The following is a 57,671-nucleotide window of genomic DNA, read 5'->3' on the forward strand; positions in this document are numbered from 1 at the left end:
TTCAATTTTCGAATTTTAATTGATATTTCAAAGTTATTTTTCTATTATTATGCCAAATTAGCCCTATGCTATTTTTTCATACGAAACTTTACACTATCAAATATAAAAACTTCTATATGTAATCTAATTACATGTAGAAGTTTCTTAACTATAATATATATTTATATATTAAGCAGTTTTACTTTCTTAGCACCTTTTAACAAAAAACCTTTTATAAAATTTTTATTAACTCTTCAAACCATTTAAGATTCACTAAATGATGAGAAAGTGAATTTTCCATCATCTTTTTAAAATACATCTGAACACTATTATCATTTTTAATAGATTCTTCTAGTAAAAAAATTTTTTCCTTAGTTTGCTCTATTTGAATTTCTATTATTTTTTCTAAGTTCTCTTTTTTATATTCATCAAAAAATAACATTGCCCCATAAAAAGGTAAATTTATATACTCAGTTTTAGAACCATACTTAAACATTAACTTTTCAAATTCTTTATTCCCTAGTTCGGTTATAATATAATTTTGAGTTTCTCTAACATTATCTAACCTATCAACTCTTTTAATATATTTTTTTTCCTCTAATTTTTGAAGATTATAATAAAAAGACCCCTTAGTAAAATTAACTATATATTTGTAATGTCTCTCTTCCATTAATGATAATAATTCATATCCATAAGAACCTGGATTTTGTTTTATTAAACCTAAAATTAATAATGGTATCAAAATATTATCTCCTTTATATTTTTACTTTATAGTATACTACTTTTTTATCTATATTTAGTCATTATTAATTAGTGTAACTTGTGCTAAAAATTCATCATATGTTAGTTTCCCTAATGCAAAATCCATACTTTTTATATATATTTTTTCTGTCTTAGTAGGTACTCTTGAACAAATTGAATTTTCTAAATCACTTTCATTCATTAATGGCTCTAATACATGCTTTTTATTAGAAAAAGCTTCAAAATATCTTAATCCAAATTTTCTTTGAGAAATTGCATTAATATGAATACCATCAGGATTAGATGTTAAACCAGATGCAGTAACAAAATAGCAATTATCCTGTTCTAAAGCAAATCTTTCTAATTCTTTATTAATAAGATTATATTCAGTACAACTTTTTCCAAATCCTTCTTTTCCTAAAAAATCTGGTAATCCTCCAATGATAACTGGAATATTTGGGATATTTAATTCTTTTCTAAGAGCTTGAATTATTAAAAGTAATTTTTCATAATATACTTTGTAATTTCCATTATGACTATCACTTTCTCCTTGATGCCATAATACTCCTATTAATTCACTGATTTCCATAGCGAATTTAGCTTCATTTATCGCATGTCTAAAAAGTACCTTATCTGTAGCCCATTCATCTATTGAACTTCCACCTTCAGCACAAGGAATCAATCCAATAACATCATTTTGATTCTTACAGCACCATGTTTCTGCAAATGAACCTGCTAAACTTATTCCAGAAACAGGTCTATCATAATTAATAGGTTCAGTCATCATTTGCCATCTACCATTACGTAACATTTGTATTCTTTCATTATAAATTGGAGGAACTTCATTAATAAAACCTCTTCCTGCCATATTGGACTGACCTAACATTAAAACTGATTTAATCACTTTTTTCATCCTTTCTTTTATTTATCTAAAACTAACGTAATTAATAATAGTCTAATTAGACTGTTTACAATTAATTCTTATAATAAAATTTACCTATTTACAATTTCAGTAAAAACCTCACTTATTTATGATACGGTTCTCCGTATCGGTAATAAGTGAGGTTTCTTTGTATTAATCTATTAATTAAACTCGGATTTATCAATCTATTCCTTTATTTTTATCAACATCATTTATTCCAAATAAAGCTATTATCAAAGATACTATAGCAATAGAAATATCTGTTGCCGAAACAGACTGCATAAAATAATCGACAACACGCAGACCATAAAATGTAGCAAATGTATCTAAGATAATATAAAACAGTATAGCCATTTGTTTTGACACTTTCCCCAAAGATAGGAATATTTTAGGCAACACCATAGCTATCATACTAAAAGGATAAGAAATAATTGTTGCAATTACAAAAAACAGAATAATACTGCCTACTGACTCATATTCAAATCCAAACATTCTCATTATCACTCCACATAACAAGGCAATAATGGATAATATCCCCAAAAACAATAGTGCACATAAAAGAAAAATTACTATATTTTCTTTATACCTTTTCCAAATCTCTTTCAATTATTTCACTCCTCAAACTCTACTTTATCTAATAAATATAAAATATTTCTATATGATAAAATTATACGATTTATTTATAAAAATATAAATATTCTATATTTCATTATTACTATTCTCTATATAGTAATATCTAAGTTTAATACATTCATTCCAATATTTCTTAACATAAAAGAAGAAGGAGCATCCTTTATCGATACTCCTTCTTCCTTACTTATATAGTCAACTAAGTTATCATTTATTTTTAATTTTATTGAATCTATTTCTCTAGATTCATTTATAGTTATTTCTGATATTATCATATGAAGTAATTTCTTCTGTTGCTCTCTTGTTGTACTTTCTATTAGTACTTTGCTAAAATTCTCTAGTATGCTCTTTATGAACTCATAAGGTATTTCTTCACTTGCATCATCTGAAAGTGTAACTAGCAATGGTTCTTTTTCCTCTTGAAGACATTTTGCCCTTTTATTTAGCTCCCCTTTTCTCTGCTTGAACTCTTCCTTAGATATTACTTCTTCTTCATATGCTTCAAAAAGTTTAGTTTTCTTCCTATCTATCTTTTCAAGTTCTTTATCTATTCTTTCTAGCTCTTTCTTAGCTGGATTTATCTTTTTATGTCTTTCTCTATTAACATTCCTTACTATAGTTTCAACCATTTTCTCATTAGAAAGTAATTCTGATAACTTATTAAACACATACTCATTAGCTTTATCAACTCTTATTGTATTAGAGCTACATACACTTGTACCTTTATTCTTCCATGCCCCACAACAGTAGTAAGCTATTCTCTTCTTAGTACCATCAGCTAACTTATTGGTAGTTCTTGAAATGACCATACCAGCTCCACATTTAGGACATCTTAATATCCCTGTTAATGGATATTCACCATCATATATTCTTGAAGGCTTACCTTTCTTACTTTCCATGATTGCTTGTACCTTATCCCATAGTACTTCATCTATTATAGGTTCGTGTACTCCATCTGTTATTATTGGATTAGCATTTATATTTCTTCTTCTTTTCTCTGACCAATTTTGTCTTACATTATATCTAACCTTTCCTATATATACTGGATTAGTTAGAATTTCTCGTATTGAACCTACTGAAAAATCATTTCCTTTCTTAGTCTTATAACCTAACTTATTTAGTTGATTAGTAATAGCCTTATATCCTTTCCCATTACTATATTCATTAAAGATTAATCTTACTGACATTGCTTCTATTTCATTAATAGTTAATTTAGTTTTTCTTCTTTTAGCTCCTTCTTGATTCTCCACAGGAACTAAGTCGTATCCTAAAACTCTTCCACCACACCATTCTCCTGCTTTTGCTTTTGCACACATTCCCATTTTTACATTTTGAGCTATAGTACCTCTCTCAAACTCTCCTATCAATGCCATCATCTGAAATTGCATTTTTCCTGCTGGTGTATCTGTTTCAAATGGCTCTGAATATGATTTGAATGTTATATCATTCTTCTCTAATATGTCAACTATCTTTAACACATCAGCTAACTTTCTACTTATACGATTTATCTTCCATGAGATAACCATATCAAACTTTTTTTCCTCTGCATCTTTTAATAACTCTTTTAAAGCTGGTCTATTTTTAATATCTTTCCCACTAATTCCTCTATCTGAATAACACTTATACACTTCATAATTGTTTTTCTCTGCCCAACTCATTAGTAATCTTTCTTGTTCATCTATACTATAACCTTCTTCAGATTGCTCTATAGTACTAACACGAGTATACAGGGCTAGTCTTTTTCTTACATTCTCATCTTCTATATTATTAAGTAACTTCTTTAAAACCATTATATATACCTCCAAGTTTTATATTTTCTCTCTAATCAAATTTATAATATATACTTATCATCTTAGTTTATAACGGAAAATATCGTTATTATTGAAATAATAATAGCAACGATATTTTCCATTTTCATTAATATTCATATCAAAATTTATTAATACATTTTTTAAATTATTTCATTTATCATATTTATCTTCTCATTTTTTACATTAGTTATTTATTTTTCCCGGTTTCCCGTAATCCCGTAATTTTTCTATAGCAATCTAAAAATTAATTAACTTTTCTATTCCTCAAAATGAATTTGAGATTCTCCTTTTAATCCAAAATTTTCTTTATTGAATTTAGGGTTTTTAACAATCTCTAAATTTTCATATTCATTAATATTTAATTCTATTGGGTCATCATCAAACATACCTATTTCAATATCCCAATTATCTAAATTTAAGTTAATAAGATAATCGATGAACTCATCTATTAATCTTAGATAATTCTTTTCATTCAAAATTACATTGTTCTGTTGTGAAAGCCACCATACTGCTATTTTTCTTTCTTGTTGTCTAATTATTATAAATTCTGGTCTTATATCTATATTTTTTAATAAAGATACTATCTCATTCATCTTTCTATCAGAGTTATATTTTATATTAATTGCTAACCTAGTTAATATATTTTTACCGTTATAATGGTCTTCTCTTACTCTTTCTTTTCTGAACTTATTTAAAACCATTTCCTTTTGCTCTAACTTCTTTCTTACTCCTGATATTTTCATAATATTTACCTCCAGTTTCTTGATTATTTATATATGTACTTAATTTACTGTCTAGGTTTATTATTTGATTTACTTTCACATATAAAGTTAATTATTATTTCTGATAGTAAATCTATTATTTCATTACTCTTCTTATTAGAACTCATTATTTTCTCTCCTTTATATATGATTATTTAATTTCCCGTTTTCCCGTAATCCCGTAGTTTTTCTATAGCTATATAAAATTTATTAATTTAATTAACTTACTTAGCTTTTATTTTATATATAACTATTACTTTTAACGGGATTACGGGTTTTACGGGATTAGATTTAATTAATTATCAATTAAAAATTTATCTAAATATTCTTTTGGTACTTTTAGAATATATGTTGTATCATCTAATTTCTTTGGTAAATCTTCCTTGTCCAATGAATTTTTTCTAAGCTCTTGCTCTTCACTATTAAACAGTCTGAATCTCTTAGTAGTTCTATCATTTTCAGTATCTAAATAATTAGAGTTTTTCCATTCTTTTACTACAACTTTAGGCTCTCCATATCCTAAATCTCTCAAGTTCTTTTCTAAAACATTCTTTAGAATTGCAACTTCATAGTAATCTTCTTTAAAGTTAATATTTCCCCAACAGATATTATTTTTAATTGATATATTATTTATTTTAAAATTGCCTTTATTCTCAATTATTTTTTGTATTATCTGATTGAATGCCTTTGCTCCAATGTCTCTTTCAAGCATATTTTTTTCTTCATTCTCAACTAAAAAGTTAAGTATACTATCTAAATCTAAATCAATTCCTATGGAATCATTTATTATTTCACCAGTAACAAGTATTATTGCTAGCTTATTTGCAATTCTATCTCTAAACTTATTTCTTGGAAGTATCTCTTTCAGCTTAGTTGTCCATTTATTAAGCAAAGCTTGTACCCCTTCTTCCTTTAAATAGTTTACTTGTCTTACTATTGATTCTGCTCCTATTCCGTAATTATTAAGAATTACTCTCTTTATTTCTTCTGCATCTTCAGCAGATTTAGTCCATTGAATATTAGCAAATTCAATTGCTCTAATTGATAATCCAGCATTTTTATTAGTTCTTTCAAGAATAGATTGCTCTCCTGTAGAAATTATTACAGTAGACCACTCTACCTGTTCTCTTTGTGTAATTGAATCATTTAATCTTGCTTTATCCTTTCCACTAACCATTGAGTAAATCATACTTGTAAAGTCATTTTCTCTACTCATTGATAATTCATCAAAAACTACTGGAATTCCAAAATTACCTCCTAAAGAATTCATTATGGCATTGTTTGTGCCATTCCAAAGTCTTATAAGTCCTTTATTCTTAGTACTAGGGTTTCCCATCAGCGAAACTGCCGTCATTGCACCTGTTGTTTTACCTTGTGTACTATTTCCATATATATGTATTAATAAACTCTCCATTTCTCCAGTTGTTCTAGCTAACTTCCCTACAATTACCGAAGATGTTGCCATACAAATTAATGCTTCTAACTGAATGTTGCCCTTTATGTGTTTTCTATACATAGTAACCCAACTATGTAAATAGCCTTTATGTCGTAAATCATAGTCTGAAATTTCTACATCACATATAGCCTTCTCATCTTCATCATTAGTTATTGTCCTCTCATGCCTAAAAATATACTCATCATCTGAACTTATAGCTTTATGCCATCCAACATTTTTATAAACATTGATACAAGGTGCAATTTTACCTTCCAAACTTAAAAATTCAGATATTAAACCTCTATTGGCATATGGAATATCAAATCCATTAATAACTCTCTTTGATAATTCATTAGGTAGAATAAAATTCATAGGACATTTAATTTCATTAAAACTATCATCAAACTTGTATAATACATTTGTATAAACTTCTTGATTATCAATATTGTAAACTTTATCTTTAATATAAACGCCATCTGAAATTTTCTTCTCTTTTATTTCTCCAGATTCTTTATCCTTACATTTAAAATATAAACCATGTATATCAAATCTAAAATTTTTGATAAAAACACTCTCTTCACTTCCTAAAATTTCTTCCAAATCAATATACTTTTTTTTATTTTGACTTCTATTGTCGTCTTTAATACTTTCTTCTCTATCAAGTCTCTGTTCTATCTCTAAATCTTCGGATTTTATTATAGGTTTTTTACATGTAACTTTTGGAACTGGTCTCCTTTGTCTTATTCTTGCTATATCTGCCATTTCTATCTCTCCTTCTTTAAGATGACTTAGTGAAAAACTAAGTCATCTTATAATTAATAAAACTTTCTTTCTACTATATTTGCATAAACATTTCCCTTATCATCAGCATTATGCTTAATAGTTAATATACATTTCTTACCTATTAGTTCTTCAATATCTATCTCATCAGGAATATCACCTTTATAAACATCATTTAAGAATTTGAAACATTTAGAGTTTTCTGATTGGGATATCATTATATTTTCTTTTTTTGTTTGCTTTGTTGTATCATCGTCAATCTCATATATTACTTCAAGAAAATCTCTAAACCCCCAATCTGTTTTCTGATTTGTTAAATAAATTATATTTTGTATTATTGATTCATAATCACCTTCATTTAAATTAGGCTTAATTTTAGTTGTCCCTAAAATTTCATACTTGTTTCTAAAAATCATTTATAATTCCTCCTTCTACTTACACCAATTATTGCTTATTGAAATGTCAACAATAACTGGGATATTCTTGATAATTTTTTTCATTCCATTAATCATGCAACATTTCAAAACATCTTTTGCTTCTTCTACATCATCTTCTCCAACTTCTATAACAACTTCATCGTGAACTACAGCTACTAACTTCCAAGAACTCTTTATATTACATACAAGTAATGCTAAAGCTTCTTTTAACCCCTCTGCTGCTGACCCTTGAATTGGGATATTTAATCTTTGAGTCATTGATAAAGCCCTACCTTCCCAATATCGTCCTCCCAAACTCATAATTCCATTAGCCCTTAGTAATTTGTCTTGAAGTTCTTTTATCTTTGGATATCCTTTAAGAAACTCAACTCTATATCTCTCTGATTCTTCTAATGATATGTCTATGCCAAATTTTCTTAGATTTTTTTGGATACCATAAGCTGTAATCCCATAGCATATACCAAAATTAAGACTCTTTCCTACTTGCCTTTCTTCCTTAGTAACTTCTTCCATAGGTTTATTGAAAACTAAACTAGCTGTACCTGCATGAAGGTCAACACCTTCATTAAAGTAATTAATTAAAGTTTCATCTCTAGAAATACTTGCAAGAACTCTAAGCTCAACTTGTGAATAATCAGCACATATTAGCTTATTTCCTTTCTCTGCAACAAAAAACTCCTTACTGCTACTTGGCATAGCCTGAAGTGGAGGATTGCTACAAGACATTCTTCCAGAAGTAGCTCCTATTAGCCACCATGAACCTCTAATTCTTCCATCTTCACATAAAAACGTTTTCATTTTGTCGCCATAAGTCCTTATCTTAGTCTTTAACTTTCTATACTTTCTTATAAGCTTGACCACTTCATGGTCATCTGAATATTTAGCTAATTCATCATCAGAAGTTGAATATAACTTAATTCCATACTCATATAAAGCTTCAACTATTTGCTTTGGAGAGTTTAGATTTAATTCTTCTAAACCTAATATCCCTCTTACATCTCTCTGGATTTCATCACAAAGTTCTCTATCATAGTCTAATACTTTATTCCACTGGTCAAAGTTCATCTTTATACCATTAAGTTCTAACATTACTATAGAAGGTAAAGCTCTTCTTTCTCTTTCATAAGTTTCTAATAGATTTCTCTTAGCTAGTTCATCTAAAAGCCTATAGTATAACAATCTTGTGTTAGTAACATCATTAATAGCATAATCAATATGCTCTTGAGTTAATTTATCATCACTCCAGTTCTTGCTATCTTGCATAGATTTATTCATCTCAATTCCAAGATATTTATTAGTTAATGCTTTAAGGCTCAATTCCTTTTCTCCTAATACTTGAGCCATAACTAAAGTACATGAGTAATTGTTTACCTCATATCCATTATGTATGAAGAATTCTACATCAAACTTGGCATTATGAAAAACTTTAAGTATATCTTTATTCTTTAGAATTTCTCTTAATTCATCATCTACCACAGTTTGAGTAACTACTTCACTATTACCTTCAGCAAAAGCTATTAATCTTATTACACCATTCATAAAGTGTAGTGAAGTAGTTTCAATGTCCGTGAAAACAACTTTTGATTTTTCCATAAGATTTCTCTCCTTAGATGCTTGTTATTAAATTTTTAAAGAACACTTTGTAGCTCGCTTGCTACACACTTATAATATAAAAAAAATATATATTAAAGTTAAAAAGAGAAATAAGTTAAATCACTTACTTCCCTTTTTTAGAATAATTTCTTACTATTTAATATAATTATTAGTTACTATACTAACTATAAATTTATTTACATCTTCGCTATATTTATATGTATTTTCTTTCACTTTTTTCTTAAACTCATCAAAGTCTTTTCCTATATAATTAAACCTTCTAACTGTAGCATCTACTAGCTCATCAATATTGCTAGATTGTTCTATTAGTTGTAATTTCCTTTTTAATATTTCAATATCATTTTTTGTATTAATCAACATTTCTTTTTTTATTGAAATAAAATCTTTGTCTCGTTTCTCTTTATTCATTTCAGTTAAAACTTCATTTAACTCCTTTTCTTCTTCATCATCTAACTCAAGCTCATTATAAAAATTCTCTTGAAGCATATCTGAGAAAATTTTTCTTTTATCTTCTATATTAACATTAGGTAATAAATCTTCTAATATACTGTCATATCCTATTTTTTTTGACTCTATTGATTCAAAATTATATTCGTCTACCATTTCCTTTAAGTATTCCATCAATAAATCAATAATGGAATAAAATTTTAAATCCGTATATTCATATCCACAAACCTTAGCATAATCTTTCATAGCTACTCTTAAAGCATTTCTATTAAAATATAAATTATTAATCCACACATCTATTGACTTTGATATATAATCCATAAACTCTACCTGCTCATCACTAGCTATTAAAAAGATTGCTGATATTAACTCTGATATTTTTTCAATCAACTTTCTCATAGATTTTGGTAGTTTTTTATTCTCAATATAATATTTATTAGCTTCTATATCATCCTTTATATATTTAGGTAGCTCATTTATTCTTGCAAATATCTTTTCATAATATAATTCTATATCTTCTATCTTCTTATTTTTAGATGGATTTGCTCTTCCAAATGGATTTTCCTTTTGAAACTCTATCAATAATTTTAATAATTCATACCATTCAAATAAAAGAATATAATCACCCTTTTCTGATTCATTACTTCGTATTTTATAAGATTCTATCCCTGCCTCTTCACAAATTGAACTAATCTTATTACTTAATGTTTTCTTACAAAAATCAACATCTTTTTCTAAATCACTTAGCGTGTAATCAATATCTCTAAGTTTATTTCCTCTTGTAGCCAAAAAAAATTCCTCCTTTACTTATAAATTATTACATATTGTATAATTATAATAAAGTTTAAATATTTTTTGTTTATAAATTATTTATCGCTACATATTTACCCCCTATTCCCATCCTATATTTAGAACTCTAAATAAAAAAAATAACTTTCCCTCTTTTTATCTATTCAGTTTGCTTAACTAATTACAAAAAAGAGTAAATAAATTTATTTTTACATAAACCTATCTACTCTCTTAAAAATTACTAAATACCTATCTTGGATTATACCCTTTATGTTTTAATATTATACGCTCCTCATTTTTATCAATTATATATTCATAATTATCTAAATCGCTCTTAGATATTACACCTAGAAACATTGCACTTAAAGCAAGTGGTATTGTAAAAGGACTCATTCCAGCTGTAACTACTCCACTTACTATTGCTGTATTTCCTCCTACCTTAGACATTGTCTTTCCCGCACTATTTAATATTTTCTTATAATCCTTCTTCTCCATTTCATGATATAGTTCTCCCTCTATGTATATTAGATTATATTTTTTCTTTAAATAATATTTTAAGTCTTCTCTTGTAGTAACTATAGTTGGATTGGCTTCTTGCTTTGTTTTACGAATATATCTATTGGTTTCTTTTTGTCTATGACTTCCTACAATATCTGTTTTTATATCATTCAATTTACATTGAATAGCTGTTTTCCATACAAAAAATGACATTCTTTTCATTCCCCTCTTAATCGTTCTTTTTAATTTCATTTTTCTTTATTACTTTTTGTAGCCAATTACAAGTGTATCCTAAATTTCTTGATATCTGTTTTAAGTTCTTTCCATTGTAATATTTATTTAGATAATCTATTACATATTTATCTGAATATAATCTCATTGGAAATGTTATCTGTTGTCCTTTATAATTTTCATATACTTTTAGAGTTATATCATGCCCTAGAACTTCAACCATATCTTTATAGATACCTCTGTAATTTTCACTCTTTTTACTCATGTTTTCTTGTTCAATCAACTCCTCTTCTTTCACATTAAATATTACCTCCATTAAAAAGTTTTCATAAGATTGAAAAGCCAATGGATTTTACAAGGAAAAATCACTTGACTAATCTAAAAAGAGTTAATGCTTCTCTCATTGGAAACATTAACTCTTTTTCATATTTATAATATATATTTAATTGTATAATTTAAAACTATTACTTATTAATTGTGATGATATTATATATCACTTATTAATTAAACTTCTTAGATTTTTTAATTATAAAAAATTCACTCGATATTTATTTAAAATCTAATGAATACTTAATAAAAATTAATTTATTTTTATTTATAGAAATTTTCTTATGAAATCTTTAGATACTCCAAACATAGCTGATGCTTTAGATACTGCTTGAGCTTCTGATAAACCTGATGCTATCATTTCTAAAACTGTTATAGTTATTTTTAATATAAGTAAAATATTCAATTACTCCACCTCCTTTAAGTAAGTATAAATATATGAATAACTATCTCTAACTGGTATAAGTTTAATTACATATTTACTTAACTCTAAATCAATATATAATAGAGTTTCATTATCATATCCTGTACCATTACATAGATTAACCACATTATTAAAATTATCTATTAGCTCGAATTGAATGTAATTAAGTTCTCTCTGTAACTTTCTTAAATCAATTTCATTTTTATTATTCAATTCAATTATTAAATCTCTTGGACTCCACTGGTTAGCTAATCTTCCATCATAGAAATCAAAACGCATTACTCCTAGAAGTTCTTTACTATCATAATCAAAGGTCTTCTCTTTACTTAATGTATTCATTTTCTCCCTCCTCTCATCAATACTCCCAAGGAAATAGCATAGTGCTTCCTTCAGCTCCACTATCTATTACATATATTTTAATCTCACTATCTATCTGAATATCTTCTATCTCTATTTCATATGAACATGAATACTCTGGAACTTCTTGACTTTGATTTATTACAATTTTCTTTCCTTCTTTTCTTATCTTGAAAACCTGTAAGTAATCTAGTTCAACATTTCCTTTGTCTTTTAGCTTATCAATCATGCTCCATATTATTAATTGTAGTCTTATGTCTACATCCTCATTTACACCTCTAGTTATATATCTGTTATTCTTTAACATATCTCTTTATCTCCTTATCATTAAAAGTTTTTATAGTAATCTTTCCACCTCTTATTACACCTACACATAGAATTCTCTTCACTCCTATTACCTCCTTAAAATGTAAAAGTCTTAATTACTTATTCTTAAGCAATTAAGACTTCTAAACTTTATTTATTTCTTGTTTTAACATTTCAATGAATTCATCTGAAAATACTTTTCTGCTTATTGATTCTTTTATTAACTCTATTAGTTCTAGCTCTGTTACATCAAGACTTCTTGGAATGTATGTTTCATCACCTCTTCTTGTTGCCTTGTAGACACAGAATCTAACTTCATCTCTCTTTAGCTCCTTGATGTAGATTTTCTCTATCGAGTATGTGTACTCTCCTTCTCCTACTTTTCCTTGATTTATTATCTTGCAGTATTTAGTTTCCTTGATTATCTTTTCTTCACTCTTCTTACTCATGTTATTCACCCGCCTTATCTTATTCTAGTAGGAACTTAGAAAGTTCTTCTGTAGTTACTACTACTATTGCAAAATCACTCGAAAGTATATAGAGAATCGAATTATAATTTATCCCTCTACTACACTCAATCATATCAGCATATTCTGGTATTAACCCTTGCAACTTATCTTGTTTCAGTATTTCGATATCTACGATATTTTCTGCTATAACTAAATATCCACCTAAATCAGATTCTACATCTCTATCAGCTCCATAGTTTTCATTCAGTATATCTATTGTTATTTTTATACTTTCAATTACTTCTGATGGTATATTATTTACCTCTAGTAATTGATTTTCTTTATAAACCTTCTTCATCATCAATCCTCCCTAAAATATAAAAACTTCTATATGCAATCTAATTACACATAAAAGTTTATTATAAGTAATGTCTTATTAAATATATTATTCTAAAATATAATATATATTTATATTTTAGATTTAGTTCTAAAATACAATTATTTATCAAAACTAACTACTAAAAGTAATTTACCAATTAGTTTTAATAATTAATGTTTCTTTTAAATGTATAATATGTTCCTATAAAGTAACAAATATAAATAACAATCATTAAAGCAACTCCAAAGATTATACTTAAAATAAATTCTATATTCCCAACAAAAACTGTAATTATATCATTATAAATTAGATAATAATTATATATAAATATAGCATCCCCAATCATTGCTATAACAATAGGCACTATGAAATATATGGAAATTTGTTTTAAAATAATCCTATTTATTTGATTTTCTTCAACACCTAATTTTCTAAGCACATTAAACCTATCTTTATGCTCAATAGAATCAGTAAGCTGGCTAAGTGATAAAATAGTTAAACTTATCATTAAAAGTACTATCCCTAAATATACTCCAAGAATTCTCATGGCTAAGGTTGTTGTTAAAATATTATTAATTTCTAGTGATTTGATTCTTATATCAATTACCCTATATGTTATTATGTCATTTTCATCACTATACTTTGTTACAAATTCAGAATTATTACTTCTAAACCAATTATAAATATAATTTTGTCTAAATTCATTAGCCTCTTCATATTTCATCTTATTTTCAATATTAGCAACAAAATTAGTTTCTATAAAGTCAAGGTTATCACATACTTCATCAGGTAAAATTATAATATTATCAGAATTAAAGTAAAAACCTTCTCCAATAGATTCCTTATAACTTGAATCTTGGCTAATATTATATGTTACTCCATTGATATTCAGCTTTGAATTTTTGCCTACATAATTATTTATTACTTCATCACTAACAGCATTATGCCATTGGGTTGTAAATTCCTTATCATTAAGTTTAATTTCATCATAGCCTAGCATGGTTCTTAATTTATTAAAATCACTTAGTTTTATTGCTAAAGTTGATTTAATATTATCATCGTGACTTATAATATATTTTTCTACCTGACAATAACTCTCTATGTCTTTCCCATTATTATTTAACCAGTCTACAATCTCACTATAATCTAATTTAGGAATTACTTTAATATCATCTATATTAGATTGAGCTAAAAAATTAGTACTATAATTATTTCTTATCTCTATATCATAAGGAACTCTCATATCTAAATATCCCATTGACCACTGAGACATTACAAGTGTCATTATAAAACTTATCATAGCACCTAAAAAAGTAATTGATATTGTAGCCATTAATATTGGAGCTGTCTTTACTTTAGATACTATTGCCCCTATTAAAAATAAATTTGTTCCTTCATATTTAAAATTAATGCATTTATTTTTTATATAAATCATAATATAAGCTATTGAATAAAATAATGCATAAGTCCCTATTATAAAAGTAATCAAAGATATTCCTATATACATCAATGATTTTACACTATAATCAATCTCTGAATTTATTAATTTAACAGTATAGCTACCACTAATAATATACATAATTATTGATACTACAAATATTGCTATATACACTTTGTTACTTCTTTTAAATTGAAATTCAACTTGTTTATGTGCATTTATCATATCTATAAGCTTTATTTTTCTTAAAACTATAACATTATACAGTCCAATTATACAAAACATAGATATAAAAAATATAAATGTAATTACCACTGTATCAGCATATAACTTTATACTAAAGACTACTTCCTGCTTTGCACTTATTAACACTATCGCTGTAATTGCTTGAGAAAATAAAGTTCCTACCAATATTCCTGTTATTATAGCTAAAAATCCTACTACAATTGTTTCAATAAAAAACATCAATGATACACTTATTTGTTCAGCTCCAAGTAACACATATGTGGCAAATTCTCTCTTACGTCTCCCTATCATATATTTATTAACATAAGCTATAAGTAAAATAAGAATTGCTGTAATCAAATAAGTTGAATACTGTAATATTATCTTTAAAGCTCTAAAGTTATAGGATTCTTCTGTAATTAATTCATAATCAGAACTAGAAAGCGATGTAATTGCATAAAACAAACTTACACATATTGCTATAGTTATAAAATAAATCAAATAATCTTTAATAGATTTTCTAACATTAGTTTTGGCTAGCTGAGCGTACATCTCTAACATCACCACCTAATAAAGCTACTACATCTAATATTTTATTGAAAAATTGTCGTCTTGTATTTGTACCTCTTACTAACTCTGTAAAGATTTTACCGTCCTTAATAAATAATATTCTATCACAATAGCTAGCCGTAAATGAATCATGAGTTACCATTAATATTGTTGCCTCTAAATCTCTATTTAAATTTGATATCATTTCTATTAACATTTGAGCCGCTTTTGAATCTAATGCACCTGTAGGTTCATCTGCTAATATAAGTTTAGGATTAGTTACTAATGCCCTTGCACATGCAGTTCTTTGTTTTTGTCCACCTGATACCTCATAAGGATATTTTGAAAGCAAATCTTCTATTCCTAGTTCTTTTGCTACGTTTATTACTTTATTATCTATCTCACTCTTTTTAGTTTTATTTATAGTTAGTGCTAAAGCTATATTTTCATGTATAGTTAATGTATCTAACAAATTAAAATCTTGGAATATAAAACCCAAATTTTCTCTTCTAAACTTAGCTATTTTCTTCTGGTTTATTTCAGTTAAATCTTTTCCATCTAGATAAATACTTCCTGCACTTACATCATCAATTGTAGCTATCAAATTTAATAATGTTGTCTTTCCTGACCCTGACGGTCCCATTACCCCTACAAACTCACCTTTTTTCACATTAAAGCTTATTCCATCAATAGCTTTAACTATATTCCCTTTATTTCCATAGTATTTTTCAATATTGTCTATTTTTAATACTTCATTCATTAATTATCACCTCAAAGATATTTTAACTTATATATCACATACTAGATTCGATTTAATATTACTTTTAGGTGACAATATTGTAACATTAGTAACTTAGAACTTACAAAAACTTCCCATAGGAAAAGTAATACTAACTTTTGTATAAGTATCTATTTCTGATTCTATACCTATTAATAGTCCTAATTTATCACACAATTTTTTACACAAATATAATCCAATCCCTGTAGATTTACTGTTTATACGACCTATATTCCCTGTAAATCCTTTTTCAAATATTCTCTCTATTTCATCTTTAGAAATTCCAATACCATTATCCTCAATAATTAATTTAGTCCCATTTTTAATTTCTTGTAAATAAATCTTAACTTTTGGATTTATGTTATTTCTATACTTTATAGAATTTACTATTATTTGATTTAAAATAAATTCAAGCCACTTACTATCACAATATACCTCTGTGTCTATGTCTTCAATTTCTATATCAATATTATTTAAAATAAAGCCTTGCTTATTTCTTGTAATAACGTTGTTTACACAACTCTTAAGACTTATCTCCTTTACAAGATAATCTTTATCAACATCTTCACTTCTTGCATAAAATAAAGCTTGCTCCACATATCTATCTATTTCTTCCAGTTGCATAAGTATTGCTGAACTGTTAGCATTTCTATTATTTTCTTCAATTAATTTAATAAGAGAAATTGGTGTTTTTACTTCATGAATCCATTGTTCTATATACTCTTTATAATCCTTTAATCTTAATTTTTCTTTATTAATCTCTTCCCTCATTGCTTTACTAGATTTTTTCAAAAGGAAATAATAGGGCTTTGCCTCAATAAAAGGTGGTACCTCTAATACCTCACTTATTAAATACTTTTTATCTATATTGCATATACACTTTTCTACAAAGATAAAATAATCTTTTCTTTTTATATAGGCGATAATCAAATATCCAAATAAAACACACCCCCAAATTACTGCTATAATTATTAATGGTTTTAATTCATTGTCTATGCTTAAAAGAAACACTTCTAAAAATATTAAAGACATGATATTTAACAATATATTTCCTATGTTATATTTTAGATACTCTTTAAAATTCATATTATATAACCCTGTCCTCTTTTAGTTTTAATAAAATCCTTTAATCCTATTTCTTCAATTTTATTTCTTATTCTTGTTATATTTACTGTAAGAGTATTATCATTTACAAACATAGAGCTATCCCATAAGTATTCCATAATTTCTACTCTAGATACTATCTTTTCTTTATTTATTAATAAGTAATACAATATTTTCATTTCATTTTTTGTAAGCTCTTTACTATTTCCCTTATACTCAATAGTACTTGATAGAATATTTAACTTTAACCCATTGTACTCAATAATATCTAAGTTAGAATCATTAGGATAAGCTCTTTTTATTAAGGCATTTATTCTAGCTAAAAGTATTTGGGTATTATATGGCTTTGTTATATAGTCATCTCCACCTAAGGTGATTGCCATAAGCTCGTCTATATTGGTATTTCTACTTGTTATAAAAATTATAGGCACCTTTGAAAAGCTACGTATCTCTGTACATAATTTAAATCCATCATCACTTGGTAGATTTATATCTAATAATACTAAATCTGGACTATCATCTTTTACCATTTTAGGTATCTTATCAAAATCTTTTGGTTTTAAAACTGAATAACCATTTATGGTCAATAAATTCCCAATTTCATTTTGAAGTTGTTCATTATCATCTATTATCATTATCGTAATCATATTTTTCTCCATTAATTTTTATCTTACTTCTATATATAGTACTAATATTTTATTATACCATATTATTCTATTTTTTATAAATATAACTTTCTTATTTTAATAACCTTTATTATTTTATTCTGGACAAAAAAACTCTTACCTGTATATTTAAATACAAACAAGAGTTTTAATATCTTATAACATTATTATATTTACAATTTCAGTAAAAACCTCACTTATTTATGGTACGGTTCATTCTTCATTATTCTAAATGCTCTATAAATTTGCTCTAAAAGCATCACTCTAAATAATTGATGTGGAAATGTCATTTTAGAGAAACAAATTTTATGATTAGCTCTTTTTATAACATTTTGAGATAGACCAAGGCTTCCTCCTATAACAAAGGCTATATTGGAGTTTCCCATTACACCTTGTGTTTCAATAAACTTAGAAAATTCTTCAGAAGTCATTTGTTTTGCATTTAAATCCATAGCCACCACAAACATGTTGTCTTTAATCTTAGAAAGGATTAATTCCCCTTCCTTATCTTTTATCTGAAGTTCTTCTTTTTCTGAAGCATTATCAGGTGTTTTTTCATCTGGTAGCTCTATTATATCAACCTTACAGTATCTTCCTAATCTTTTAGTATATTCATCAATAGCTAGCTTTAAATATTTCTCTTTAAGCTTTCCTACTGAAATTATTGTTATGTTCATCATTTTTCCTCCTTAATCTATACATTATTTAACTGTATAATCTACATTAATTATAGTAACTTTATCATCAATCTTATTTTTCTTTGGAACATGTACAGTAAGCAAATTATCCTTAAACACAGCTTTAATACTATATGGATCAACATTTCCTACATAAAAATCCTTTATTTCTTCATTTTCCGGCCCTATAATTGTTACTGAAAAATTTTGCCCATTAGAAAAAAACTGATTTCTTTTAACCTTTATGGTTACATAGTTATTATTGTAATCTACATCAATATCTGACTTCTTAACTCCTGGTAATCTTCCACTTATTATATATTCTTTTTCCCTTTCACTAAGATTTATATCTAAAGATGCCATATTTTCTATTTCATTTATCATATTATTAACAGTTTCATTATTTAAAACGCTATCAATAATACTATCTATAAAATCATTATTCATTAAGGTATTAAAAGTTGTCTGAAACACATATGGAAATATATTAAACATTTGTCTTTCTCCTGTCTTTGAAACTCTTATTATAATTTATTTAAAAGCCTCATTAAAGTTGACAGTAAAAGTAATGTATTTCTTATTCAATACATAAATTTCGATAAATATTAGCAAAAAGAGATTTGACATACATCAAATCTCTTTTATAATTTATATTACTTTCCACAGCATTTCTTATATTTCTTACCGCTTCCGCATGGACAAGCATCGTTTCTACCAACCTTGTTATCATTGATAACCATGTTTGTTGTCTTGTAAGCTTTTTGAATTTCTTTTCTCTTTTCTACTGAGAATATTCCATCCCATTGTGGTAATGTATAAAGGTAGTTAGCTTTAGCTTCTAACATATTAAAATATAATTTTTCTAAATTAACATCTAAAGTTAATTCTGTGTTTTCATCTAAAGTCTCTAAATCATATGAATTATTTAAGCTATCATTTATTCCATCAACAAATCCCATGATGAATTCCACTGAAGTTTCATATTTTTTAGCTAAATCAGCAATTGTAGTCTTTACAGCTTCTTTGTGGTTACCTAATAAATCTTTGTATATTGCTGTTTCAACCTTTGTATATTCAGCCCAAAAAGCTTTTTCTCCTTTAGTTTTTACATATTCTACAACCATTTCTGTCCATTGTGTATATAAACTCATAGTATTTTCTCCTCTTTATTTAATGTTGCTACTAAAATTATACTTTATGTAACATATTTTTTTCAATATTTTTATAACAATATTATTTCACTTGGATTATGTCTACTAGCCAATTGTAAGATGACATCATCCCCTGGCCTTATACCATTTGCAGAAAGTACATCTACAACTGTCTGATAAGCCAAATCAGGATGATTGTTTGTTCCGCTTAAATGCCCTAGCACTATCTGCTTCTTTTTATCATTTTTAAGTAAACTTACAATAGCACTGCCACAATCTTCATTGGATAAGTGGCCATTTTCCCCTAAAACCCTAAGCTTTAATTTATAAGGATAAGGTCCCATTCTAAGCATATTAACATCGTGATTACTTTCTAATAATATAATATCTGAATCAATTATGTTATCTCTTATTTCCTCAGTGAAAACACCAAAGTCCGTAACTACACTTGCGTTTTTTTCAGCAGAAGATACAGTATATCCTACTGGTGCTATTGCATCATGAGGTATATTAAAAGATTTTATTTCTAAATCATTGATTGTAATAGATGATCTTCTATCCATTATCCTTATATTATGTTCTTTTATCTTTCCTATGTTTTTTTCCATAACAGCCCATGTATTGTCATTAGCATATATAGGAATATCATACTTTCTTGATAAAACACCTACACCTTTTATATGATCAATATGTTCATGTGTTATAAAAATTCCATCTATACTACTTGATTCTTCTCCAATATGCTTTAAGGCATCATCTATCTTTTTGCCCGCTAAGCCAGCATCAATTAATACTTTAGCATTATCTGATGCTATAAATATACTGTTTCCACTACTTCCGCTATATAATGAGCAAAATTTCATCTTAATTCCCCCAGAATTATCTTACTACTCTTCTTATGTCTGCTCCTAAGCTTCTGAATTTTTCTTCAATATGAGGATATCCTCTATCTATATGCTCAATATCTACTATTTCTGTTTCTCCATTAGCTATTAGCCCAGCAATAACCATTGCAGCACCAGCTCTTAAGTCAGTAGCAATTACTTTGGCTCCTTCAAGATTTTCTACACCATCTATAATAGCTGTTCTTCCCTCAACCTTTATCATAGCACCCATCTTCTTTAATTCATCTGTATGCTTATGTCTGTTTTCCCATATACTTTCTGTAACTAAGCTTCTTCCTTTTGTTACACTTAATAATACTGACATAGGTTGTTGTACATCTGTAGGGAATCCTGGATATGGTGCAGTTTTTACATTAACACCTCTTAATTTATTATCTACCGTAACTCTTATACTATCATCATCTTCTTCCACAATAGCTCCCATTTCAATAAGCTTAGCACTAATTGATTCTAAATGTTTAGGAATTATATTAGTTATTGTAACATCACCTTTTGTTGCTGCAGCAGCAATCATAAATGTTCCTGCTTCAATTTGATCTGGAATAACACTATAATTGCATCCAACTAATTCATTAACACCTTTTATTCTTATTACATCTGTTCCTGCACCTTTAATATCTGCACCCATTGAGTTTAAGAAGTTAGCAACATCAACTACATGAGGCTCTTTTGCTACATTTTCTAAAACAGTTGTTCCTTCAGCCATTGTTGCTGCTATCATAACATTTATTGTTGCACCAACAGATACTACATCAAAGAAAATGTTTGCTGCCTTTAAGCTTTCTGCTTCCACTAAAACAGCACCATGCTCAATTGTAACTTTAGCTCCTAAAGCTTCAAAACCTTTTATGTGTTGATCAATAGGTCTTACTCCTATTGGACATCCTCCAGGCAATTCAACTTTAGCTTTTTTAAATCTTGCTAGTAAAGATCCAATGAAATAGTAAGAAGCTCTCATTCTTCTCACATCTTCCGTACACGCATTAACAGTATTAATATCTGTAGCATCAATTTCTAAAACATTTTTAGAAGTTTTTTTTACACTGCAGCCTAAATCCAATAAAATTCTTTCCAAGCAATGTACATCCTCTATATCTGGTATGTTATCTATAACACATTTACTTTTACTTGCTAATACAGCTGCAGGTAAAATAGCTACTGCTGCGTTTTTTGCTCCATTTATTTCGACAGATCCTCTTAAAGTTCCGCCTCCATTAATAATTAATGTTTCCATCCTATTCACCCTTACCTAAAATTATATATAATTAATTTATCCTTACTTCGTAAAATATATCCATATTTGCATCAAAAAGACAATTTTTTTCATTTTCATAAAATCAACTCTAACCATTATAACATAAAGTCTATCAGTGTTAACAGGTTTTTTTCTTCCAATATATTGTTTATTTAGCCAATGTAATAACCTTTTGATTTAAACTTATAGTAATTGGTAATATTATTGGTAATGTGATATAATTTATTACAAAGTTTGCATATAAAAATTAGCTTGTGAGGTCATATTTATGAAATATTATTTAGTAGCTTTGTTTGATGATGAATCATACAAAAACTTAAGTCCAATTCAAAAGAATCTTTCTAAGAGATATAAAGCCAATAGGAATTCTCCTATTCCTTATATTCCTCTAGAGGTATTAGAAAACCCTAACATTGATAAATTAAATCTTGTTATAGACAAAATTCTTAAACCATATAAATTTTTTAAAGTGGAATTATCTTCAAAAGTTAGTGTGTCTGATACTAGTAAAACTTTAAATTTACAAGTAAATGATATAGGATATATTAAAAAATTAAGTAGATTATTATCTGATAACCTTAAACTGCATGGATTTAATACTAAAAGTTTAAATGCAAATGAAAATATTCACCTAACTCTAGCTAATATGAACTACTTTAATAAAGAAGTTAAAAAAATTGATGGACCAACTGAATTAAAGTCTAATTTATCAACTCTAAAAGTTAATAGATTAGAACTTTGGAAGATTTCTAACAATAGAAGAGAAATTTTAATTCAAACATATCCATTAAAGCATTTCTAATAAATTTAAACTTCCGTGAAAAATATTCCATATATAGATATTATGAATCTATATTGGTCTATTTTTCATGGTATTTTTTTATTTTTTCGAAATTTTCAAAATTTTATTTTTTGTATTCGTTTACTAACCTTTTCAATCATCAAATGTTTTTGTAAAATATAGTTAGATTAATGATATTATTTTAATATAATCCTATAGGAGGATAAATTATGAACATTTTATCACTTGCAGAATATCAAAAAGATAAATCCGCTAAAAAAATAATAGATACCAGCTTATCTGACTACAAGCTTGCTGCCAGAAAACATTTAGAGTTACAAGTGAAGCTTAGTTTTCTAGCTCAAGAAACAAGCTGCTATAAATATTGGATTGATAATAAATCCCAATTAAATCATGATGTTATATTTGAAAAATATATTGATTTTCTAGCCCATGTCATTAATTTAGGGCTTTACAAGAACTATTTGAGTTCCTATGAATTAAATTTAAGACCTAGCGATTACTGCTTAAGTGATCAATTTTTAAATCTATTTATTGATATAAATGATTTGATTATATCCCCTTCAACGGACCATTTTAATACACTTTTAGAAGATGTATTAAGCTTAGGTGTCACTTTAGGATACGATGAAGAACAAATTAATAAAGCTTTCGAATAATATTGGGTATTTGCTTATTGCAAATGCCTTTTTTTAATCTTTAAAATACATTAAATATGAAATTATTTGGCACAATATCTTTGAGGTGATGTAATATGTTTGGTTTTATAAGTGCCATTATTTCTGGTATTGCCATGAGCATTCAAGGTGTATTTAACACTCGTGTAAGTGAAAGGATTGGTGATATGGAAACTAATGTAGTTGTTCATGGTTCTGCCTTAGTCATAGCTATTATCCTAGTACTATTTTGGGGTAAGGGTGACTTTAAATCCATTAAAGAAGTAAATAAACTTTATCTTCTTGGTGGAGTACTAGGAATTATAATTACACTTACAGTGATGCTTAGCATAAAATCATTGGGAACTACCATAGGAATAGGTACTATTTTAATAGCTCAGCTTGCTGCTGCTGGAATAATTAATGCCTTTGGCTTATTTGGTAGCGAAAAAATATCTTTTTCATTTTCGCAATTTTTAGGTTTAGGATTGATGATATTAGGTATTATTATTCTTAAATGGAAGCATTAGCTTTCTTATTTCGGGTATTCTTCTAATCTATTAACAAATTTAGTCATATTCTTATAATATAATACTAAGATTAATTACAGAGGTATTTTATGTTCTCTTTTAATAAGAAAATTGATCCTGATTTAAAAGCTATTATGGTTTTATATCCTAATAAGAATCATAGAATATTGATTAAATATGTCAAATTTCCAGATTTTATAATAAAAAAAGTTTTGTCTTATAAAGGTATTATCGTAAGAAAAATCGAAAGCTGTAATATTATATGTGTAAAATTGAATTCAAAATCAATAGAAAGATTATTAGAATATCCTGAAATTCAATATATATGTCTTGATCAATATTTATTTCTTTGTGGCATGAGCGTACTGTCAGCCAACAAAATAAGGCTCCACACAAATACTTCTTTAAGCGGCAAAAATATAGGAATTGGTGTAGTAGATACAGGTGTTTATCCTCATAAAGATTTAACTCTTCCTCAAAATCGAATTCATACTTTTGTTGATTTAATCAATTCCTTTACTAACCCTTATGATGACAATGGCCATGGTACTAGCATCTGCGGAATAATTGCAGGCAATGGTGAATCGTCAAATGGTATCTATAAAGGAATAGCTACTAACTCTGAACTTCATGTTTTCAAAGCATTTGATAAGCTTGGTAAAGGATTGGTATCTGATGTGTTATTTTCTATTGAAGAACTTATTCTTTTAAAGGATCAATATAATATACGTATCTTATGTCTTCCGTTTGAATTATTGACCTTTAATAATTTTATATATACTCTATTTGATAATATTTTTACTAAAGCTGTAAACTCATCAATTATTCCTGTTCTTCCTAGTGGCAGTAACAGAGATGAAGCTAGCACCATTACTGGTCCTGCATTAAGTCCACACTGCATAACTGTTGCTGGACTTGATACTTCTGGTGAAACAAAATCATATGCTTATTCTTCTTGTGGAGATGTAAAAAAAGATATCAAGCCTAATTTTTCTGCTGCTTGTGTAGATATTGTTTCTCTTAATAGTAATATATCTTTTGTTCCTGAAAAGAATAATATAAAAATGTATGCCCCTAAACTTGATTCCTCTTATAAGTCCTTTTCTGGCACCTCCCTTTCTGCTGCTTTTATTTCAGGTGTATGTGCACTTTTATATGAAAAAAAACCTGATTTAACTTTTGATGATGTAATCTCCATGTTAAAATTAAATGCCGATGTTATGGATATTGAAACCTATAAACAGGGCTATGGTAAAATAAACTTAACTAAACTTCTAAAGTAAAAGGGGATGTCGCACTAAAAATTTTATATACAATATATTGTATTATTTATTCTTAATGCGACATCCTCTTTTAGCTTTTACACTCTCTAATTTACGATAATACTGAAACTAAATTCATAATATATATTGAGTTGGATCCACAGGATTCCCCCCTACTCTTAGTTCAAAATGAAGGTGAGGCCCTGTACTATATCCAGTTGTACCAACAGTCCCTAATACTTCTTCTGTTCCTATATACTGTCCTTTTGAAACATATATCTCATTTAAATGAGCATAATATGTCTGCATATCATTTTCATGTTGGACTATTACCAAGTTGCCATATCCACCATTATTATAATCAGAAAATATTACTGTTCCCTCATAAGCACTATGTACTTCCTCACCTAAATTCTTAGCTAAATCAATTCCCTTATGATAACTACTAGTTCTTGCTTCGCCAAATATTGAAGTAAGAACTGCATCTTTAAGTGGATTATTTAAAAATCTAATTCCATCATAATAGGGATTTTTTACACCTTTTTTTACTACACTTGGTTTTGCTTCCTTAATCACTACTTCATTGATTATATCTTCTGAGATTTTATTAATGCCACTATAATGCTCTTTAGTATATATAACCTTCTTTCCACATCCCCCTTCTTCTAAAATACTTTCACCCATATATAATTCATCACTTTTTTCTTCCACTACTGCTGGTGCAATGATTTCTTCATGATTATTGATAACTTCCATTTCCATATTTAAAAGATTTTCATTTATTACCACTGCATCATATAAATTTTCAGCAATTTCTACACTGCTCTCTAACTTTGCTATACTTACTTTTTCAGGAATTGCTTTTAAATTATTATTTACGTATACCTTTAATACATTTTTACTATCAATACCTAATTCATTTATATAGCTTAAACAGACCTTTTGCAATATTTCATCACGCTCTTCTTTATTGCTAACATAACCAAAAACACTATCTGCTACTTGTATCTTATAACCATTAACTTCTATATTAAAACTATCAACTATTATAGCTGCTGATGAAGCCATACATTTTATAGTGCTTAAATCATCCAAAGCATTGTTATTGATGGTATTTCCACTTAACACTCCTACAACTGTATCATTTTCTAAAGAATATATATCTATATTTTTAATAATTATTTCTTTTGTTGCAAATACTAGAAAAATAGTACAAATTATAGCTATAGTATATTTGAGCACTGACTTTATATCATCTTTTTGTTTTGAGTCCATTACTACTCCTCCTTTGTAACTTTTCAGCACATCAATTAATTTTCCCATTTTAAAAGTTATTATTCATAATTAATATTACTAAGCTTAGTTGAGGCTTTTATTTAGCTTTGTTATAATTAATCTAGTTATTACACCAAGAAAGGTAGCGAAAAATTATGAGCACATTTATGCTAAAAAATAAACATATAAACTTTACTCCTGTAAGTAACATATTTATAGAGAAATATATGCCTAATGCCCGTGGTGAATTCGTCAAGGTATATCTACTACTTCTTAAATATAATGTTGCAGGCGAAATGGGAGTTAGTTCATCTATTATAGGTGCAAATCTTAACATATTAGAATCTGATGTCATAAATGCTATTAATTATTGGAATGATGAAGGTGTAATTGAATTAGTTCCTATAGATAAAATGGGAAATTTTAATATAGAGTTTGTAGATTTATCGAAAGAAGATAATACTCAAAATAAAGAAGTCAATTTACTAGAAGCCCTTAACAATAATTCAAGAAAAGATATGTTAACAGATATTGAAAGGCTTTTAGGACGTCCTCTATCCCCTATTGAAATGACCAACTATTTAAGCTGGGAAGAAGATTATAATTTATCTACAGAATTGACTCTTCTTTTATTAGAATATTATATTCAACGTGGTAAAACCGATTATAGATATTTAAATAAAATAGCTCAATCGTGGCATGAAATGAAAATTACAACGCTAGAACAAGCTCAGCATTATATCACTATGAATGAAGATAAATGGGTGAAAATACGCCATATATTAAAATACCTAGGAATTACTAATACTGAAATCATGAAGCCACAAGAAGAAATGCTAGAAAAATGGATTATGAAATTTAACTTTCCTATTCCAGTAATAGAAGAAGCTTGTAATAGATGCTTCAAAAGATTAAATAGAGCTGAATTTAAATATATAGATGGAATTTTATCTAACTGGAACAAAAATAATTTAAAAACTCTTGAAGCAATTGCTGAAAAAGAAAATAAACTAGCACCTTCATCTATAAATAAAAGTAATTATACAAGTAATAATAGTAAGAGGATGAATAACTCTAATATTAATGTAACGGCTGCTAAAGCTCATGATACTTTAGAACAAGAATTATTAGGATGGTATGATAATGATTAAAGGATATCAACAAAAAATAACTGAACTATACGAAAAAATACAAGAAGATGAAAAGAAAGCCTTAAGAAATAGAAAAGAAGAAATCAAGCTTACAGTTCCAAAAGTTATGGAACTAGATAATGAAATCCAAAAGCTTTCTATCTCTTTACCAATGTCAATTTTACGTGGCATTCCTGAGGAAGAGCTTAATACTGTCCGTGAAAATATTACTACCCTTAGGGAAAAAAAATATGAACTACTTACAGCTAATGGCTATCCTATGGACTATTTAACATTGCATTATCAATGCACTAAATGTAAAGATACAGGATTTATTGGCAATAAGAAATGTAGTTGCTATAAATCAAAATTAGTTAAATTATATTATCAAACTTCAGAACTTGAAAATTCTCTACATAATTGTAATTTTAAAAACTTTAATATTAATTTATTTTCTTCTACTTATGATAACAACCATAAATACACCCAAAAAAAGAACATGGAAATGATTTATGAATTTATTATTGGTGGGTATCTTCCTAACTTTGAAAAAAGTAATACTAATTTATTATTTTATGGTGAGTCAGGTACAGGTAAAACCTTCTTATCATGGTGTATTGCTAAAGAATTATTAGATAAAGGATATTTAGTAATCTACAAGACTTCTGATGAATTGATTAAAGATTTAAGATCTATTGCTTTAGAAAATAATTCTACACTATTAGATCTTCTTATTAATTGTGATTTGCTTATCATTGATGATTTAGGAGCTGAACAAGTTACCGATTTTACCACTAATGAATTATTTAATTTAATAAATAAAAAGCTTTTAAATAATAAAAAGATGCTGATTTCTACAAATTTAAATTTATTAGAAATATCAAATATTTATACTACTAGACTATATTCTAGATTGCTTGGTAATTTTAAATTATTTAAATTTTACGGAGATGATGTGAGAATAAAGCTGAATATATCTAAAAAACGACTTTAATTAAATGTAAAAAAAGTAAGAGTTTATTATAACTCTTACTTTTTTTCTGTATAATTTAAGTGTTTACTATATAAAATTTAGCAAAATAAAAAACTCTAGAAAAACTAGAGTTCTTTGGAGCTGGCAATAGGAATCGAACCTACAACCTGCTGATTACAAGTCAGCTGCTCTACCGTTGAGCCATGCCAGCATGAATGCTATATAAATTTTAAAAGTGGCGACTCAGAAGGGGCTCGAACCCTCGACCTCTGGCGTGACAGGCCAGCACTCTAACCAACTGAGCTACTGAGCCGCATTTATGGTGGAAACAACAGAGGCAGATGCTCTCCCAGCTGAGCTATGCTTCCATAAACAAATTTAAAATGGTGACCCCTAGGGGAATCGAACCCCTGTTACCACCGTGAAAGGGTGGTGTCTTAACCGCTTGACCAAGGGGCCTTAGGCTTTTGTTCTCTAATTTGTTTTCATATGTTCACTTTTAAAATTAAATTGGCGACTCAGAAGGGGCTCGAACCCTCGACCTCTGGCGTGACAGGCCAGCACTCTAACCAACTGAGCTACTGAGCCGCATTTATGGTGGAAACAACAGTGCTTCCAAAAATTTAAAAATGGTGACCCCTAGGGGAATCGAACCCCTGTTACCACCGTGAAAGGGTGGTGTCTTGACCGCTTGACCAAGGGGCCATAATATGGAGCTGGCAATAGGAATCGAACCTACAACCTGCTGATTACAAGTCAGCTGCTCTACCGTTGAGCCATGCCAGCATATTATAACCAAGAAACTATTCTATTTTCATTTTAAATTTAAATGGCGACTCAGAAGGGGCTCGAACCCTCGACCTCTGGCGTGACAGGCCAGCACTCTAACCAACTGAGCTACTGAGCCGCATTATGGTGGAAACAACAGGGATCGAACCTGTGACCCTCTGCTTGTAAGCTATGCTTCCAAAAATTTAAAAATGGTGACCCCTAGGGGAATCGAACCCCTGTTACCACCGTGAAAGGGTGGTGTCTTGACCGCTTGACCAAGGGGCCTAGGTTTTTCATTTCTCTGTCCTTCAGGGTTATTTCCCCGAGCACATTAACTATAATACTTGAAATCCGAAAAAGTGTCAACACTTTTTCTTCATTTTTTTTATTTTTTTTACATCCCCTCATAAAGCCCCTCTTACTCCAGCATTTTTACTAGGTTTTCAGTGTCTTTCATCTTCTCAATAGCCATACCATATCTTGATAAAATTCTTTCTTTTTCCTTAATTTCTTCTTGAATTTTATTAATTTCAAACTTACATATTTCAAAAAACTCTTTTTCTTCAATTATTTCAATAGATATATTAAATCCACTTTTTTTAAAATTTTGACCGGAAGTAATAAGCTTTACTGGTATCTTATAATTAATAACAGCCAATATTTCTTTTTCCCAAACTCCTCTCTTGTTTACTTCATATTTATCTTTAAGTAAATTCAAATTCTCAAAAATAATATCAAGTTCAGCTTCTATACTTTCCAATAACGCCTTATATAGAGCTATAGATATTCCTCTATTAAGCTTTATTTTTAGAAAATCACTATACTTTATTAAGAATTCATCTATTTCTGTCTGTTTAATATATTCTACATCTTTTTTATCAAATACTTTCAGTCCAATATCACTGGGATAGTTAACTACTACTTGATCATAATTCATCCTGCGAACCTTAAATTCTCTTTCAAATTCCTCTAAATCTTTATTAATTATTTTTGCTAACAATAATATCACCTCTTACCTAGTATTCCATAGTTTAATTACTTATATTACTGTGATAAAATCTAAATAAAATTAACTTTGAATAATGAAAACTGATATTATTCTTTAAGGAGTGTTTATTTTGATTCATCATGAATTATTAATTGTTGGCGGTGGTGCAGCTGGCTTAATGGCTGCTGTAACCGCAAAAGATTTTGGTATAGATGTTGCCATACTAGAAGCTACTGATAGAATTGGTAAAAAAATATTAGCTACAGGAAATGGTCGCTGTAATATTTCTAATATCTCTATTACAGAACCCTTTATTAATTATCATAGCAATAATGATAATTTTTATTATGAAACTTTAAAAAGTTTTTCTGTGAAAGATACTTTAGATTTCTTCCTAGCTTTAGGTCTTCCTATTGTAGAATTACAAAGTAGCAAACTTTATCCACAATCTCTTCAAGCATCTTCAGTTGTGGATATTTTTAGATTAGCTTTAGAGGACAGAAATATTCCAATTTATACAGAATGTAAAGTAAAAGATATCCACAGAGGAAAAGTTTTTAAGTTATCCACAAATAATGAATCATTAAAATTATTCACATGTGATAAACTACTTTTAACTTGTGGAGGAAAAACTGCACCTAAAACTGGATCTGATGGAACTGGATATTATTTATCAGAAAAATTAGGACATAGTATAATTCCTCAACTTCCTGGAATCGTTCAGTTAAAACTAGATTATCCTCATCTTAAATCATTGTCTGGTGTAAAATTTGATGGCTATGCATCTTTACTTATTGATGGTAATGAAGAGCGTAAATATTTTGGTGAAATATTATTCACAGATTACGGAATATCAGGTCCACCAATACTACAACTTTCCGGCTTTGCATCACAAGCTTTAGCCAAAGGTAAAAAAACAGAAATAGTTGTAGATATGCTACCAAAATATACTGTTGAATCCTTAGAAGATTTTATTGAATGCCATTTTGCTGTGCTTTCTTATAGACCTATAATTGATGCTTTAATTGGTGTAATTAATAAAAAACTTATACCTACAGTATTAAAAGAAAGTAAGATTGAAAATTTACATATGCCTTGCTATGAACTTAATTGGAAAGAAAAAAAGTCTCTCATAAATACTTTAAAAGAATGGAAATTTACTTGTATAGGAACTAATGACTTTAATCAAGCACAAGTGACCATTGGTGGTATAGATACTACTGAAGTAAATCCTTCAACTTTAGAATCAAAACTTATCCCTGGTCTTTATTTTGCCGGAGAACTTTTAGACGTTCATGGTGACTGTGGTGGATTCAATCTTCAATGGGCATGGAGCTCAGGACACAGAGCTGCTGAATGCATAGCCAAAACGTAGATTAGTTAACCAGTGAATGTCGCTACGCTAATCCACTTAATTAAATCGCCATAAATGGCTTAATTAACGAAGTGACTAACTAGCGAAGCGACTTAACTAATTAGCGTAGCATTAATAAAAAAACTCTGAGCCATAGCCCAGAGTTTTTTTATTGCCATTTTGAGACGAAAACAGTCAATTCTTTACCGTCTTTATCTTGAATATTACTTAATACTAATAAATTATCTTGATTTTTATGAATTTCACAGACACATTTGATTTCATCATTATAGTAACATTCATGCTCAAATAGTATATCTATTTCCTTTAGCTCATATTCCTCTCTAATCTCCTGTGGAACACTATCCATAAACCATTGTACATACTTAACATTATTGACATGCTTATTAAAATCTATATCAGAATATCTAACTTTAAAATTACTAACATATTCTTTATTTTTTACTTTTTCTAATCTTTCAAGACTACCAATTAATTTCTTTGTTGTAGAGTTCTTATCAACATTATAAGCTTTGTATTGATCATCAGTAATTTTTATAGCTCTTCTTTTAACAATGTCAATTAATAAGAATAATGCACTACCTTCCACTATCTTAATATTCTTTTCATCATATATTTCATAACTCCTTAATGCATAAAACTTCTTAAATTCTTCCGCAACAGTTTTTACTCTTATTTTTTCTTCATACTCAGGGTATCTATTTACCTTGATATTATATTTATAAAATACCCATGTAATATTTCTTTCTGTTAAATAATCCATCCCTACATTTAAGCTTTCTGCATGCTTATTTCCTACATCACCTAAAAAATTCATTATACTTTCTAGGGTACAATTTAAATTCTTATCACATTCATAATAGTGAATTTCATACATCTTTTCATAACTTATTCCCATAATTATCCCCTCTTTCTAATAGTATTTATTTTAGCAATAAAAATAGGCATAGATTTACTTCTACACCTATTTCTCTTTTATTTGTTTAGTTTATCTAAAAGATCTTCTATATTAAGTCCATGAACTAATGCAGCTTCTTCAACTGTTTCCATTTGTGCAGATGGACATCCAACGCAGCCCATACCAGCTGATGCTAAAACTTCTATTTTCTCAGGATAATTTTTTACAATTTCACCAATTGTCATATCCTTAGTAATCATTTTCTCACTTCCTTTAATAGAATTTTATACAACTGTATATATTTTACATAATATAAAGTTTATTTTCAATATTTTCCCATAAACTATTCATAAATAATATTCTAACTACTAAATTAAATACTAATATAGACCACTATTATTCCCATTGCTATTTACATCATTTAAAATATTATCTACATTTATCCCGTACCTTATAGATACATCTTCTACTGATGACAATTGATTTTCCATATTACCATAACATGGTATACCATAACTATTAAATATATCAATTGCACCTGGATTTTCCGCTAAAATCTGGCTTATAGTACTATTTTTATCAACCATAAAGAATCACCTCTAAATTTTTTTATATTTATAGGCTTTCCTTCACAGTTTATAATTATACTATATTTCTTTTACTCTTATAGTCTGACTTCTCTTTGGTCCAACAGAAACTATTGAAATTCTTGTATCCGTTAATTCTTCAATTCTATTTAAATATTTCTTTGCATTTTCATGTAGCTCATCAAAAGATTTAGCTTTAGCTACTGATTCATCCCATCCATCAAATTCTTCATAAATAGGCTCACATTTTGCTAAATCCTCTAAGCTTGCTGGGAAATAATCTATTATCTCACCATTAAACTTATACCCAGTACATACCTTTATCTTATCTAATCCTGCTAATGTATCAATTTTTGTTATAACTAAAGATGTTAATCCACTAACTCTTACAGCTGTCTTTAATATAACAAGGTCAAGCCATCCACATCTTCTTGAACGACCAGTAGTTACCCCATACTCATGACCCTTTTCTCTAATCCATTCACCAGTTTCATTTTCTAACTCTGTAGGGAAAGGTCCTTTTCCAACTCTTGTTGTATATGCCTTAGCAATCCCTACACTATTAGTTATCATATTAGGTCCTATACCAACACCGCTGGCTACTCCTCCTGCTGTTGTATTAGAAGAAGTTACATATGGATATGTTCCATAATCAATATCTAAAAGCATTCCTTGTGCCCCTTCAAATAATACATTTTTATCTTCTTTTATATTATTATAAACTACTACTGAAGTATCCTTAACAAAAGGTGCTATTTTTTCAGCATACTTGCTATATTCTCTATAAATTTCTGCAAAATCTAACGCTTCTCCACCTAATACTTGTGTTATATATTTATTTTTCACTTCTAAATTGCTTTTTAACTTTTCTTCAAAAACTTCTTTATTTATTAAATCACAAACTCTTATACCGCATCTTTCAAATTTATCAGTATAACAAGGACCTATTCCTTTACCTGTTGTTCCTATATCATTCTTTCCTCTTGCAAGTTCCTTTAATTTATCTAGAACCTTATGGTATGGCATTATTATGTGAGCTCTATCACTTATAACTAATTTTTCTGGTGTTACTCTTATGCCCTCTTTTTCTAGATATTCTATTTCATCAAATAAAGCTACTGGATCTACTACTACTCCATTACCTATTACATTTAACTTTTCATCATGTAATATTCCTGAAGGTATTAAATGAAGCTTATATTGCTTATCCTCAACTTCTACAGTATGCCCTGCATTGTTTCCACCTTGATATCTGACTATTACTTCAGCCTCTTCTGCTAAATAATCTGTCATTTTCCCTTTTCCTTCATCGCCCCATTGAGCTCCTAAAACAATAAATGCTGACATAAAATCTGCCTCCCTTTTAAAAATATTGCCTTATCTTATAATTTTTTAATAATTTCTTACCTATTCATACTATCAAAGTAATTATAAACTTTCAAGATTTTTGCGAATATTTATTTATTTTTATAATTAATAATTCGTAAGGAATCCTTTGTATAGATAGTAATCTTATATTTTCCTTTTTAAATAAAATTACTTGCTTTATTTTTACGAACTATATCTTTTTTTAGTAATTAAATAAAAAAGGAGCTAGATAATACTAGCTCATTACATTGTTTTTGATTTATCTGCACATTTTTCTATAGCACTGATAACTGCAGTTCTAAAGCCTTTCCTTTCAAGCTCTAAAACTGCTTCAATAGTTGTTCCTCCTGGTGAGCAAACAGAATCCTTAAGTTCTCCTGGATGCTTTCCTGTTTCTAAGGCTAATTTAGCAGATCCTAATATACTTTGTTCTGCTAGCTTATATGCCTTAACTCTTGGTATTCCTAGCTTAACTGCTGCATCAGCCATTGCTTCTATAAACATAAAGACATATGCTGGAGATGAACCACATAAAGCAGTAAAGGCATGGAAGTCTTTTTCTTCTAATAATTCATATTTTCCAAAGTAATTAAATAAAGAACAAACTTCTTTTAACTCCTCTTCATCAATATGTTTATTTTTACATATAGCTGACATACCTTCACCAACTAAAGCTGGTGTATTAGGCATAGTCCTTATTACTTTTACCGCAAAACCAAAATACTCTTCTATTTGTTCAATAGTAATTCCTGCTGCAATAGATACAATTATTGAATCTTTGCTTACTAAATCTTTTATTTCTGATATAACTTCCTTAAAGAAGTGAGGCTTCACAGCTAAAAATATAATATTGGCTTTTGCTGCTACTTCTTTATTATCATTAGTTGCTTTTACTGCAAATTCTTTCTCTATAACTTCTTTAGATGCTTCTGTTTTAGCTGAAACTATTATATTTTCTTTTCTTATTTCTCCACTACTTATAAGTGATCCTAACATAGCTTTACCCATGTTTCCACATCCTATAAAACCAATCATCTTATTTTTCATTAAAATCCACACCTCTTCTATCTATTCTGAATGAACTAAATCTAAATCTGCAAACTTAGAGTGAGCTCCAATCCATGCCATTTTAACTGTTCCAACTGGGCCATTTCTTTGCTTAGCTATAATACATTCACCAATATTCTTTTGTTCAGTTTCTTTATTATAGTATTCATCTCTATATAAGAACATAACAACATCGGCATCCTGCTCAATTGATCCTGACTCTCTTAAATCAGAAAGCATAGGTCTATGGTCAGCTCTCTGCTCAGGTGCACGAGATAACTGTGATAGCGCTATTACTGGACATTCCATTTCTTTAGCTAGTGCCTTAATAGATCTAGAAATTTCTGATACTTCTTGTTGTCTATTATCTCTTGCTGAGCTACCAGACATAAGTTGTAAGTAGTCTATTAGAATCATATCAATTCCATGCTCCATCTTAATCTTTCTACATTTAGATCTCATTTCCATAACTGTAATACCAGCTGTATCATCTATGTAAATTCTAGCCTTTGAAAGCGGTCCTGTAGCACGGGCAATCCTTTCCCAGTCATCATCATCTAAATTACCTGTTCTAAGTTTTAGCATATCAATATTAGCTTGGGAACATAAAAGCTTATAAGCCAATTGTTCCTTTGACATTTCCAGTGAAAATATCACTACGCTTTTTCCTTCTTTCAATGCTGCATTTTCTGCAATATTCAGTGAAAATGTAGTTTTCCCCATGGAAGGTCTCGCTGCAATAAGAACCATATCTCCTTTTTGGAACCCTGAAGTCTTGGCATCTAAATCCTTTATCCCTGAGCCAACTCCAGTTATTTCTCCCTTGTTATTAAACAGTCTTTCTATTTCTATGAATCCTCTTTCTAGAACTGATGAAAGTGGTTCATACTCTTTAGAATCTTTATTTTCTGTCAAATCAAAAATTTTCTTTTGGGCAATATCTATTACTTTCTCAACATCACCACCATTATTATAACTTTCTTCAATAATAGATGTAGATGTCTTTATAAGTTTTCTTAAAGTAGATTTTTCTTCAACAATCTTTATATATGAACTTAAATTAGCTGTAGTTGGAACAGAAGCACTAAGCTCTGATATATATGTAACTCCCCCAGCTTTCTCTAACATATCCGCAGACTTAAGATGCTCTAATAATGTAACTAGATCAACAGCCATATCTTTTGCGTACATTTCTTTAATGGCATTATATATGACCTTATGTCCATCTCTATAAAAGTCTTCTTCTTCTAGCTTTTCAAATACCTTAGCCATAGCATTCTTGTCAATCAACATTGCTCCAATAACAGACTGTTCTGCTTCGATACTTTGTGGCAAGCTTCTCATCATAGGTGCATCCATAAAGCATTCCTCCTTCCAAATGTTTTTTTGCAATAACACTATTATAATATATTACCCTTATCATAAGTAGTACTTTTTAAAGTAAATTTTATATATTAACTACCAAGCAATTTATTAAAAAAACGAAGGATTGCTCCTTCGTTCTTTATTCAAATACTATTTCCATAAGCTCTTCAATATTGCTTACTGCTCTTACTTCTATATCATTAAGACCTAAAGGAATTTCTTTTTCATTGTCCTTTGGTACAAGAACAAGCTTAATTCCTTTTCTTCTTGCGCCATAAATCTTTTCAAAGATTCCTCCTACTGGCTTAACCTTTCCTCTTAAGGAAATTTCACCAGTGATAGCTACATCTTGACGTATCTTTCTGTTTAAAAGAGCACTGATTATACAAATAGTTATTGCTGCACCTGCTGAAGGTCCATCTATCTGTCCTCCACCAATGACATTAACATGTATATCATATTCCTTAATATCTTTATCTGTTATCTTTCTAATAACTGATGCTGCATTAAATACTGAATCTTTTGCCATAGAGCCTGCTGTATCATTAAACTTAATTGTACCAGCACCTTTTTTCTTAGCATGGAATACAGTAGCTTCTATTTCTATTGTAGAACCTAGAAATCCACTTACACCTAAACCATAAACGTGGCCTACTTCTCCAGTTTCAAGATTCTTTAATATTTCAAAAGGAGTATATCTTCCTATAGATATTACTTCTTCAACATCTTTTAAAGAAATTACTTTTTGCTCTACTTCTTCTTTATTATATAATGAATATCCATAAGCATCTGATAATATATTTACAGCTTTTCTACCTTCAATGGTATATTGACTTATTAAGTGTGCTACACCATCTTCTAGTGTTACCTCAAGTTTCTTAGCTGCATTATTAACTATTCCTTCAATATCCTTTGATGATAATGGCTCAAAATATACTTCTGTACATCTTGATCTTAAAGCTGGATTAATTTGTCCCGGCTCCTTTGTTGTCGCTCCAATCAACACGAAATCTGCTGGTGCTCCATTATCAAATAAGTATTTTATATATTTAGGAATATTCTCATCATCTGGATCATAGTAAGATGATGAAAACTCAACTCTCTTATCTTCTAAAACTTTTAAAAGTTTATTTTGTAGAATATCATCCAATTCTCCAATTTCATCAATGAATAATACTCCACCATGAGCTTCTGTAACTAATCCAGTCTTTGGTTCTGGTACTCCTATTTCAGCTAAATCTCTCTTGCTTCCTTGATAAATTGGATCGTGTACTGAACCTAAAAGTGGATTTGTTATTTCTCTTGGATCCCATCTTAAAGTAGTACCATCAACTTCAACAAACTTTGAATCTTCATCAAAAGGAGTAGAGTTTAATTTCTTTGCTTCTTCTAAAGCAAGTCTTGCTGCTGATGTCTTTCCTACTCCCGGTGGACCATATAAAATTATATGTTGAGGGTAAGGTGATGCCATCTTGGATAAAAGTGACTTAATGGCTCTTTCTTGACCGACTATTTCTTCAAATTTTTCTGGTCTTAAAAGTGACATTACATTTTTATTAATCTTCTTAGCATCTAATGCTTCTAATCTTTCAAGCTTGCTATTAGTTTTTGAGTTTTCAATACCTTTTTGCTTTTTCATGATAGATAATTTTATTTCATCCATAAACTTATCTTGTCTCTCAGCTAAAGCTTTTTCAACTTCCACTTCAATTTTATTTTGAACATACTTTTTAGCAATATTTTCTGATATCCAATATACTACGTCTTCTAAAACCTCTACTGCTTCACTATCATTTGGAACTATCTTTGCTCCATTTCCATCTGATGCAATAACATTTAGAGCATATATTCTTTCATTTATATCTGTGGAATTAATATATTTCTGCAATTTAAATCTTACTGTCCTTGCTCTTATTGCACCTTCATCAAGAACATTTTTTAATATATCAAAAAGTACATTTACTTTTGCTTCTAAAGGTAAATCACTATCTAATATATTTTTAAAATCTAATTTTTCATTAAATGAATTCAAATTTAGTCCTCCTTATTGTTTAGGAACAATAACAACCTTCATCTTTGTTGAAACTTCTGGATATAATTTAACTTCAACATCATATCCTCCAGCAACTTTTATTGTACCTACAACAACTTTCTTCTTGTCTATTGATAAATTGAATTTGCTATTTATAGCTTCTGCAATATCTTTATTAGTTATTGCACCAAATAATCTTCCACCATCTCCTGCTTTAGCTTCAATATTAACTTCCTTACCTTTTAAATCAGCTGCTAACTTTTGAGCTTCTTCTAATTCTGCAAGTTTTTTCTTTCTTTCATTTTCTTTCTTTACATTAAGAACATGTAATTCATTAGCAGTTGCTTCCATAGCTAATTTCTTAGGGAAAAGATAATTTCTTGCATATCCATCTGATGCTTCTATAACATCACCTTTTTTACCTAATTTTTTAACGTCTTGTAGTAATATAACTTTCATATTATGCACCTATCCTTTAAAGTTTTATTCTTTATTGTCTTTTTTATTATAATTATATCTATAATTTTACTCTTTCTTAATAGCTCTATGTTAAAATAATGAACTTTTTTATTCTTTAATATTTCTAGCTATAGATTCTTTAAGAAGGCTTAATGCTTCAGCCATTGGCATATTTAACTTAGCCCCTGCCATATTCATATGACCTCCACCTCCTATTTCTTCTAATACAACTTGCACATTAATATCTCCAACAGAACGCCCACTTATGGCAACACTTCCATTTGATTCACTTAAAACAAAACATACATCTATCCCTGATATATTTAAAAGTTCATCAGCTGCTCTGGCAACAATTACTGTATTAGATGAAGAACTTGGGCATACAGCTATGGCAAGATTATTTTCCACTTCTGCATTCTTAATTGTTTCAGCTATAACTAAGTAATCTTCAAAACTATCAGCAAACATCTTTTTAACTTCTAAAGTATCTGCTCCTAATTCTCTTAAAAATGCTGCTGCATCAAAAGTCCTTACACCTGATTTAAACTGGAAGCATTTTGTATCCATAACAATACCAGCTAAAAGTCCTTCTGCCTCTAAAGGCTTGATAATAGGCTTTTTAAGTATATATTGTATTATTTCTGTTACCATTTCTGAAGTTGATGAAGCATACACTTCAATATAATTTAATAATGCACCTTCAATAATATCCGGGCTTCTTCTATGATGATCTATAATTATTTTTCGATTAATCTTTTCAACTAAATCTATATTTTTAACATAGCCTTTATTATGAACATCAACAATTATTAAAAGTGTTTTATCATTTATATATTTTTCTGCTTCTTCACCAGTGATAAACATATTATCATATGCACTATCCTTTTTTAATTGTTCTAGATAGTATTCTATGGCATTAATGTCCTGTTCTAATATTATATTGCAATTCTTTCCTAATTGTTTGATAGTAGTCCAAAGGCCTACTGATGCTCCTAAGCAATCCATATCTGGATTCTTATGACCAATTATAAATACATTGCTACTTTCAAAAATTAATTCCTTAATTGCTTGGGATATAACCCTTGCTCTAACTCTTGTTCTCTTTTCAAGTTCTCTTGTATTTCCACCAAAGAAGTGGATTTTATCATTATTTTTTACAACTACTTGATCTCCACCTCTTCCTAAGGCTAACTCCTTAGCAATTACTGCAAAGTTATAGTTTTCTTGAGGTGATATTCCGCCTCTTCCAACACCTATACTTAAGGTAACTTCTAACTTATTTCCTATATCAATGCCTGATATTTTTTCTAGTATATCAAATTTGCAATTTATTTCATCATTTATGTACTTATCTTGTACTGATAAAACATACTTATTTGATTCATATTTTACAATCATAGCCTTAAGCTTTTGTCCATATGCATTTATGGCTTTTTCCACTTCTGCTACAAGCATAGGTCTGTTATTTTCTTCAGTTCTTTCCAAAGCTTCTGATAAGTTATCTACTTCTATAAGTACTACGCTTTCCTTTGTAGCATACAAGTCTCTTAAGTTGCTCACTTCAATAAAATAAACTATATATAAATTATCTTCTTTATCTTCATCATATTTTATTTGATTTGCATATACACTGTAAAATCCTTCTTTAATTTTAACTCGCTGTTTTAAATCTTTATCACACTTTAATAATTTCTGTAAGTCTAAATCTCTTGCTATAGATAAGATATTTTGTTCTTCTATATCTTTATTGCTTAATTCTTTTTTAAATCTCTTATTACCCCATATGATTTCACCATTTTCATGTATTAAAGCAATGGGATATGACATATCTGAAATATTATCATTTATATTAAGCTTTATTTTGGAAGTTATTAAACTTGACTGATCATTTGTATTATTTATATTTATCGTTTCATATAAAATAACATATAGCAGTATTACTAAAAAAATAGTTGCTAGAAAAAAATTATATGTGTAAAAAGAAATAATACTTGCTAAAATTATTACAGCACATATTAAAAAAATATCATACTTTTGTAGCCTTTCTTTCATTAAAAGCCTCCTAATTTTATATTAATACCTTTTTTTAAGGTGATTTTGAAGCTTACTTAGATTTTTCCCCTCTTTTTCATATGAATGGCCTTCATTTATGCCAATTTTTAATTTTTTACTCATATCATCATCTACTTCATTGCAGCTATACCCTAATTTTTGTGCTAATACATATAATATTAAAATGGCCCCAGAAATACAATTTAAAATAGCATCTTGAGCTGCACTACTTCCTCTTGCTAAAAGAGAATATAATTCACCTATTATACATAATAAATTTGCCTTAAGCTCTTCTATCATTTTCATATTAGCCATAATATTTAACTCTTCTTTTTTCACAACTTCCCCCTCCCTTATACCCTTGTATATTTATTTTAATAATATTTTATAATTTATGCAACTAAATAGACTTATCAGTTACATAATATGTAAATATTTTATTTTTTTGTAAAAAATAAAAGCCCCTGAAAAATCAGGGACTCCTAAACTTATTACTATTCAGTTGTGAATGGTAATAAAGCTATATTTCTTGATCTCTTTATTGAAGAAGTTAATTCTCTTTGGTGCTTAGCACAAGTTCCAGAAATTCTTCTTGGAAGAATCTTACCTCTTTCAGTAACGAATTTTCTTAATTTGTTAACATCTTTGTAATCTATTGATTCAGCTTTGTCAACACAGAAAGCACATACTTTTCTCTTAGATCTTCTCATTTTTCCGTTTCTTTTCATATCTCTCATCTGTCTTACCTCCTTTTTTATAAAATTAGATATTTCCTTAGAATGGCATATCTCCATCATCTACTGGAGTCATGTCATTATCAAAGCCCATTCCGCCAAATACATCATCTGCAGAATGTGAATAATCAGAACCGCCACCGTTGAATGAACCACCGTTATTGCTTCCTCCATTACCTTTTGATAAGAAGGATACACCGTTAAATGTATCAGCAACAACTTCGGTTACATATCTCTTAGTGCCATCTTTTGCATCATAAGATCTAGTTGTAATTCTACCACTTATAGCAATTTGACTACCTTTACTCATGTATTGAGCAGTGTTCTCAGCTTGCTTTCCCCATATTACTACAGGAATAAAGTCAGCAGATTTTTCACCAGTCTTACTGTTGTAATTATCAATCGCTAATGTTAAGGTGGTAACAGCCGTTCCATTACCAGGAGTATATCTTAGTTCTGGATCTTTTGTTAATCTTCCTATAAGTATTACCTTATTCATTTAAAACACCACCTAATTAGTTTTCTTGTTTAACAACAATGTGTCTTATAACACCATCAGTAATTCTGAATACTCTATCTAATTCTTTTGGTAATTCAGTGTTAGCTTCAAAGTTTATTAAAGTATAGAAACCTTCGTTAACTTTAGCAATTTCATAAGCAAGTTTTCTCTTACCCCAGAAATCTACGTTTTCGATAGTTCCTCCACCATTTTCTATAACACCTTTGAACTTTTCGATGTTAGCTTTAACAGCCTCTTCATCTAATGATGGGTGTAATATAAATATAGTTTCGTACTTTCTCATCATTTTCACCTCCTCCCCTCGGACTCACGGCTACACTTTGTGTAGCAGGGATTACAATTTAAAATTTTATCACTATAAATATTTATTTTCAAGTTTTTTTTATTTTATTTGTCTTTATTTTATAACCTTTTTTGCTTCTTTTTGGAACTTTACCCTTGGAAGCATCACTATTCGCCCACAACCTACACATTTTATTTTTATATCAGCGCCTAGCCTAATCACTTCAAATTCTTTGCTACCACAAGGATGTTGCTTCTTCATTTCAACTATATCTCCAAGGTCAAACTTATCTATCATTTCCTACCCCTCCTTTTTAGTATTTATCTTACCATTGAATATTCATTATTTTCTCTCTTATATATATTCTTATAAGATATATTTCCTTCATTTATCACTTTATTTACTGCTTCTTCATCATCTAATCTTACACATAAACCACAGCTTTGAGTTATTGAGGTTGGTGTAGGCATCATTCTAAATGATAATCCCATTTCCTTCACAGTTTTTTCTCCACTCATAGCATCTAATGTATTTTTAAATACTATTATATAATATTTCATCTTTATATCACTCCCTGATGGCATATTTACAGTTATTTAATACCCATAGTATATTATACTTATTTTTCAATATATACAAAATATTTTGCTATTGATTTTTTAAATTTTTCTTCTATTATAATTTATAAAGGAAATTTTTTGATTTTTTATATTAATATACTTTAAGGAGTTTTTTATGAATGTTTATTTAGATAATGCTAGTACCTCTTTTCCTAAGCCTAAAGCGGTATGTGATTCTATATATAATTTCTTAGCTAATATTGGTGGAAATAGTGGACGTTCTAATCATACCAATGCTTTGGAATCAAATAGATATGTCTTTGATACAAGAGAAAACATCGCTTCATTTTTTAATTTTCCTAAGATAGAAAATGTTATCTTTACTAATAATATAACCTCATCCCTTAATATACTTATAAATGGCATATTAAAAAAAGGAAACCATGTAATCACATCTTCTATAGAGCATAATTCTGTTATAAGACCTCTATGGAACTTAAAAGAATCTAATATTATTGACTTAGATATAACAGAAGCAAATAGCTTAGGAATAATTAATGTGGAAAGTATCAAGGCTTTAATAAAACCTAATACAAAACTTATCATTCTAACTCATGCTTCTAATGTCTTAGGAACTATTCAACCTATAAAAGAAATCGGAAAACTTTGTAAGGAAAATAATATATTCTTTATTTTAGATAGCGCTCAAAGTGCTGGTGTACTTTCTGTAGATTTTTCAGAGTTAAACTTAAGTGCTTTAACTTTTACAGGTCATAAAAGTTTACTTGGGCCACAAGGTATTGGTGGTTTTATAATAAGTGATGAGCTAAATGAAATATGCCTCCCATTTATCTTAGGTGGTACTGGTAGTCTTTCTCACGCACTAAATCAACCTGACTTCCTACCTGATAAATTTGAATCTGGAACATTAAATATTCCAGGAATAGTTGGCTTAAACGAAGGCCTTAAATTTATTAGAAAAGAAGGTCTTAAAACCATATATGAACATAATAGCTATCTAAGAAAATATCTTATAGAAGAAATATCTAATATACCAAACTATAAAATATACGGTGATTTATCACCTGAAAAAGGAACTACTTGTATATCATTTTCACATGATAAATTAGATATAAGTGAATTATCATACATTTTAGATTCTGATTTTAAAATAAGCAATAGAAGTGGTCTTCACTGCTCTCCACTTGCTCATAAAACCATCGGTACATATCCTAATGGAACTGTCAGATTCAGTATCGGCTATTTTAATACTATGGAAGAAATAAAATACGTTATCCATAGTTTGAATAAAATAAATAAATTATATTAGAAATCTTTTTTTATTGAATACTATGTTTTTCTAATGCCCATACTCATAAATAATGAAATTGTTTTGAAATTATTTATAGGAGGTAATAAATGAAAGATATGTGTTGTATTGATGGTTTTTCTCCCACTTCAAGTTCAGAGATTAAAGCATATTTCATAAAAAATTTAAAGCCCATTATCGATGATAATAGAGACATAATTTTTTTATGTATTGGCACAGATAGAAGTACTGGAGATTCTTTGGGTCCATTAATAGGTTATAAACTTAAACCAATTATTCCCAAAAACATATATGTATATGGCTCTTTAGAAAGCCCTATTCATGCCACCAATATACTTACTATATTAGATAAAATTAAAATCAATTTTAATAATCCCTATATAGTTGCCATAGATGCTGCATTAGGTTCAGTTCATAATATCGGCAAGATAATTATTGAAAACAAGCCTTTATCACCTGGTGCTGCCTTTAATAAATCCCTACCACCCATAGGTAATATGTCTATTAAAGGTATTGTAAATATTTCAGGTTGTATGGATTTTACCTTACTTCAAAATACAAGGTTATATACTGTTATGACTTTAGCTGATTCTATTTCAAATGGTATAAGCTTATTTTGTAAATTAATAAAAAAATCTGTATCAAACTGAATAAGTTTGATACAGATTTTTTATATTATTCTTTGCTCATTGCTTCATTTAAAACATGTAATTCTTCTTCTGATAATTCATATCTAGATATACCTTTATCTATTGGTTTTGCATAAGTAGTACTATCTTGTCTGCTATATATACCTGTTAAAACAATACCATCATTATGTGAATCTAAAAGTGCAATAGAGAAGCTTAAATCACTTCCTACATCTTCAAAAGCTTTATATCTCATTATTGCCACTTTATTAACACAGCCTTTTAATGCTTCTTCAAATCCATTGGTGATTTCTAATGATTTTTGAGAGTTTTGTACTGCTTCTTCAATTCTATCTAAATTACTATTTATAAGTTCCTCGATACTTCTTCCTTTAGATCCACGCATCATCTTTTTATATCTCTTATTAACCTTGCTTACTGATATCATTAATACTATTGTAATTAAAAATAATAGTATCGTGATTATTGCTAATCCTAAAACTATAAAAATCGAATATTCATTAATAATATTTAATATCTTATCCATTTATTCATTTTCTCCCTTTCAATGTTTCACGTGAAACATTATAGCTTAATTATATCTAATATTCTTTGTAAGTCCTCATATGAATAATATTCAATCTCTATTTTCCCTTTATTATTTTTATTGCTTATATTTACCTTAGTTCCAAAATACCCTTGTAACCTTTCAGTAATATCCTTGTAGTATGGATTTAACTCTTCATTTTCTTTCTTATGTGGTTTAGCAACTTTCTTTTCTTTGCAATCCTTTATAAATTTTTCAAGTTCACGTACTGATAGCTTATCATCGATAACCTTTTGTGCCACTTCACACTGTAGATTAGCCTCATTTATTGAAAGCAGTGCTCTTCCATGCCCCTCTGAAATCACACCTTCAATTAAATATTGCTTTACTCCTTCAGAAAGATTCAATAATCTCATGGTATTAGTTATAGCTGTTCTTGATTTTCCCAGTCTCTTACTTAACTCTTCCTGTGTCAGATTAAACTCTGATATAAGCTTCTTATAAGCATTTGCTTCTTCAATTGAATTTAAATCTTGTCTTTGTATATTTTCAATTAAAGATATTTCCATAACTTGCTTGTCTGTTAAATCCATTATTATTGAAGGAATTTCTTTTATTCCTATAAGCTTAGCAGCTCTCCAACGTCTTTCTCCTGCCACAATAATATAATTATTACCTACTTTTCTTAATATAATAGGCTGTATAATTCCATTATGTTTAATAGACTCTGCCAATTCTAATATTTTTTCATCATCAAATAATTTTCTTGGCTGTTCATTATTGTTTTTTATTAAGTTAATATCAATAAGTGCTACTCCATCTTTATTATTTTCTTTTTTACTATTAATATTATTAGATACTTCGTCTGGAATTAAAGCATTTAATCCCTTGCCTAGCCCAAATTTCTTACTCATAATATCACCTTTCTATTGTCTATCTAAAAACTCTTTTGTAAGCGCCTTATATGCATCAGCACCCTTACATTTTTCATCATACAGCATTATAGGCAGGCCAAAACTTGGTGCTTCTGCTAATCTAATATTTCTTGTAATTGTAGATTTGTATACTTTCTCTTTAAAGAAATTCTTAACTTCAGAATATACTTCATTACTTAAATTAGTCCTATAATCATACATAGTCATTAATACGCCTTCTATATCTAAATCTGGGTTTAAAGACTTCTTAATTAGCCCTATGGTATTCATTAATTGACCAACACCTTCTAATGCATAGAATTCACATTGTATTGGTATTAGCACTGAATTTACTGCTGTTAAAGCATTTATTGTTAAAAATCCTAATGATGGTGGACAATCTATAAAAATATAGTCATATTGATCTTCTACGGTTTTTATTTGCTCTAATAGTATTATTTCTCTATTTTCTTTATTTATTATTTCAACTTCAGCACCAGCTAATTCCATGGTAGATGGTGCTATGTATAAGTTTTGTATTAATTCACTTTTTAATATAACATCCTTTAAAGGTACATCTGCTGTTAAAACATCATACATAGAAAATTGTAGATTTTTCTTATCTAACCCTAATCCGCTTGTAGTATTTCCCTGGGGATCTATATCAATTGTTAATACTTTATATCCTTCCATAGCTAAACATGCACATAGATTAATATTTGTTGTAGTTTTTCCTACTCCGCCTTTTTGATTAAAAATACATATCTTCTTCATAAAACTCCCTAATTTCTGGGATTAATCCCCCCTCTCCTCTTTATATTATATATAGTTTTTTTACATAATAAAAGTACAGACACTATAAAATTTCGGTAAATTGTTTCACGTGAAACAATTCAAAATAGATTTATAAAATCTATTTTGAAATTAACCCATATGCAAATTAAAAATTAACGCTTCACCAGTTAATCACTTCCGTAATTTTTTATATACTTGTATATAAAAATTTAATTAGCCTTAATTTAAAAAATGGACACGCTAGTGTCCACCTTTTTTATTGATTTTTAGGTATAAAAACAATAATTTATTAACCATTTTATATTATTGTTATAAATTCTATAGCGCTTACTAAAAAGAAAGTGCTATAGAATTTATAAAACATTTTATTTTAATGGATTTTTATTTACTGTTCCAGCTTTTCTAGGATACTTTTTATTACATTCCCTAACTTTTAATACTTCAACTATATTATGTCTTAAATCTGTTCCTTCGATAGATACTTCTATTATATTTTTAAGCTCTCCACCTAATATTTTAATAGCTGCTTTTCCATTTTCTAATTCTTCTTCTATAGCTGGCCCCTTTAAAGCAACAAAATGCCCATTTTTCTTTACATATGGCATGCAAAATTCTGATAATACAGCCATATTTGCTACTGCTCTAGAAGTAGCCACATCGAACTTTTCCCTAAGTTCTGGATTTCTTGCTCCATCTTCTGCTCTTGAGTGAATTGTTGTAACATTAGTTAGTCCTAACTCTTTAATTACAAGATTTAAGAAGTTAATTCTCTTATTTAATGAATCTAAAAGAGTTATTTTTGCAGTTGGATGCATAATAGCTATAGGTATTCCTGGAAAACCAGCACCTGTCCCTACATCTATTATCGTATGAGCTTCTGCTATAGCTTTAGACTTAAATGCCTTTATACAATCAATAAAATGCTTTTTAATAAACTCTTCATCTTCTGTTATGGCTGTTAAATTTATTTTTTCATTCCATTCTTGAACAAGTCTCATATATTTAATAAATTGCTCATATTGCTTTTCACTTAATTCAAGATTTACATCATTAGCTGCTATTTTTAATTCTTCAAAAAATCTCATATTAGACCTCCTTATTTTTCTTTTTGCTTTGATTTTCTAAGTAAATTACTAAAACTGAAATATCAGCTGGAGAAACTCCTGAGATTCTTGAAGCTTGCCCTAAACTTACTGGTCTAATCTTTTCTAATTTTTGAATAGCTTCTATTCTAAGACCCTTAACATCATTATAATTTATATCTTCAGGTAATAATTTTTTCTCAAATTTTCTAAATTGGTTTACTTGAATCATTTGTGCTTCTATATATCCTTCATACTTAGAAATAATGTTCATTTGTTCACCAATATCTTCTTTAAGTTCTGGTCTTTCTGGATCTAATGGTGCTAGTGAGAAGTAATCAACTTCTGGTCTCTTGATTAATTCATACATACTTATTGGCTTTTTAAGTTCTGCAGAACCTAAGCTTACTAAAAATTCATTAACTTCTTTCTTATTTGTTATTTGTAAGTTTTTAAGTCTTTCTATTTCATTTTCAACAGCTGTTTTTCTTTCTTGGAATCTTTCATATCTAGCATCTGAAACTAATCCTACAGCTCTTCCTATTTCAGTTAATCTAAAGTCAGCATTGTCTTGTCTTAAAATTAATCTATATTCAGCTCTTGAAGTCATCATTCTATATGGTTCATTAGTTCCTTTAGTTACTAAGTCATCAATTAAAACTCCTGTATATCCATCAGAACGAGTTAAAATCATTGGATCTTTTCCTTGAACCTTAAGTGCAGCATTTACCCCTGCAACTAATCCTTGTGCAGCTGCCTCTTCATATCCAGAACTTCCATTTAATTGTCCAGCTCCATATAATCCACTTATTGCTTTAAATTCTAATGTAGATTTAAGTTGCGTTGGATCTATTGAATCATATTCAATGGCATATAATGTTCTATACATTTGAATTTGTACTTCTTCTGGTAATGATGATGACATACCAGCTACATACATTTCTAATGTATCTTCTCCTTCTGGTTCAATAAATATTTGATGTCTATTCTTATCTGGGAACTTCATTACCTTATCTTCTATTGATGGACAATATCTTGGGCCTACCCCCTCAATAGATCCATTATACATAGGTGATCTATCAATATTATCTCTTATTATATTATGAGTTTCTTCATTTGTATAAGTTAGCCAACAAGATACCTGTGGTCTATCCACATTATCATGCATAAATGAAAATGGTACAATCTTATCATCACCTGGTTGTTCTACCATTTTAGAAAAATCAATAGATCTCATATTAACTCTTGCTGGAGTTCCAGTTTTAAATCTTCTTGTAGAAATTCCTAAATCCATTAAACTTTGTGTTAATTCATTGGCTGCTGCTAATCCATTTGGTCCACTATTATATGTAGTTTCCCCAATAATTATCTTAGCTCTTAAATATGTTCCTGTAGTAAGTACTACAGCTTTACATTTGAAGAATGCACCATTTCTAGTTAATACACCAACTACTTTTCCATCTTCAACTTCAATATCTATTACTTCTAATTGTCTTACATCTAAGTTTTCTTGCTTTTCTAAGATAGATTTCATTCTTTCTTGATACTTCTTTCTATCAGCTTGTGCTCTTAAAGAATGTACTGCCGGACCTTTTGATGTATTAAGCATTCTTGATTGGATAAATGTATGATCAATATTTACCCCCATTTCTCCTCCTAAAGCATCAACTTCTCTAACTAAGTGACCTTTAGCAGTTCCTCCTATATTAGGATTACAAGGCATTAATCCTATAGAATCTAAATTAATAGTACATACTAATGTTTTTAATCCCATTCTTGCTGAAGCAAGTGATGCTTCACACCCTGCATGACCTGCTCCAACAACAATTACATCATATTCTCCTGCATCGTATTTATATTTATCTTTCATTTCTTATTTCTCCTACTTTCCTACACAGAAATCGCCAAAAATTTTATTAACTAAATCTTCTTCTAATTCATTACCTGTTATTTCGTTCAATGCTTTTAAAGAAGACATTACATATATTGAAATTAAATCTAAATATTCATTTCTTTGTACTCTTACCAATGCTTCTTCTGCATTTTCCAATGCTCTTATCAATGCCTGCTTATGTCTTGAATTAGAAATTATAAGACTTTCTGTTTCAATAGCTCCGCTAAAGAATAAATCTTTTATATTTTGCTTTAGTTCATCTAATCCTATTTCTTCCTTGGCAGATATTCTGATTATATTTTCAAAATCTTTGATATATTTTTCATCAAGTTTTTGCTCTAAATCAATTTTATTTAATATTAAAACTGTTTTCTTACCTTTAACTTGCTCTATTATTTCCTTATCTTCTTCACTTATTTCTCGTGATGAATCCATTACTAATAATATTAAGTCAGCTTCTTCTAACTTTTCTCTAGATCTTTCTACACCAATCTTTTCTACAACATCTTCTGTCTCTCTGATACCTGCTGTATCTATAATTTTTACTGGCACTCCATCTAAATTTATGTACTCTTCTATGATATCTCTAGTTGTACCAGCTATATCAGTAACTATTGCCCTCTTTTCTCTAAGCAATGCATTTAACAAAGAAGACTTTCCTACATTTGGCTTACCTACAATGGCTAAGCTTAATCCTTCTCTAATAATCTTTCCTGCATCTGCTCCTTTAAGTAGCACTTCCATTTCTTCAATACCACTCTTTAAGCTTTTTTCCACGTTTTTAGGGATACTTGGATCTATTTCTTCATCATCCTCTGTAAAATCTACTGCAAACTCAACTAAAGCCATTACATTAAGCATATATTCTCTTAATTTATTGATATGTCTTGATAAATACCCTGAACTTTGCATTAAAGCAGACTTCATAGATAAATCTGTCTTAGCTCTTATAAGATCCATAACAGCTTCTGCTTGTGATAAATCAATTCTTCCGTTTAAGAAAGCTCTCTTGGTAAATTCTCCTGGTTCAGCAATTCTTGCCCCAGCTTTAATTATGCTTTCTAGAACCTTATTTGTTGAAACTACTCCACCATGGCAGTTTATTTCAACTACATCTTCTGCTGTAAAGCTTCTAGGTCCTTTCATATAACTTATTATTACTTCATCTATAAGGTCATCACCATCATAAATATGTCCATATTTCATAGTGTATGATTTCATGTTCTTTATATCAGTTCCACTTTTAGCTCTAAATACCTTAGATACTATTTCTAATGCATTTTCACCTGAAACTCTTATTATTGCAATACCACCTTCACCAATAGGTGTAGCAATAGCACATATTGTATCAAAATCTCGCATTTATATATCCTCCTTAGAATATATTTTATTAGTTATTATACCCTAAATTAGCTAATATTCATTTTACAAGACTATTTTATATAAGTCAAAAAACAAAAAATGAAAAAAGGTGCCAAAACGGCACCTTTTTTCACTATCTTTTAATACTTATAACTACTCTTCTAAATGGCTCTTCACCTTCGCTATAAGTATTTATATAATTATACTCCTGTAAAGCAGAATGAATTATTCTTCTTTCATATGGATTCATTGGTTCTAATTTATAAGGTCTTCCAGATTTCTTAACCTTATATGCTATCTTTTGCGCAAACCTTATTAAAGTTTCTTCTCTTTTTTGTCTATAATGTTCTGTATCTAAAGAAACTCTCATATATTCATTTTCATGATTCTTATTAACAACTAAAGAAGTAAGATATTGTAATGAATCCAAGGTTTCCCCCCTATATCCAATAACTAATCCCATCTTATCACCACTAATATTGATAGATAGTAATCCTTTTTCTTCTTTAATTTCTAATTCTGCATTTATTCCCATAGCTTCTAACACATCATGTAAAAATTCTTTGGCATCTTCTGCAGCATTTCTCTTAATAGTAACCTTGATTCTAGCTGGTTTTGCACCTATAAGATTTAAAAAACCTCTACTACCTTCATCAATTACCTCTACAGTTACTTTATCTTTATCAACCTTTAATTCCTTTAAAGCAGTTTCTAAAGCTTCATCAACAGTTCTACCATTGACTTCTATTGTTTTCATAGTCTATTCACCACCTATAAGTATTAACTTATTTCTTTTTCTTTTTAGACTTTGGTGCATATACCTTTTTTTCTGCTTCTAGTTTAGCTTTTTCTTCAGCTTTTTTCTTAGCTGGCAAATAATTAATAAAATATGTTTGAACTAATTGAATAATACCTCCAATTATCCAGTAAATAACTAGTATTGGTTGAAATTGAAGTGCCATGAAGCCCATCATTCCCGCCATAACTATGTTCATTGTTGCCATATTCATTGGGCTATCTTCAGTATTGCTAGCCATTGACTTACTTAATAATAATGATGGTATATAAGTACTTAATGCAGCAAATATACCAAGTATTATTGAAGTAAAGTTAAACATGTTTGTTGGCATAGCAAATACATTATTTATGAATAAGAAAGATAAATCAGCACCATCAGTTGGCTGTATATTTCTAAATACATAATATAAAGCAAATAATATAGGTAATGGTAATAATGCAGGAAGACATCCTCCAAACATACTTACATTATTTTCTTTCATCAGTTTTGAAGTCTCTAATTGCATTTTTTGAGGATCATTAGCATACTTTGCTTGGATCTTCTTTAATTCAGGTTGTATTTCCTGCATTTTTGCATTTGACTTAGTAGACTTAATATTTAGTGGTAAAATCAGCAATCTTATTATTAATGTAAATATAAAAATCGCTAATACATAAGAAAGACCTTCTTTATTTTCTGGTATCCCTAAAGATACTATAAAATTGTGCAACGCACTGAAGACTGCAGTCATTCCATTTACTATAGCACTCCACATTCAAAATAACCTCCTCATTTTACAGGATCATATCCCCCGTTTTTGTTAAAAGGATTACACCTTAAAATTCTTTTGATAGCCATACAACTCCCCTTAATGGAACCATATTTTTCTATTGATTCCATAGCATACTGCGAACAAGATGGTACAAAAATACATCTAGCAGGCTTTGTTGGAGAGTAATATTTTTGATATAAATTTATTATTTGCAAAAGCACTTTTTTCATTACAAATATATTCCTGCCTTTTTAAATAAATTTTTCATAGCCCCTTCCACATCAGAATATTTTTTATCCTTTATAGCACTTCTAGCTACAAATACATAATCATATCCTGGCTTTAGTTCATGATAATTTAATCTATAAGCTTCATATATCAATCGCTTGCTTCTACTTCTAACTACGCTATTACCTACTTTTTTACTAACAGATATCCCTAATTTATTATAAGTAAGATTATTATCATCCTTATTCTTCTTATTAGGAAAAATATATAGTACCAATAAGTTGTTAGCATAGGACTTTCCTCTTTTATAAACAAGTCTAAATTCTGCGTTTTTTCTTAATTTATATATCATAAGTAATATTATACGCTCCTTAACTATCTGCATATGCAGAAAAAGGCCACATCTGCGGCCCTTATGCTGTTAATTTTTTTCTACCTTTTTGTCTTCTTCTTCTAAGAACGTTTCTTCCTGATGCAGTAGACATTCTCTTTCTGAATCCATGTTCCTTTTTTCTTTGTCTCTTTTTTGGTTGGTATGTCATGAACATTAACAATGCACCCCCTTTAAGCTAAATTTCTATAGTAAAAACTATATCTTCTTAAATTAAAATTTACCTTATTATTATATATACTTACCTTTTTCGTGTCAATATGAATTAAATGACGTGGACATGTTGATAAAGTTATGCACAGTTTTAAAAATTGTGGATAACTTATTGAAAATACACATGTATATATGATATTATTAACATAAGTGTGAATAAGTTTGTGAATAACTCAACTTATCCACAATTGTGGATATCTTTGTGTATAACTTGTTCAAATTTATTTGATATTTTGTTATACAGTATGTAGTATTGTCGAATTTACTGGCTTTATGCACTTTTTTTATTGTTTAAAATTACATATATCATATCTGTGGATAAATATATTATAATTATGTTATCTACATATTTGTCAACATGTGAATAACTTTTATTCACTTTATTAACAGCAGCTTGTCTCTGTTGATAACTTTGTGACTAACCTGTGACTAAATTGTTTATAATTTTTTTTGGAGGATAAGCTATATGGAAACTGATTTAAAAAAAATATGGGAAAATACCCTAAATATTATTAAAGGCGAGATGTCTGAAGTTAGTTTTAATACCTGGATCAAAAGTTGTGAGCCTATATCAATTTCATCCAATACTATTAAAATCAGTGTTCCTAATGTCTTCACTCAAGATATATTAGAAAAAAGATATAAAGATTTAGTAATAAACTCAATATATTCAGCTTGCTCTAAGCAGTACAATGTTGAATTTCTTACTGAATCAGAGATCCAAGAAGCTAATTCTAATACACCAGCAGATTCAAGCGAGCAAAGCCATAAAGATTCAATGAGCATTACTGTAAGCGATGAAATGTCAAGTACATTAAATCCTAAATATACCTTTGATTCTTTTGTTATCGGTAACAGTAATAGATTTGCTCATGCTGCATCTTTAGCTGTTGCAGAATCGCCAGCTAAAGCTTATAACCCTCTATTTATTTATGGAGGCGTTGGACTTGGAAAAACTCACTTAATGCATGCAATAGGTCATTACATACTTCAAGGAAACCCAAACGCTAAAGTAGTTTACGTTTCTTCTGAAAAATTTACTAATGAACTTATCAATTCTATTAAAGATGATAAAAACGAGGAATTTAGAACTAAGTATAGAAGTGTAGATGTTCTTTTAATCGATGATATTCAATTCATTGCTGGTAAGGAAAGAACGCAAGAAGAATTCTTCCATACATTTAATACTCTACATGATGCTAATAAGCAAATAATTCTATCATCTGATAGGCCACCAAAAGAGATTCCAACACTTGAAGATAGACTTCGTTCTAGATTTGAATGGGGGCTCATAGCTGATATACAAGCGCCTGATTTTGAAACTAGAATGGCTATATTAAAGAAAAAAGCTGATGTAGAAAAATTAAACGTTCCAAATGAAGTTATGGTTTATATTGCTACAAAAATTAAATCTAATATAAGAGAGTTAGAAGGTGCACTAATAAGAATAGTTGCGTACTCTTCTCTAACCAATAGAGAAATTACCGTTGATTTAGCAACTGAAGCATTAAAAGATATTATTTCAAATAAGCAAAATAAAAATATTACTATTGATCTTATTCAAGATGTAATATCAGCTTATTTTAATTTAAGAGTAGAAGATTTAAAATCTCAAAGAAGAACAAGAAATATTGCATACCCTAGACAAATAGCCATGTATTTAAGCAGAAAGCTTACAGATATGTCCCTTCCTAAGATAGGTGAAGAATTTGGAGGACGTGATCATACAACGGTTATTCATGCTTATGAAAAGATTTCTGAAGGCTTAAAAAGCGATGAAAGCCTGCAACGTACAATAGATGACATAACTAAAAAAATAACTCAAAAATAAAGTTATCCACACCTGTTGATAATAACCTGTGAATAATAGGTGGATATCTTTTTAAAAATTATTAGTGTGTGGATATTGTGGATAAGTGCTCAAATTTGTCACCAACTTATCCACAGTATTTTTTTCTTATAAACATAGAAAAAATCAGTGTTTATGATAGTTATCCACATATCCACATGCCCTACTACTATTATTATTATTAATTATATTATATTATCTATATATATTGTCTATAAATCTATGTGCATAACTGTGCATAACTTTAGGAGGTTGTCTTATGAATTTCATATGTTCAAAACAAAAATTACAAGAAGGTATTTCTATAGTAACTAAGGCTATAACTGGAAAAACTACAATGCCAATTTTAGAAGGTATTTACATAGAGGCTAATGATGAAGGTTTAACACTTATTGGATCAGACATGGATGTAAGTATTGAAACTAAAGTAGAAGCTACAGTTACTACAGCTGGAAAAATAGTCTTAGATGCTAGATTATTTGGTGAGATTATTAGAAAACTACCAAACTCAGATGTAAAAATAGAAATAGCTGATAATGATTTAATACAAGTTACTTGTGAAAAGTCAGTATTTAACTTGGTATACATGAATCCAAGTGATTATCCAATGTTACCAACAATAAACGAGGATTTAAAAGTTGAAGTTCCACAAAATCTATTAAAAAATATGATAAAAGGTACTTCATTTGCTATTGCTCAAGATGAAGTAAGACCAATACTTCAAGGTATTCTTTTTGAAGTAAAAGATAAACAATTAAACTTAGTTGCATTAGATGGATATAGATTGGCCATCAGAAATGAACTTTTAGATATAGATAATGACATAGAAGTCGTAATTCCTGGAAAAACTTTAAATGAGGTATCTAAAATTTTAGAAGATAATTCAGATTTGGTTGAAATTACCTTCACAAGCAATCATATTTTATTTAATTTAAAAACTACAAAAGTAATTTCAAGATTACTAGAAGGTAAATTTGTAAATTATAATTCACTTTTACCTCAAGAACATAAACTAATTGTTAATGTTAAAAAGCAAGAACTGCAAAATGGGATTGAAAGAGCCTCTTTAATGGCTAAAGATGGGAATAGTAACTTAATCAAATTAGATGTACAAGAAGACATTTTAATTATCACTTCTAATTCTCAATTGGGAAAA

64 protein-coding genes and 8 tRNA genes (1 of these 72 running past the window's edge) are annotated in these 57,671 nt (G+C 28.7%); 11 read left to right on the top strand and 61 right to left on the bottom strand.

What is annotated here, in order from left to right:
* Positions 1 to 211 precede the first annotated feature (211 nt).
* The 25 genes from BHW04_RS06210 to BHW04_RS06330 form a co-directional block, all read right to left on the bottom strand.
* Entirely contained in the window at positions 212 to 721 is a 510-nt protein-coding gene (locus tag BHW04_RS06210; RefSeq protein WP_045144198.1) for a PadR family transcriptional regulator, read from the bottom strand.
* 54 nt (positions 722 to 775) lie between these two features.
* The gene (locus tag BHW04_RS06215) at positions 776 to 1,624 is read right to left on the bottom strand and encodes a sialate O-acetylesterase (RefSeq protein ID WP_045144199.1); all 849 of its coding nucleotides are present in this window, start codon (positions 1,622 to 1,624) and stop codon (positions 776 to 778) included.
* Between the two features lie 198 nt (positions 1,625 to 1,822).
* Positions 1,823 to 2,248, bottom strand: a complete 426-nt coding sequence (locus BHW04_RS06220; RefSeq protein ID WP_302699209.1) for a regulatory YrvL family protein — start codon at positions 2,246 to 2,248, stop codon at positions 1,823 to 1,825.
* Between the two features lie 116 nt (positions 2,249 to 2,364).
* On the bottom strand, positions 2,365 to 4,062 hold the full coding sequence (locus BHW04_RS06225) for a recombinase family protein (RefSeq protein WP_302699210.1): 1,698 nt from the start codon (positions 4,060 to 4,062) through the stop codon (positions 2,365 to 2,367).
* Positions 4,063 to 4,340: 278 nt separating this feature from the next.
* Positions 4,341 to 4,826: a hypothetical protein gene (locus BHW04_RS06230; protein ID WP_302699211.1), complete on the bottom strand. Its 486-nt coding sequence runs from the start codon at positions 4,824 to 4,826 to the stop codon at positions 4,341 to 4,343.
* 313 nt (positions 4,827 to 5,139) lie between these two features.
* Complete coding sequence (locus BHW04_RS06235) at positions 5,140 to 7,041, bottom strand: DUF927 domain-containing protein (RefSeq protein ID WP_302699212.1); 1,902 nt, start codon at positions 7,039 to 7,041, stop codon at positions 5,140 to 5,142.
* 53 nt (positions 7,042 to 7,094) lie between these two features.
* The gene (locus tag BHW04_RS06240; protein ID WP_302699213.1) at positions 7,095 to 7,475 is read right to left on the bottom strand and encodes a hypothetical protein; all 381 of its coding nucleotides are present in this window, start codon (positions 7,473 to 7,475) and stop codon (positions 7,095 to 7,097) included.
* Between the two features lie 15 nt (positions 7,476 to 7,490).
* On the bottom strand, positions 7,491 to 9,089 hold the full coding sequence (locus tag BHW04_RS06245) for a DNA polymerase (RefSeq protein ID WP_302699214.1): 1,599 nt from the start codon (positions 9,087 to 9,089) through the stop codon (positions 7,491 to 7,493).
* A 153-nt stretch (positions 9,090 to 9,242) separates the two neighbouring features.
* On the bottom strand, positions 9,243 to 10,346 hold the full coding sequence (locus tag BHW04_RS06250; RefSeq protein WP_302699215.1) for a hypothetical protein: 1,104 nt from the start codon (positions 10,344 to 10,346) through the stop codon (positions 9,243 to 9,245).
* A gap of 249 nt (positions 10,347 to 10,595) precedes the next feature.
* On the bottom strand, positions 10,596 to 11,057 hold the full coding sequence (locus tag BHW04_RS06255; RefSeq protein WP_302699216.1) for a hypothetical protein: 462 nt from the start codon (positions 11,055 to 11,057) through the stop codon (positions 10,596 to 10,598).
* A 16-nt stretch (positions 11,058 to 11,073) separates the two neighbouring features.
* The gene (locus tag BHW04_RS06260) at positions 11,074 to 11,373 is read right to left on the bottom strand and encodes a Mor transcription activator family protein (protein ID WP_302699217.1); all 300 of its coding nucleotides are present in this window, start codon (positions 11,371 to 11,373) and stop codon (positions 11,074 to 11,076) included.
* A gap of 297 nt (positions 11,374 to 11,670) precedes the next feature.
* Positions 11,671 to 11,808 carry a hypothetical protein gene (locus BHW04_RS06265; protein WP_294170123.1) on the bottom strand — a complete coding sequence of 46 codons (138 nt, stop codon included), beginning with the start codon at positions 11,806 to 11,808 and terminating at the stop codon, positions 11,671 to 11,673.
* Entirely contained in the window at positions 11,809 to 12,165 is a 357-nt protein-coding gene (locus tag BHW04_RS06270) for a hypothetical protein (protein WP_302699218.1), read from the bottom strand.
* A 16-nt stretch (positions 12,166 to 12,181) separates the two neighbouring features.
* Positions 12,182 to 12,490, bottom strand: a complete 309-nt coding sequence (locus BHW04_RS06275) for a DUF960 family protein (protein WP_302699219.1) — start codon at positions 12,488 to 12,490, stop codon at positions 12,182 to 12,184.
* 142 nt (positions 12,491 to 12,632) lie between these two features.
* Positions 12,633 to 12,938: a hypothetical protein gene (locus BHW04_RS06280; RefSeq protein WP_302699220.1), complete on the bottom strand. Its 306-nt coding sequence runs from the start codon at positions 12,936 to 12,938 to the stop codon at positions 12,633 to 12,635.
* A gap of 19 nt (positions 12,939 to 12,957) precedes the next feature.
* A complete protein-coding gene (locus tag BHW04_RS06285; protein ID WP_049039691.1) occupies positions 12,958 to 13,296 on the bottom strand; it encodes a hypothetical protein in 339 nt (112 codons plus the stop codon).
* A 184-nt stretch (positions 13,297 to 13,480) separates the two neighbouring features.
* Positions 13,481 to 15,541 (bottom strand): FtsX-like permease family protein, encoded by a 2,061-nt coding sequence (locus BHW04_RS06290; RefSeq protein WP_302699221.1) that lies wholly within the window; start codon positions 15,539 to 15,541, stop codon positions 13,481 to 13,483.
* On the bottom strand, positions 15,507 to 16,289 hold the full coding sequence (locus BHW04_RS06295; protein ID WP_008676421.1) for an ABC transporter ATP-binding protein: 783 nt from the start codon (positions 16,287 to 16,289) through the stop codon (positions 15,507 to 15,509). Before BHW04_RS06295 ends, BHW04_RS06290 begins: the two co-directional genes overlap by 35 nt.
* Before the next feature lie 93 nt (positions 16,290 to 16,382).
* Positions 16,383 to 17,393 carry a sensor histidine kinase gene (locus tag BHW04_RS06300; RefSeq protein ID WP_008676419.1) on the bottom strand — a complete coding sequence of 337 codons (1,011 nt, stop codon included), beginning with the start codon at positions 17,391 to 17,393 and terminating at the stop codon, positions 16,383 to 16,385.
* Complete coding sequence (locus BHW04_RS06305; protein WP_008676418.1) at positions 17,390 to 18,058, bottom strand: response regulator transcription factor; 669 nt, start codon at positions 18,056 to 18,058, stop codon at positions 17,390 to 17,392. The genes BHW04_RS06300 and BHW04_RS06305 overlap by 4 nt, the downstream gene beginning before the upstream one ends.
* A gap of 215 nt (positions 18,059 to 18,273) precedes the next feature.
* Positions 18,274 to 18,753 (bottom strand): 23S rRNA (pseudouridine(1915)-N(3))-methyltransferase RlmH, encoded by a 480-nt coding sequence (gene rlmH, locus BHW04_RS06310; protein WP_022211461.1) that lies wholly within the window; start codon positions 18,751 to 18,753, stop codon positions 18,274 to 18,276.
* A gap of 24 nt (positions 18,754 to 18,777) precedes the next feature.
* Entirely contained in the window at positions 18,778 to 19,248 is a 471-nt protein-coding gene (locus tag BHW04_RS06315; RefSeq protein WP_302699222.1) for an Hsp20 family protein, read from the bottom strand.
* A gap of 158 nt (positions 19,249 to 19,406) precedes the next feature.
* On the bottom strand, positions 19,407 to 19,904 hold the full coding sequence (locus BHW04_RS06320) for an SEC-C metal-binding domain-containing protein (protein ID WP_302699223.1): 498 nt from the start codon (positions 19,902 to 19,904) through the stop codon (positions 19,407 to 19,409).
* Between the two features lie 71 nt (positions 19,905 to 19,975).
* Positions 19,976 to 20,767, bottom strand: coding sequence for an MBL fold metallo-hydrolase (locus BHW04_RS06325; protein ID WP_302699224.1), 792 nt, complete (start codon positions 20,765 to 20,767; stop codon positions 19,976 to 19,978).
* A 16-nt stretch (positions 20,768 to 20,783) separates the two neighbouring features.
* A complete protein-coding gene (locus BHW04_RS06330; RefSeq protein ID WP_022211457.1) occupies positions 20,784 to 22,043 on the bottom strand; it encodes a UDP-N-acetylglucosamine 1-carboxyvinyltransferase in 1,260 nt (419 codons plus the stop codon).
* Between the two features lie 289 nt (positions 22,044 to 22,332).
* Between BHW04_RS06330 and BHW04_RS06335 the strand changes: the two genes are divergently transcribed.
* The 4 genes from BHW04_RS06335 (at position 22,333) to BHW04_RS06350 (ending at position 25,335) form a co-directional block, all read left to right on the top strand.
* Complete coding sequence (locus BHW04_RS06335) at positions 22,333 to 22,866, top strand: hypothetical protein (RefSeq protein WP_302699225.1); 534 nt, start codon at positions 22,333 to 22,335, stop codon at positions 22,864 to 22,866.
* Between the two features lie 209 nt (positions 22,867 to 23,075).
* Complete coding sequence (locus BHW04_RS06340) at positions 23,076 to 23,525, top strand: dUTP diphosphatase (protein WP_186835616.1); 450 nt, start codon at positions 23,076 to 23,078, stop codon at positions 23,523 to 23,525.
* A gap of 95 nt (positions 23,526 to 23,620) precedes the next feature.
* Positions 23,621 to 24,052 carry a DMT family transporter gene (locus BHW04_RS06345; protein ID WP_186835617.1) on the top strand — a complete coding sequence of 144 codons (432 nt, stop codon included), beginning with the start codon at positions 23,621 to 23,623 and terminating at the stop codon, positions 24,050 to 24,052.
* An 89-nt stretch (positions 24,053 to 24,141) separates the two neighbouring features.
* Positions 24,142 to 25,335, top strand: a complete 1,194-nt coding sequence (locus BHW04_RS06350; protein ID WP_302633576.1) for a S8 family serine peptidase — start codon at positions 24,142 to 24,144, stop codon at positions 25,333 to 25,335.
* A gap of 114 nt (positions 25,336 to 25,449) precedes the next feature.
* On the opposite strand, the gene BHW04_RS06355 is transcribed toward BHW04_RS06350, so the two are convergent.
* The gene (locus BHW04_RS06355; protein ID WP_186835618.1) at positions 25,450 to 26,589 is read right to left on the bottom strand and encodes a peptidoglycan DD-metalloendopeptidase family protein; all 1,140 of its coding nucleotides are present in this window, start codon (positions 26,587 to 26,589) and stop codon (positions 25,450 to 25,452) included.
* Between the two features lie 155 nt (positions 26,590 to 26,744).
* On the opposite strand from BHW04_RS06355, the gene BHW04_RS06360 reads away from it, so the two are divergent.
* Both BHW04_RS06360 and BHW04_RS06365 read left to right on the top strand, forming a co-directional pair.
* Positions 26,745 to 27,740 carry a DnaD domain protein gene (locus BHW04_RS06360; protein WP_302631617.1) on the top strand — a complete coding sequence of 332 codons (996 nt, stop codon included), beginning with the start codon at positions 26,745 to 26,747 and terminating at the stop codon, positions 27,738 to 27,740.
* A complete protein-coding gene (locus BHW04_RS06365) occupies positions 27,733 to 28,713 on the top strand; it encodes an ATP-binding protein (RefSeq protein WP_302699226.1) in 981 nt (326 codons plus the stop codon). Before BHW04_RS06360 ends, BHW04_RS06365 begins: the two co-directional genes overlap by 8 nt.
* Before the next feature lie 115 nt (positions 28,714 to 28,828).
* Here BHW04_RS06365 and BHW04_RS06370 read toward each other — a convergent pair.
* The 9 genes from BHW04_RS06370 to BHW04_RS06410 form a co-directional block, all read right to left on the bottom strand.
* Positions 28,829 to 28,903, bottom strand: a tRNA-Thr gene (locus BHW04_RS06370).
* Between the two features lie 25 nt (positions 28,904 to 28,928).
* Positions 28,929 to 29,005 (bottom strand) — tRNA-Asp (locus BHW04_RS06375).
* Between the two features lie 71 nt (positions 29,006 to 29,076).
* Positions 29,077 to 29,151: transfer RNA gene (locus BHW04_RS06380), tRNA-Glu, on the bottom strand.
* Between the two features lie 52 nt (positions 29,152 to 29,203).
* Positions 29,204 to 29,280, bottom strand: a tRNA-Asp gene (locus BHW04_RS06385).
* 42 nt (positions 29,281 to 29,322) lie between these two features.
* Positions 29,323 to 29,397: transfer RNA gene (locus tag BHW04_RS06390), tRNA-Glu, on the bottom strand.
* 6 nt (positions 29,398 to 29,403) lie between these two features.
* Positions 29,404 to 29,478: transfer RNA gene (locus BHW04_RS06395), tRNA-Thr, on the bottom strand.
* Between the two features lie 44 nt (positions 29,479 to 29,522).
* Positions 29,523 to 29,599 (bottom strand) — tRNA-Asp (locus BHW04_RS06400).
* Between the two features lie 74 nt (positions 29,600 to 29,673).
* A tRNA-Glu gene (locus tag BHW04_RS06405) sits at positions 29,674 to 29,748 on the bottom strand.
* Between the two features lie 133 nt (positions 29,749 to 29,881).
* Entirely contained in the window at positions 29,882 to 30,463 is a 582-nt protein-coding gene (locus tag BHW04_RS06410; RefSeq protein WP_186835620.1) for a hypothetical protein, read from the bottom strand.
* 118 nt (positions 30,464 to 30,581) lie between these two features.
* Between BHW04_RS06410 and BHW04_RS06415 the strand changes: the two genes are divergently transcribed.
* Positions 30,582 to 31,826 (top strand): NAD(P)/FAD-dependent oxidoreductase, encoded by a 1,245-nt coding sequence (locus BHW04_RS06415; protein WP_302699227.1) that lies wholly within the window; start codon positions 30,582 to 30,584, stop codon positions 31,824 to 31,826.
* A gap of 148 nt (positions 31,827 to 31,974) precedes the next feature.
* Here the strand turns inward: BHW04_RS06415 and BHW04_RS06420 are convergent, their stop codons facing one another.
* From BHW04_RS06420 to BHW04_RS06490, 15 genes are all read right to left on the bottom strand, one after another.
* Positions 31,975 to 32,724 carry an acyl-[acyl-carrier-protein] thioesterase gene (locus tag BHW04_RS06420; protein ID WP_302631983.1) on the bottom strand — a complete coding sequence of 250 codons (750 nt, stop codon included), beginning with the start codon at positions 32,722 to 32,724 and terminating at the stop codon, positions 31,975 to 31,977.
* A gap of 77 nt (positions 32,725 to 32,801) precedes the next feature.
* Positions 32,802 to 32,984: a DUF1858 domain-containing protein gene (locus BHW04_RS06425; protein ID WP_022211684.1), complete on the bottom strand. Its 183-nt coding sequence runs from the start codon at positions 32,982 to 32,984 to the stop codon at positions 32,802 to 32,804.
* 120 nt (positions 32,985 to 33,104) lie between these two features.
* Positions 33,105 to 33,311, bottom strand: coding sequence for a DUF1858 domain-containing protein (locus tag BHW04_RS06430; RefSeq protein WP_022211683.1), 207 nt, complete (start codon positions 33,309 to 33,311; stop codon positions 33,105 to 33,107).
* Between the two features lie 60 nt (positions 33,312 to 33,371).
* Complete coding sequence (locus tag BHW04_RS06435; protein ID WP_302623118.1) at positions 33,372 to 34,658, bottom strand: adenylosuccinate synthase; 1,287 nt, start codon at positions 34,656 to 34,658, stop codon at positions 33,372 to 33,374.
* Between the two features lie 264 nt (positions 34,659 to 34,922).
* Positions 34,923 to 35,726 (bottom strand): pyrroline-5-carboxylate reductase, encoded by an 804-nt coding sequence (gene proC, locus BHW04_RS06440; protein ID WP_302699228.1) that lies wholly within the window; start codon positions 35,724 to 35,726, stop codon positions 34,923 to 34,925.
* Positions 35,727 to 35,747: 21 nt separating this feature from the next.
* The gene (locus BHW04_RS06445) at positions 35,748 to 37,085 is read right to left on the bottom strand and encodes a replicative DNA helicase (RefSeq protein ID WP_302699229.1); all 1,338 of its coding nucleotides are present in this window, start codon (positions 37,083 to 37,085) and stop codon (positions 35,748 to 35,750) included.
* A 145-nt stretch (positions 37,086 to 37,230) separates the two neighbouring features.
* A complete protein-coding gene (lonC, locus tag BHW04_RS06450; protein ID WP_370545587.1) occupies positions 37,231 to 39,087 on the bottom strand; it encodes a Lon family ATP-dependent protease in 1,857 nt (618 codons plus the stop codon).
* Positions 39,088 to 39,135: 48 nt separating this feature from the next.
* Positions 39,136 to 39,582 (bottom strand): 50S ribosomal protein L9, encoded by a 447-nt coding sequence (rplI, locus tag BHW04_RS06455; protein ID WP_022210983.1) that lies wholly within the window; start codon positions 39,580 to 39,582, stop codon positions 39,136 to 39,138.
* A 108-nt stretch (positions 39,583 to 39,690) separates the two neighbouring features.
* On the bottom strand, positions 39,691 to 41,634 hold the full coding sequence (locus BHW04_RS06460) for a DHH family phosphoesterase (protein WP_302699230.1): 1,944 nt from the start codon (positions 41,632 to 41,634) through the stop codon (positions 39,691 to 39,693).
* 21 nt (positions 41,635 to 41,655) lie between these two features.
* Positions 41,656 to 41,973: a MazG-like family protein gene (locus tag BHW04_RS06465; protein WP_022210985.1), complete on the bottom strand. Its 318-nt coding sequence runs from the start codon at positions 41,971 to 41,973 to the stop codon at positions 41,656 to 41,658.
* Positions 41,974 to 42,128: 155 nt separating this feature from the next.
* Complete coding sequence (gene rpsR, locus BHW04_RS06470; RefSeq protein WP_022168278.1) at positions 42,129 to 42,371, bottom strand: 30S ribosomal protein S18; 243 nt, start codon at positions 42,369 to 42,371, stop codon at positions 42,129 to 42,131.
* 37 nt (positions 42,372 to 42,408) lie between these two features.
* Positions 42,409 to 42,867, bottom strand: a complete 459-nt coding sequence (locus BHW04_RS06475) for a single-stranded DNA-binding protein (RefSeq protein ID WP_022210986.1) — start codon at positions 42,865 to 42,867, stop codon at positions 42,409 to 42,411.
* A 16-nt stretch (positions 42,868 to 42,883) separates the two neighbouring features.
* Positions 42,884 to 43,171, bottom strand: coding sequence for a 30S ribosomal protein S6 (gene rpsF / locus BHW04_RS06480; RefSeq protein WP_186835591.1), 288 nt, complete (start codon positions 43,169 to 43,171; stop codon positions 42,884 to 42,886).
* A gap of 114 nt (positions 43,172 to 43,285) precedes the next feature.
* A complete protein-coding gene (locus BHW04_RS06485; RefSeq protein ID WP_022210988.1) occupies positions 43,286 to 43,468 on the bottom strand; it encodes a DUF951 domain-containing protein in 183 nt (60 codons plus the stop codon).
* A 23-nt stretch (positions 43,469 to 43,491) separates the two neighbouring features.
* Positions 43,492 to 43,731, bottom strand: a complete 240-nt coding sequence (locus tag BHW04_RS06490; RefSeq protein WP_022210989.1) for a DUF3343 domain-containing protein — start codon at positions 43,729 to 43,731, stop codon at positions 43,492 to 43,494.
* A 175-nt stretch (positions 43,732 to 43,906) separates the two neighbouring features.
* Between BHW04_RS06490 and BHW04_RS06495 the strand changes: the two genes are divergently transcribed.
* Positions 43,907 to 45,061: an aminotransferase class V-fold PLP-dependent enzyme gene (locus tag BHW04_RS06495; protein WP_302699231.1), complete on the top strand. Its 1,155-nt coding sequence runs from the start codon at positions 43,907 to 43,909 to the stop codon at positions 45,059 to 45,061.
* 89 nt (positions 45,062 to 45,150) lie between these two features.
* Positions 45,151 to 45,711, top strand: a complete 561-nt coding sequence (yyaC, locus tag BHW04_RS06500) for a spore protease YyaC (protein ID WP_022210991.1) — start codon at positions 45,151 to 45,153, stop codon at positions 45,709 to 45,711.
* Positions 45,712 to 45,736: 25 nt separating this feature from the next.
* On the opposite strand, the gene BHW04_RS06505 is transcribed toward yyaC, so the two are convergent.
* From BHW04_RS06505 to rpmH, 11 genes are all read right to left on the bottom strand, one after another.
* The gene (locus BHW04_RS06505) at positions 45,737 to 46,237 is read right to left on the bottom strand and encodes a DUF4446 family protein (protein WP_186835586.1); all 501 of its coding nucleotides are present in this window, start codon (positions 46,235 to 46,237) and stop codon (positions 45,737 to 45,739) included.
* 38 nt (positions 46,238 to 46,275) lie between these two features.
* Entirely contained in the window at positions 46,276 to 47,151 is an 876-nt protein-coding gene (locus tag BHW04_RS06510) for a ParB/RepB/Spo0J family partition protein (RefSeq protein WP_022210993.1), read from the bottom strand.
* A gap of 12 nt (positions 47,152 to 47,163) precedes the next feature.
* On the bottom strand, positions 47,164 to 47,925 hold the full coding sequence (locus tag BHW04_RS06515; protein ID WP_302699232.1) for a ParA family protein: 762 nt from the start codon (positions 47,923 to 47,925) through the stop codon (positions 47,164 to 47,166).
* 386 nt (positions 47,926 to 48,311) lie between these two features.
* Positions 48,312 to 49,031, bottom strand: coding sequence for a 16S rRNA (guanine(527)-N(7))-methyltransferase RsmG (rsmG, locus tag BHW04_RS06520; RefSeq protein WP_022210995.1), 720 nt, complete (start codon positions 49,029 to 49,031; stop codon positions 48,312 to 48,314).
* A 1-nt stretch (position 49,032) separates the two neighbouring features.
* Positions 49,033 to 50,898 carry a tRNA uridine-5-carboxymethylaminomethyl(34) synthesis enzyme MnmG gene (gene mnmG / locus BHW04_RS06525; protein WP_302699233.1) on the bottom strand — a complete coding sequence of 622 codons (1,866 nt, stop codon included), beginning with the start codon at positions 50,896 to 50,898 and terminating at the stop codon, positions 49,033 to 49,035.
* A gap of 12 nt (positions 50,899 to 50,910) precedes the next feature.
* Positions 50,911 to 52,284, bottom strand: coding sequence for a tRNA uridine-5-carboxymethylaminomethyl(34) synthesis GTPase MnmE (mnmE, locus tag BHW04_RS06530; RefSeq protein ID WP_022210997.1), 1,374 nt, complete (start codon positions 52,282 to 52,284; stop codon positions 50,911 to 50,913).
* A gap of 133 nt (positions 52,285 to 52,417) precedes the next feature.
* On the bottom strand, positions 52,418 to 53,041 hold the full coding sequence (gene jag, locus BHW04_RS06535) for an RNA-binding cell elongation regulator Jag/EloR (RefSeq protein WP_302699234.1): 624 nt from the start codon (positions 53,039 to 53,041) through the stop codon (positions 52,418 to 52,420).
* Positions 53,042 to 53,069: 28 nt separating this feature from the next.
* Entirely contained in the window at positions 53,070 to 53,837 is a 768-nt protein-coding gene (gene yidC, locus BHW04_RS06540; RefSeq protein WP_186835582.1) for a membrane protein insertase YidC, read from the bottom strand.
* Positions 53,838 to 53,851: 14 nt separating this feature from the next.
* Complete coding sequence (yidD, locus tag BHW04_RS06545) at positions 53,852 to 54,064, bottom strand: membrane protein insertion efficiency factor YidD (RefSeq protein ID WP_186835581.1); 213 nt, start codon at positions 54,062 to 54,064, stop codon at positions 53,852 to 53,854.
* Positions 54,064 to 54,414, bottom strand: coding sequence for a ribonuclease P protein component (rnpA, locus tag BHW04_RS06550; RefSeq protein WP_022211001.1), 351 nt, complete (start codon positions 54,412 to 54,414; stop codon positions 54,064 to 54,066). Before rnpA ends, yidD begins: the two co-directional genes overlap by 1 nt.
* Positions 54,415 to 54,475: 61 nt before the next feature.
* Positions 54,476 to 54,610 (bottom strand): 50S ribosomal protein L34, encoded by a 135-nt coding sequence (gene rpmH, locus BHW04_RS06555; RefSeq protein WP_022168296.1) that lies wholly within the window; start codon positions 54,608 to 54,610, stop codon positions 54,476 to 54,478.
* A gap of 522 nt (positions 54,611 to 55,132) precedes the next feature.
* Between rpmH and dnaA the strand changes: the two genes are divergently transcribed.
* Positions 55,133 to 56,497: a chromosomal replication initiator protein DnaA gene (gene dnaA / locus BHW04_RS06560; protein ID WP_186835580.1), complete on the top strand. Its 1,365-nt coding sequence runs from the start codon at positions 55,133 to 55,135 to the stop codon at positions 56,495 to 56,497.
* Between the two features lie 277 nt (positions 56,498 to 56,774).
* On the top strand, positions 56,775 to 57,671 hold the 5' portion of the coding sequence (dnaN, locus tag BHW04_RS06565; protein WP_186835579.1) for a DNA polymerase III subunit beta. Its footprint extends 204 nt past the window's final position; the window shows 897 of its 1,101 coding nt (coding positions 1-897); its start codon is at positions 56,775 to 56,777; its stop codon lies off the right edge, out of view.

This window comes from Clostridium sp. 29_15 (assembly GCF_001916075.1).
GTDB classification, from domain to species: domain Bacteria; phylum Bacillota; class Clostridia; order Clostridiales; family Clostridiaceae; genus Clostridium; species Clostridium lentum.

Coding starts and splice junctions, on each gene's coding strand:
- BHW04_RS06485 (WP_022210988.1), bottom strand. CDS start 43,468: ATGATAGATAAGTTTGACCTTGGAGATATAGTTGAAATGAAGAAGCAA.
- BHW04_RS06430 (WP_022211683.1), bottom strand. CDS start 33,311: ATGGTTGATAAAAATAGTACTATAAGCCAGATTTTAGCGGAAAATCCA.
- rlmH (WP_022211461.1), bottom strand. CDS start 18,753: ATGAACATAACAATAATTTCAGTAGGAAAGCTTAAAGAGAAATATTTA.
- BHW04_RS06240 (WP_302699213.1), bottom strand. CDS start 7,475: ATGATTTTTAGAAACAAGTATGAAATTTTAGGGACAACTAAAATTAAG.
- rpsR (WP_022168278.1), bottom strand. CDS start 42,371: ATGAGAGATATGAAAAGAAACGGAAAAATGAGAAGATCTAAGAGAAAA.
- jag (WP_302699234.1), bottom strand. CDS start 53,041: ATGAAAACAATAGAAGTCAATGGTAGAACTGTTGATGAAGCTTTAGAA.
- BHW04_RS06495 (WP_302699231.1), top strand. CDS start 43,907: ATGAATGTTTATTTAGATAATGCTAGTACCTCTTTTCCTAAGCCTAAA.
- rpsF (WP_186835591.1), bottom strand. CDS start 43,171: ATGAGAAAGTACGAAACTATATTTATATTACACCCATCATTAGATGAA.
- rnpA (WP_022211001.1), bottom strand. CDS start 54,414: ATGATATATAAATTAAGAAAAAACGCAGAATTTAGACTTGTTTATAAA.
- BHW04_RS06295 (WP_008676421.1), bottom strand. CDS start 16,289: ATGAATGAAGTATTAAAAATAGACAATATTGAAAAATACTATGGAAAT.
- BHW04_RS06230 (WP_302699211.1), bottom strand. CDS start 4,826: ATGAAAATATCAGGAGTAAGAAAGAAGTTAGAGCAAAAGGAAATGGTT.
- BHW04_RS06515 (WP_302699232.1), bottom strand. CDS start 47,925: ATGAAGAAGATATGTATTTTTAATCAAAAAGGCGGAGTAGGAAAAACT.
- rpmH (WP_022168296.1), bottom strand. CDS start 54,610: ATGTTCATGACATACCAACCAAAAAAGAGACAAAGAAAAAAGGAACAT.
- BHW04_RS06235 (WP_302699212.1), bottom strand. CDS start 7,041: ATGGCAGATATAGCAAGAATAAGACAAAGGAGACCAGTTCCAAAAGTT.
- yidD (WP_186835581.1), bottom strand. CDS start 54,064: ATGAAAAAAGTGCTTTTGCAAATAATAAATTTATATCAAAAATATTAC.
- BHW04_RS06335 (WP_302699225.1), top strand. CDS start 22,333: ATGAAATATTATTTAGTAGCTTTGTTTGATGATGAATCATACAAAAAC.
- rplI (WP_022210983.1), bottom strand. CDS start 39,582: ATGAAAGTTATATTACTACAAGACGTTAAAAAATTAGGTAAAAAAGGT.
- BHW04_RS06270 (WP_302699218.1), bottom strand. CDS start 12,165: ATGAATACATTAAGTAAAGAGAAGACCTTTGATTATGATAGTAAAGAA.
- BHW04_RS06225 (WP_302699210.1), bottom strand. CDS start 4,062: ATGGTTTTAAAGAAGTTACTTAATAATATAGAAGATGAGAATGTAAGA.
- BHW04_RS06510 (WP_022210993.1), bottom strand. CDS start 47,151: ATGAGTAAGAAATTTGGGCTAGGCAAGGGATTAAATGCTTTAATTCCA.
- BHW04_RS06320 (WP_302699223.1), bottom strand. CDS start 19,904: ATGAGTTTATATACACAATGGACAGAAATGGTTGTAGAATATGTAAAA.
- yidC (WP_186835582.1), bottom strand. CDS start 53,837: ATGTGGAGTGCTATAGTAAATGGAATGACTGCAGTCTTCAGTGCGTTG.
- BHW04_RS06275 (WP_302699219.1), bottom strand. CDS start 12,490: ATGTTAAAGAATAACAGATATATAACTAGAGGTGTAAATGAGGATGTA.
- BHW04_RS06290 (WP_302699221.1), bottom strand. CDS start 15,541: ATGTTAGAGATGTACGCTCAGCTAGCCAAAACTAATGTTAGAAAATCT.
- BHW04_RS06330 (WP_022211457.1), bottom strand. CDS start 22,043: ATGGAAACATTAATTATTAATGGAGGCGGAACTTTAAGAGGATCTGTC.
- BHW04_RS06435 (WP_302623118.1), bottom strand. CDS start 34,658: ATGTCAGCATTTATTGTTTTAGGAGCTCAATGGGGCGATGAAGGAAAA.
- BHW04_RS06420 (WP_302631983.1), bottom strand. CDS start 32,724: ATGGGAATAAGTTATGAAAAGATGTATGAAATTCACTATTATGAATGT.
- BHW04_RS06355 (WP_186835618.1), bottom strand. CDS start 26,589: ATGGACTCAAAACAAAAAGATGATATAAAGTCAGTGCTCAAATATACT.
- rsmG (WP_022210995.1), bottom strand. CDS start 49,031: ATGAGATTTTTTGAAGAATTAAAAATAGCAGCTAATGATGTAAATCTT.
- BHW04_RS06305 (WP_008676418.1), bottom strand. CDS start 18,058: ATGATTACGATAATGATAATAGATGATAATGAACAACTTCAAAATGAA.
- yyaC (WP_022210991.1), top strand. CDS start 45,151: ATGAAAGATATGTGTTGTATTGATGGTTTTTCTCCCACTTCAAGTTCA.
- BHW04_RS06255 (WP_302699216.1), bottom strand. CDS start 11,057: ATGTCATTTTTTGTATGGAAAACAGCTATTCAATGTAAATTGAATGAT.
- dnaA (WP_186835580.1), top strand. CDS start 55,133: ATGGAAACTGATTTAAAAAAAATATGGGAAAATACCCTAAATATTATT.
- BHW04_RS06350 (WP_302633576.1), top strand. CDS start 24,142: ATGTTCTCTTTTAATAAGAAAATTGATCCTGATTTAAAAGCTATTATG.
- proC (WP_302699228.1), bottom strand. CDS start 35,726: ATGAAAAATAAGATGATTGGTTTTATAGGATGTGGAAACATGGGTAAA.
- BHW04_RS06280 (WP_302699220.1), bottom strand. CDS start 12,938: ATGAGTAAGAAGAGTGAAGAAAAGATAATCAAGGAAACTAAATACTGC.
- BHW04_RS06360 (WP_302631617.1), top strand. CDS start 26,745: ATGAGCACATTTATGCTAAAAAATAAACATATAAACTTTACTCCTGTA.
- BHW04_RS06340 (WP_186835616.1), top strand. CDS start 23,076: ATGAACATTTTATCACTTGCAGAATATCAAAAAGATAAATCCGCTAAA.
- BHW04_RS06300 (WP_008676419.1), bottom strand. CDS start 17,393: ATGAATTTTAAAGAGTATCTAAAATATAACATAGGAAATATATTGTTA.
- BHW04_RS06315 (WP_302699222.1), bottom strand. CDS start 19,248: ATGTTTAATATATTTCCATATGTGTTTCAGACAACTTTTAATACCTTA.
- BHW04_RS06285 (WP_049039691.1), bottom strand. CDS start 13,296: ATGAAGAAGGTTTATAAAGAAAATCAATTACTAGAGGTAAATAATATA.
- BHW04_RS06345 (WP_186835617.1), top strand. CDS start 23,621: ATGTTTGGTTTTATAAGTGCCATTATTTCTGGTATTGCCATGAGCATT.
- BHW04_RS06505 (WP_186835586.1), bottom strand. CDS start 46,237: ATGGATAAGATATTAAATATTATTAATGAATATTCGATTTTTATAGTT.
- BHW04_RS06245 (WP_302699214.1), bottom strand. CDS start 9,089: ATGGAAAAATCAAAAGTTGTTTTCACGGACATTGAAACTACTTCACTA.
- BHW04_RS06490 (WP_022210989.1), bottom strand. CDS start 43,731: ATGAAATATTATATAATAGTATTTAAAAATACATTAGATGCTATGAGT.
- BHW04_RS06475 (WP_022210986.1), bottom strand. CDS start 42,867: ATGAATAAGGTAATACTTATAGGAAGATTAACAAAAGATCCAGAACTA.
- mnmE (WP_022210997.1), bottom strand. CDS start 52,284: ATGCGAGATTTTGATACAATATGTGCTATTGCTACACCTATTGGTGAA.
- BHW04_RS06365 (WP_302699226.1), top strand. CDS start 27,733: ATGATTAAAGGATATCAACAAAAAATAACTGAACTATACGAAAAAATA.
- mnmG (WP_302699233.1), bottom strand. CDS start 50,898: ATGAAAGATAAATATAAATACGATGCAGGAGAATATGATGTAATTGTT.
- BHW04_RS06460 (WP_302699230.1), bottom strand. CDS start 41,634: ATGAAAGAAAGGCTACAAAAGTATGATATTTTTTTAATATGTGCTGTA.
- BHW04_RS06445 (WP_302699229.1), bottom strand. CDS start 37,085: ATGGATGCACCTATGATGAGAAGCTTGCCACAAAGTATCGAAGCAGAA.
- BHW04_RS06325 (WP_302699224.1), bottom strand. CDS start 20,767: ATGAAATTTTGCTCATTATATAGCGGAAGTAGTGGAAACAGTATATTT.
- BHW04_RS06425 (WP_022211684.1), bottom strand. CDS start 32,984: ATGATTACTAAGGATATGACAATTGGTGAAATTGTAAAAAATTATCCT.